Consider the following 57671-nt stretch of genomic DNA (forward strand, 5'->3'; position numbering starts at 1 on the left):
GCAACTAGAAAATTTAGTTGAAATGGGTAGTTATTCAATGTCTCAGGTTGCTACACTAACCGGAATTAATGCACATACCTTACGTAAGTGGGAGAGTAGGTATAATTTTGTGCAGCCAGAGCGTACAGATACAAATATTAGATATTACACAGATGAGTTGTTACGTAAATTACTTAACGTTAGTATTTTACAACGCAATGGTTTTAAGGTGTCTAAAATTGACAAAATGTCTAATGAGGAGCTACACGCTAATGTAACCGAGGTGTTATTAAAACCCATTGAGGGTGATGTACTAACTGCTCTTATGTTGTGTTTGTTAGAGATGAACGAAAGAGAATTTGTTAAAATACTAGACGGGCACATATTAAACAAAGGCTTATTACAAACAGTTTCTGATTTAATTTACCCTTTTTTAAACCAAATAGGTGTTTTGTGGGGAATAGATAAGGTGATGCCTGCACAAGAGCATTTTGTGTCTAACTTAATTAGACAAAAAGTAATTGCTGGTATAGATAATTTATCATTAGCAGAGGAAGACGCATCTAAAATAGTATTATTTTTACCAGAGAATGAACACCATGAAATAGGATTATTGTTAGCACAATATATAGCTAAAGATTTAGGATGGAATGTGTATTATTTGGGACAACATGTGCCTATTGAAAATTTAGAATCTGTACAAGAAATAGTAAAACCAGATTTGTTACTTACCATGTTTATAACAACAATTCCAGATAAAGTAAAAGATAAAATTGAGGCTATATTAAAGCAGACAACAGCACATTTATTAGTTGCTGGAAACCCTATTAATTTAAAAGAAAAATATTTTGAAGGGAAAACAACTTACGTGTCAAATCCAACAGAACTTATTGCTATTTTACAAGAAAGAAAATAAAAAGATCTAAAAATAAATTACAATCCGAAAGCTTAGCGTTTTCGGATTTTTTTTGTCTTTTTTTTTAAAATTAACCATTTATGGCACTATTTTAAACACTACTATTACTAGACAAAGTATAGTATAGGTAATTTTATTGGTATAATTTTTTAATTTTAAAAAGTAACCCTTTTTAATCAAACTAAAAACAACCTATATAATGAAAGACTTAAAAAGTACTAAAAAGCCAGTAACAGATCCTAAAATATCTAGAAGAGGTTTTATAACCAAAACCGCCTTGGCCACGGGAGCCGTAACTATACTACCAAGACATATTTTTGGTAGAGGATTTGTTGCACCTAGTGATAGAATTAATTTAGGATTTATTGGTTTAGGAAAACAAAGTAGAGGGTTAGCAAAGAATTTTGTTGGAGCAACAAACTCTCAAATTGTTGCTGCTTGTGATGTATGGTCAACAAAAAACGAGTGGTTTAAAGGGGCTGTAAATGCAATATATGCAGAAAAAAGAAAACAGAATAATTACAATGGAGTTACAACTTATACAAATTACAACGAGTTACTAGACCGTAAAGATGTAGATGCTGTTGTAATTGCAACTCCAGATCATTGGCATGCAATACAGGCAATAGATGCAATGAAAGCTGGTAAAGATGTGTATTGTGAAAAACCATTAACACATAACATTAATGAAGGTATAGATTTAGTTAAAACAGTAAAAAAGACAAATAAAATATTACAAACAGGTAGTATGCAACGCTCGGGTAAAAACTTTAGACGAGCTTGTGAGTTGGTAAGAAACGGATATTTAGGAGACATAAAACAAGTTCTTGTAAATGTTGGTGACCCTGCAGTACCTTATAATTTACAGCCAGAGACATTACCAGCAGAGGTAAACTGGAACAAGTGGTGTGGCCCAGCACCTTTATTAGGCTATAATCATAGGTTGGCACCATCTCGTAATGATGTAGATTTTTGGCCAGATTGGAGACTTTATGAAGAAGTTGGTGGAGGTATATTGTGTGACTGGGGAGCTCATATGTTTGATATTGTTCAGTGGGCTTTAGGTATGGATAGGTCTGGGCCTGTAAAGTATGTTCCGCCTACAGATAAAAAAGCAGTTAAAGGTTTAAAAATGTATTATGATAATGGTGTAGAAATGATACATGAAGATTTTGGTAGAGGATGGGGAGTTCGTTTTATTGGGTCTAAAGGAACTATGGATATTAGCCGTAGTTATTTTGAAACTACACCTAAAAATTTGGTAAGTGCAGAGCTTACAGCCTCAGATATTAAACTGTATAATACAGAAGGAAACCATTATCAAGATTGGATTTCATCTATTAAAAACAGAACACAGCCAATATGTGATGCAGAAACAGGTCACCGTTCAGCAACGGTTTGTAACATTGCAAATATTGCCTATAACTTAGGCAGACCATTAGATTGGGATCCTGTTAAAGAAAAGTTCTTAGGAGATAACCAGGCAAACAAAATGCGAGGCAGAAAAGAACGTAAATTTTAATAAAAAATAAGTTTTACCTTTAAATATTCACCTGCTCCTTTCTAAAAGAAGCAGGTGTTTTTTCTGTATGCTTTTTAAATGACCTAGAGAAATAAGATACATTTTCAAAACCAACTTTTTGTGCTATTTCCTCTAAAGAGTCTTTTGTTGTTAGTAATAGCAATTGTGCGCGTTCAATTCTTTTAGATTGTATGTATTTATTAGGTCTTAATCCATAAGTATTTAAAAATAATTTAGAAAAGTAATCTGTACTGTAGTGGCAAGTATTAGCAAGTTCTTCAATAGTAATGGGTAGGTGTAGATTTTTATTAATGTAATTTAAAATCTGATTTAAATTAGAATTAGATAAATTAATTTCTTTGGGGAGTTTTTTATTAGTTATAAAATTAGATAATAAGGTTGTTAAAATTCCTTGTGTTTCTAAAAACTCTTGAGTACTTAAATTCTCATTTTGTTTAATAAAATCTTGTAGTGTAGGTCTATTATCGTATGTTTTTGGGTCACTATTTTTAATTTCTCTGTTAGCATTTAATATAGTTAACCTTTTAAAGTAATATAGACCTTGCTCACTTGCTTTAATTTCGTATTCAAAATTTTTAAAATTATATATAGATAAGCCACTATTAATTTCTTCTAAAAAACTAATATAATATTGTTCATGATAATCATCACAGATATACCTAGCATACGTAAAACTAGGTATTAAATACATGTATCCTGGTTTTAAGTGGTATACATTATCGTTATGGTATACTCTAGCAGTTCCTTTAGTAATGTAATACATTCTTGTAAAAGGGCTAATAACGTTGTCAAAATCCCATGAAGTACCTAGTTTGGCATACCCTGTATTAAGTAAGGTTAACCTTAAAGATTGTAGAATTTCTATCATAATTAGTTTTTGCTTTTTTAAAATAGCTGATTATGTATTTTTTATAAACTAGACTCTTATCTAGACAAACAGCTTACACCACTACTAAAATATAAAATATTAATAGATTATAATACTAGATAAAAACTCAACATAACGGAAAAGTATATTTTATAGACTGATTTGGTCATTTATATAGAGGTAAGTTATTTTATTTTTGATTCGTTATTAAATTATCAATTTTTATGTTAAAAATTAAGATACCGTTAATTTTAGGATTTATTTTTTTATTAATCTGTTCTTGTGGAGGTCCAGACCTACCAGAACTGGTTGCGGTTGAATATGATAAACTACCAGAGAAAGTAGATTTTAATGAACATGTAAAACCAATTTTGTCTGATAAGTGCTACTTATGCCACGGTCCAGATAAAGGAAATATTAAAGGTGGTTTACAATTACATGATGCAAGTTTTGCATATGCAGAGTTGCCAGAGTCTCCAGGGAAATTTGCAATTACACCAGGTAATTTAAAAAAGAGTGAGTTTTTTCATCGTATAATGTCTGATGATCCAGATTTAATAATGCCAGCACCAAGCTCACATTTAACACTAACAGATTATGAAAAAGCAGTTTTAATTAGGTGGATAGAAGAAGGAGCAGAGTATAAAAAACATTGGGCTTTTTTAACCCCAGAGAAACATAAAATTCCTAAGATAGAAAATAAAGACTTAGGTGGTAATGAAATAGATAATTTTGTGTTAGCAAAATTAAAAGAAGTAAACTTAACACCATCCAAAAAAGCAGATAAAGAAATATTATTACGTAGGGCTTCTTTTGATTTAATTGGCTTACCACCAACACAACAAGAAATAACAGACTTTTTAAAAGACAATTCTTCTAATGCTTTTGAAAAACAAATAGATAGGCTATTGGCGTCTCCTCATTTTGGAGAACAAATGACATTAGATTGGATGGATGTTTCCCGATATGCAGACACGCACGGTTATAGTAATGATAAATACAGAGATACCTCGCCGTGGAGAGACTGGGTTATTAAATCTTTTAATGAAAATATGCCATATGATGAGTTTTTAACTTGGCAATTGGCAGGAGATCTATTTAAAAATCCAACCAGAGAGCAAAAATTAGCTACTGCTTTTAATAGGTTGCATCCACAAAATTTAGAAGGTGGTATTATAGATGAAGAATTTAGATCTGAGTACGTTGCAGATAGGACTGCAACAGTAACACAAGGTATGTTGGGATTATCTTATGCATGTGCTAAATGTCATGATCATAAATATGACCCTATTTCTCAAAAAAACTATTACGAAATGTATAGCTTTTTTAATAATGTAGATGAAACCGGACTAATACCTTGGGATTTAGCAACTCCTGTTCCTGCAATGATGCTACCAACTAAAGAACAAGAAGGTGTAATAGCTTATTTAGAAAAAATTGTTAACGATGCAGAAGAAAAAGTAAAAACCACTAAAAAAGTTGAGGTTAGCAAAGCAGATAAATGGCTTGCTACCAATGCGTATAAAAAAGTGCCGTTAACTGCAAAACCTAAAGGATTAATTGCTTCTTTTAATTTTGATAATAAAAAAATAATAAATGCAGTTGGTGGTAACGGAAAAAATAATATTAGAATGCGTCAGCAATTTGTTGATAATGAAAAACCAGTATTTGCAGAAGGAGCTAGTGGAGATGGCCTTGTAATGAATGGCGATACTTGGTTAGATTTAGATAAAATAGGTATTTTTCAAAGAAACCAACCTTTTAGCATAGGTATAAAAGTGTTTATTCCAAGAGAACTAAAAGATGGGGTAATTTTTCATAAAATGAATAGCCCTGAGTTGCATAGTTTTAGAGGGTATCATTTAAAAATAAAGGATAATAAGTTAGAAGCTTTACTAGCACATGTATATCCAGATAATGCAATTGTTGTAGAGTCATTAAACAATGTTCCTAAAGATAAATGGGTGCAGTTAACTATGACATATGATGGTTCTAGTAAAGCAAAAGGAGTAGCTATTTATGTAGACGGGGAAAAGCAACAAACTAAAGCTGTTTTTGATAATTTGTATAAAGACATCATTTTTCATGAAATAAGGTTGTATGGCCCTAAAAGTGAAAAATTAGAACCTGGTTTACGTATAGGTGCAGTCTGGAGAGGAAAGGGTATTAAAGATGCTATTATTGATGACTTTTTAGTTTTTAACAAAGAGTTAAGTGAAATAGAAGTAATGCAAATTGCAAATCCTGATGCTTTAGAGAACATTAAAGAAAAAAGTGTTGAAAATTTATCTGATAAGGAAAAACAAAAGTTTATAGAGTATTATTTATCAGCCAACTCATTAGCCTATAATAATGTTCTTAAAAAGTTAGAAAAAGATAGGCTAGCTTTAGTAGATAGTATTGATCCTATTAAGCAAATTATGGTTATGAAAGAGAGTAAGCATAATAGGCAAACCTACATTCTAGATCGTGGAAATTATGATTCGCCAACAGATTCTGTTTTTCCAAATGTGCCCGAGGATATTTTTGCTTGGAAAAAAGAGTGGCCAAAAAATAGACTTGGCTTAGCCAAATGGATAACGGATAAAGACAACCCGCTTACTTCTAGAGTTACTGTTAATAGATATTGGCAAAACCTTTTTGGGAATGGTCTTGTAGTTAGTTCAGAAGATTTTGGTAATCAAGGTAATTTACCAACTCATCCTAAATTATTAGACTGGTTAGCAATTCGTTTTACAGAATCTGGATGGGATGTTAAAGCGTTATTAAAAACAATAATGATGTCTAATACATACCAACAAAGCTCTGTAATAAGTAAAGAGCTTTTAGCTGTAGACGTAGATAATAAATGGTTGTCTCGTGGTCCGTCAACAAGACTTTCAGGAGAAATGCTGCGCGATAATGCGTTGTATGCTTCTGGTTTATTAAATGAAAAAGTAGGTGGAGAAAGTGTAAAACCATACCAGCCAGAGGGTTTATGGGAGGTAAATGGAGATACATATACACAAGATGGAGAAGAAGGCTTGTATAGGCGAAGTATGTATACCATTTGGAAAAGAACAGTACCTAACCCAACCATTGCAACTTTTGATGCTCCTACAAGAGATTTATGTTCATCTAGAAGGCAAAAAACAAATACACCTTTGCAGGCATTAGTAATTTTAAATGACCCTACATATATAGAAGCTTCAAGGGTTTTAGGTAAGTTGATGTCTAAGGAAAAAGATATAACTTCTGGTATTAATATGGCATTTATAAGATTAACCGGTAGAAACGCAACAAAAAAGGAATTAAGCTTACTACAAAAATTACAAGAAAATGAATATCAAAAATTTAGTAGCAACACTGCCAAAACTTTAGGTTGGTTAAATACAGGAGCTTTTAAGTTAAATGAGAATGATAATAAAGCATTAATTGCAGCAAATGCAGTAGTAGCAAGTACTATTATGAATGCAGATGCTACCATAACAAAAAGATAAATATTAACCTTAAAAGAATAAGAATATGTGTAATAATCATCACCATAAATTAAGGTCTAATAATAAAGATTTACAAGAAATTGAAAAGCAAGTAGACCGTAGAGACTTTTTAAAGAAAACATCTTTAGGAATAGGTGCTTTAGCATTGGGTAGCTTATTGGGTGCAGATAAAATGTTTGCTTCTTTAAATAAAAATAGCACTCCAGAAGAAATATTAAGTACCTACAACAAAAACAGATTAGGTTTGCCACACCATTTGCCAAAGGCAAAGAGAATCATTTATCTGTTTCAGAGTGGAGGCCCTTCACAAATGGATTTGTTTGATTATAAACCAAAACTGTCAGATATGTTTGGTAAAGAGTTGCCAGACTCTATTATGAGTGGTCAACGCTTAACAGGTATGAGTGGTAATCAAAGTACATTGCCCATTGCACCTTCTACATTTAATTTTAAACAATACGGAGAGTCTAGAGCGTGGGTTAGTGACGCTATGCCTTATTTGTCTGAAGTTGTAGACGACTTATGTTTTATAAAAGGGATGCAAACAGATCAAATAAACCATACGCCTGCTATTACTTTTATGCAAACGGGTAACCAATTACCTGGCAGACCATCTATTGGTTCATGGCTAAGTTATGGTCTAGGATCAGACAATGAAAACCTGCCTACATTTATAACTTTGGTTTCTAAAAACGGAAAAGGACAGCCTTTAAAATCTAGTTTATGGGGTAATGGCTTTTTACCAACAGAGCACCAAGGTGTACAGTTTAGATCTGGTAAAGATCCTGTGTTGTATTTAAGCGATCCAGAAAATTACGATGGTAAAGATCGTAGACATATGTTAGATTATTTGGGTGATTTAAATGATTTACAAAAAGATGCTTACGGCGACCCAGAAATACAAGCAAGAATGTCTCAGTATGAAATGGCTTTTAAAATGCAAACTTCAGTACCAGAAGTTTCAGATTTATCAGACGAGTCAGACAGTACTTTTGAAATGTATGGTAAAGATAGTAGAGATCCAGGGACGTATGCAGCAAACTGTTTAATGGCAAGGAAACTGTTAGAAAAAGGAGTAAAGTTTGTGCAGTTGTATCACCAAGGATGGGATCAGCATAACTATTGTCCAGGAGGAGTTAAAAGTCAGTCTAAAAAAACAGACCAACCAACAGCAGCTCTAATAAAAGATTTAAAACAACGCGGAATGTTAGATGATACGTTGGTAGTATGGGGAGGCGAGTTTGGCCGTACAGTATATTCTCAAGGGCAATTAACAAAAGAAAATTATGGTAGAGACCACCACCCAAAAGCATTTACAATGTGGATGGCAGGTGCTGGTGTAAAACCAGGTTTTTCATACGGAGAAACAGATGATTTTAGTTACAACGTAGTAAAAGATCCTGTGCATGTACATGATTTTCACGCAACACTTTTACACTTATTTGGTGTAGACCATGAACGTTTAACATTTAAGCATCAGGGCAGACGCTATCGTTTAACAGACGTGCACGGTAATGTTGTTAAAGACCTATTAACTTAAACCAAACAAAAAAATGTCAACCAGAAGAAATTTTATAAGAAACACAGCTATAGCAAGTGCCGTAGTTGCAGCTACACCTACTATGGGTTTTTCAATACTTAAAAAAAGTAAACCAGAGCAAACTATTTTAGGTCACGGAGATTATACCTATAAAGTGCATAATAATTGGGCACAGATAAGTGCAGTGCACAACCCATTGCTTAACTGCCATGAAATGGAAATGGATAGTAAAGGTAGACTTATAATGATTGGTGACCATACCAAAAATAATATTGTAATTTTTGATAAGTCTGGTAAGGTTTTAGATGCTTGGGGAACAGCTTATCCGGGTGGTCATGGGCTTACTATATCTAATGAAGGTGGTGAAGATTTTCTTTTTTTAGCAGATTCTGGTTGGTACTTAAACAAAACAGGAAAATGGATAAAGCACAATGGTAGAATAACAAAAACGACTACAGATGGTAAAGTTCTTTTTGATATTGGTCACCCGCAAACTATAGGTGTATATGAGCCAGGTGAAAATTTTTGTCCTACAGAAATAGCCATAGGTCCTAACGGAGATATTTATGTAGCAGATGGGTACGGACAAGATTATATTTTACAATACAATTACAAAGGAGAGTTTATTAGGCGTTGGGGAGGTCATAACAACACCAATACAGATTATAATTTGCAAAATGCACATGGTGTAGCTATAGATTATAGAGATAAAAACAAACCAATGGTGGTTTGTACATCTAGGAACGAGCAGTGTTTTAAATGGTTTACCTTAAATGGTGTATATGTTAAAACATTAAAACTACCTAATATGCAGGTGTGCAGACCTGTTTTTGATGATACTAATTTATATGCTGGTGTATGCTGGTCACAACCAAAAGTTGGTAAAACTAATTGGAAAGATCACACTGGTTTTGTTACTATTTTAGAGAACGATAAAGTAGTTTCTAATCCTGGAGGCACAGAGCCAGAATACATAAAAGGAGAACTTCAAAAATCATATCAACTAAAAAACAAACCAATTTTACACGGTCATGATGTGTGTGTAGACGAAGATAAAAACCTCTACATATGTCAATGGAATGCAAATAAAACGGCTCCAATAAAATTAGAGCGCGTTTAAAAATTAAAAAATAAAAATGGAAAATAGTGTCCCAGATTTTGTATTGTTTTTAGGTAGATTTCATCCGCTTGTGGTGCATTTGCCTATTGGTTTTTTATTATTTGCCTTTTTACTTGAGGTTTTTAGTAGAGTTAAAAAAAATCCTGTTTTAACAGCAGGTATACCGTTAGCATTACTTCTTGGAGGAATAAGTGCTTTGGTAGCTTGTATTTTAGGGTATATGTTATCATTAAGTGGAGATTATGATGAAAATGCTTTAGATGCTCACTTTTGGTTTGGAGTAGCAACAACAGCATTGGCTTTTTTAGCTTGGTTAATTAGGATTGAAAAAATAAAATTATCAAACTATAAAAAAATACAACCCAATATAGCAGCACTTACGTTGCTTGTTATTGTTATAAGTGTAACGGGTCATTATGGAGGTAACCTTACCCATGGAAGTGATTATTTGGTAAAATATGCACCATTTAATACCAATGAAAAAACAGAATTAGCAGCAGTTACTAAGGTAGAAGATGCTGAGGTTTATGGCCATTTAGTAGCACCAATTTTAGAGAATAAATGTATTAGTTGTCATAACGATAGTAAAAAAAAGGGAGGATTATCTTTGGTAGATAGTTTGTCTATGCACAGCGGTGGTAAAAATGGGGCTATTTTGGTTCCGGGTAATGCAGATGCGTCTGAGTTGGTAAAAAGGGTTTTATTGGATCCTCACAGTGAAGATTTTATGCCACCAGAAGGCAAAACTCCTTTAACTGAAGAAGAAATAGCAATTGTAACATACTGGATAAATAGTTCTAATGCAGGTTTTAAAACTAAAGTTGCAAATGTAAAAACCCCAGATAATATTACAGCAATAGCAAGTACAATGCTAGGTTTTAGTGCTGCTACTAATAATACAGAGACTTTACCAACGGTAGGTAAAGTTAGTAGTGAGTTAATATCTAGTATAGAAAAAGAAGGTTTTAAAATTAGAGAACTGGTTTTTGAGTCTAATTTGTTTGAAGTAGTATTGGCCCCAAATACAGTAGTTGCCGGACAAGAAAATGAGTTGAAAGAAAAACTAGAAAAGCTACTACCAATTAAAGAGAATATAATATGGCTATCTTTAGAAAATAATCAAGTAACAGACGAAAGTGTTAAGATTATAAGTGAAATTACTAATATCCAAAAACTGAAACTCAGTGGTAACCCAATATCAGATAATGCTATTACTCATCTTTTAGAATTAAAAAATATGACCAGTGTAAACTTATTTGGTACTAAAATTACCTCTAAAAGCTTAGAGATATTTTCTAAAATGGAAAATTTAAAATTTGCTTATGTTTGGCAAACTAGTATAGAACAGAAAGATTTAGAAAAATATGACGCAGCAGAAATCCCTAAAATAGTTATAGGACTATAACACCAAGGAATTGCAACCTACTATGAAAAAAATAATATTACTAAGTGCTTATTTGGTTTTACTACTTATGGGGTGTACGTCTCAGAAAATAAAAACTGAGCTTCCAAAAACTACTCATAAATATACTGCAGATTGGGAATCACTACAAAAATATAAGGTTCCAGAGTGGTACAAAGATTTAAAATTTGGAATATATTTTCATTGGGGACCATACACTGTACCTGCATATATGAATGAATGGTACTCTAGATGGATGTACGTAGATGGACATCCGATAAATAAATATCATAAAAAAACATATGGTAGCTTAGATGCTTTTGGTTATAAAGACTTTATACCAATGTTTAAAGCAGAAAAGTTTAATGCAGATGCTTGGGCAGATTTATTTGTAAATGCAGGCGCACAATTTGCAGGGCCAATTGCAGAACACGCAGATGGTTTTGCAATGTGGGATAGTAAGTTAACCACTTGGGATGCCAAAGATAAAGGTCCAAAAATAGATGTTGTTGGGGCTATGGAAAAAGCCATAAAAACACGTGGTTTAAAATTTATAACAACTTATCACCGCCACTGGTTATATGCCTGGTACCCAACTTGGGATAAAAATACAGATGCTTATACTACCAATTTTAGTGGTTTATACGGACCAAAAGTTCCTAAAGGAACTTTTGTAATGGCAAATAAACCAACAAATCCGTTACCAGATAATGATTTTAATAAAGAGTGGTTAAATAGGTTAACAGAGTTAACAACTAAATACGATCCGGACATTGTATGGTTTGATAATAAAATGGACATTATTGATGAAGATTATAGAAAACAATTTTTAGCAAACTTTTATAACCAAGGATTAAAAAATAACAAGGAAGTTGTTGTAACCTATAAATTTAAAGATTTAGCAGTAGGCTCTGCAGTATTAGATTTAGAACGCTCTAGAATGAGTGATAAAAAAGATTTTACCTGGCTAACAGATGACTCTATAGATTGGAAATCTTGGAGTAATGTTCAAAATCCTAATTACAAAACAACCAACAGACTTGTAGATTTTTTAGTTGATGTGGTGAGTAAAAATGGTGCAGTCTTATTAAATATTACACCAACAGCAGAAGGAGAAATTCCTGCAGAGGTTAAAGAACGTTTGTTACAAATGGGAGTTTGGTTAAAAGTTAACGGAGAAGCTATATATGGTACAAGAACTTGGGATATATATGGCGAAGGGCCTGCAGAAGTTGTAGAGGGACACTTAAGTGAACATAAAAATAAAGACAATACAGAAAAAGACATTCGTTTTACAACAAAAGACGATGTATTATACGCTACAGTTTTGGATTGGCCAAAGGATGAGGTTGTTATAAAATCTTTATCAAATAAAAATCAAAAAATAAAACAGATACAACTTTTAGGTAGCACAGAAGATATTAGTTGGGAGCAAACGGCAATGGGTTTGGTAATACAGCCATTAAAAAACAAAGTAGGTAACTATGCCTTTGTTTACAAAATAGAATTCTATTAAAAAAAAACTCACTTTTTACAAAAACCACTATTAATTCTACTTAAGTTTTATGGTGGTTTTTTGTTAGATTATCAATTTAAATAAAAATTAACTTAATTTTTTTAAATTGACATTCTAAGTCTTGTTTTATTATCAAAATAATATAATATCAACCATTTTGCTACCTTCAGGACGTTTTAGTTAACACTTTTTTAAGATTTTATACATATGTTTTACTTAAAAAAACATTTGTTACTACGCTTAAAGTAAATAAAATCAACATTTGTGTAACTAAACTTAAAAAACAATTATGGAAATGAAATTCAATTTACTTGTTAAGTCTAGACATAAAGCTTTTTTAACTATTCTTTTTTTTGTTATAGGCTTTGGTTTGGTTCAAGCGCAAACAAAAACCGTAAAAGGTAGTGTTACCGGAGACGGTGAACCGCTTTTAGGAGTAAGTGTGGTTGTTAAAGGAACTACTAATGGTGTAGTTACAGATTTTGATGGCAATTACGAAATAAAGGCAGAACCTAATAGTGTACTAATATTTAGCTACATAGGTTATTTAGCACAAGAACTTAAAGTAGGTTCAAAAACCACCATTAACGTTGCTATGAAAGAAGACATAGAGGCGTTAAAAGAAGTGGTAGTTATTGGCTATGGTGTACAAAAGAAAAGAGAAGTAACAGGAGCTGTTGCACAAGTACAGGCAGAAGATATAGAAAAAATATCTACATCAGACGTTGGTAGTGCACTGCAAGGGCAAATTGCAGGTGTAAATGTAACCTCTAGTAGTGGACAACCTGGATCAGATGCTGTAATACTTATTCGTGGTATTAACTCTGTTTTTGGAAGTAATTCACCATTGTATGTTGTAGATGGTATACCACAAGATGGTAACCCGCAATTAAGTGTAGCAGAGATAGAGACAATAGATGTACTTAAAGATGCAGCTTCTGCCGCAATTTATGGTACAAGAGGTTCTGCTGGTGTAATTTTAATTACAACAAAATCTGGTAAAGTTGGTAAAATGGATATTGGTATTACCAGCTATATGGGAGCACAAGATATAGTATCTAGTGTGCCTTTAATGAATTTTGAAGATTCTATGTACAGTCAGTTTGTAAGGTTAAATAATATTAACGGCACTTTTCCCAATAACTCTTTTACAACACTAGAGCAAAACCGTTATGATTTTACCAATAACACTAACTTAATGGATATTCTTCAGAATGATATGGCTTTAATTCAAAATCATAATCTTAATATCTCTGGAGGTAAAGAAGGATTACGCTTTAATGTATCTGTAAATTATTTTGATCAAGAAGGTTCTTTAATCAACTCAGGTCTAGAAAGATTAAATGTAAGAGCAAATACAACATACAAAAAGGGCAAATGGACATTTACAACTGGTATAGGTTTAAGAACTGATGAGCAAGAGTATACACCATGGCAAATACTATTAGATGGGTATAGGTACAAACCTTATCAACAGCTTATAGACCCTAGTGCACCAACGGTAGATGATAGTGCAGGTGCACCAAATAGTAATGACGCAACTAACTTAAGTTTTTTAATGTCAAAGCTTAAGCAGTCTGATGTTAGAAATGGAGATAATTTTGATGCTCGTATGCAAATAGATCATCAACTACTTTCTAGTGTAAAACTTACAACAAGAGCTTCAATAAGCAGAACTAACAATACACGTGTTAGAATTAATCCTTTATTTACAGCATATTCTGTAGAGGGAGATTTAATTCCTCAACAAGTAAGATCTGGTGTGTATAACCAAAGTGATAGATCTACTAGTGCAACTATAGATGGTATAGCAACTTTTAATAAAACATATGGAGACCACCATGTAACTTTAGTAGGAGCATTAAGTGCAGAAAAATACACTTACGATTCTTTCTTTGCTCAAAAGTTTGATCTTTTTAATAATGAAGTTACCAACTTAAATGGTGCAACGTTAGATGCTAATGTAGGAACGGGTAATGGTTATGGGCAAGATAGAACCAATACGTTAATTGGTATGCTTGGACGTTTACAGTATGATTATAAAGGTAAATATTTAATAAGTGCCAGTTTAAGGCGAGATGGTACTAGTCGTTTTTCTGAAGAAAATAGATGGATATATGCCCCTTCTGCATCTGCAGCTTGGATTGTATCAGACGAAGAAGGATGGGATAAAGTTTTTGGAAAAACTTTCAATTTCTTTAAAATGAGATTTAGTTATGGTACAACTGGTAACCAAAGTATTTTAGATTATAGTACAGCACCAACTATAGGGTTAGGACATGATTATGTTTTTGGTACGGGATCAGATCAGGTATTGGTTTTAGGAGCTATACAAGAAGCATTTAAAAACCCTAAAGCAAAATGGGAGAAGAAAATAGAGAAGAACTTTGGTATGGAGTTCGGTTTCTTTAATAATAAACTTACCCTAACTAGTGAGGTTTATGACGGGTCTAGAACAAATATGCTGTTTCCTGTTATTTTGCCACCAACTGTTGGTGGAGGTAACAACTCTAGCGTAATATTAAATGTTGGCGATATGCGTAACTATGGTACAGAATGGAGTGCTAGTTACAAACACAAAGGAAAGTTTAGTTGGAACGTTTCAGCTAACTATTCTAAAAATGAAAATAGAATTACAAGAATGAGTGATTCTAATAAGTTTTCATTTTTAGGAGGTAGTCAAGTAGCTCCAGGTTTACCAGGAGAAGATTTAGTAACAGCTCTTAGAGAAGGGTATGAAGCTGGTGCATTCTTTTTAGTAGAAACAGATGGACTGGTAACAACACAAGCAGAACTAGATGAGTACAGACAGTTAGACCCTACTGCAAATTTAGGAGATCTTAGGTATGTAGATCAGCCAACAGTAGATACAAATAACGACGGTATAGCCGATGCTGGAGATGGAGAAATTACATTAGATGATAGAGTATATAAAGGTAGTGGAGCTCCAGAGTATGAGTTAGGTTTAAACCTAAATGCTAACTATAAAAATATAGATTTTTCTATGAATTGGTATGCAGCAATAGGAGGAGAAATTATTAATGGTAGTAAAGCATACGCATATAAGCAAGGTACGCACCAAGACTTAGTTCATCAATGGACACTTTCAAATCCAACTTCAACTGTTCCTGCAGATAGAGGCAGAGATCATTTTAATTATAGAGGATATACAGATTACTGGCTGCAAGACGGAAGTTTTGGAAGATTAAGAAATGTAACTCTAGGGTATACTTTACCTAAAAAATTAAATGATAAGCTTAATATTAATAAATTAAGATTTTACATAGCAGCAGATAACCTATTAACTATTACAGGTTATGATGGTTTTGATCCAGAAATTGGAAATGACGGATTAAGTACTCGTGGTATTGATGCAGGTGTTTATCCAATAAGCACACAGTACAGAGCTGGTATTGAATTTAAATTTTAATAAAAAAAGAACTAGAAATGAAAAAATTAATAGTTAACAAAATAGCTGTTGCTTTACTGTGTGTTATATGCAGTACAGCATGTTCAGATGATTATTTAGAAGAAACCAATCCTAATGAGCTATCTACAGGTAGTTTCTGGAAAAATAATGTAGATCTTAATGGAGGTTTAACTGCTGTATATAACGCTTTTAAAAATACAAGTATTTTTAATGTAGTATCAGACAATCATAGATCAGATATGAGTTGGCCAGGATTTGGTAGGCCAAACACGCAAAATTCATTTTATCTGCAAACTTTTAATGATGCAGAAAATGATATTAGAAATAAATGGTCTGCAACTTATACTGTTATTTTTAGATCAAACCAAGTTATCTCAAACGGAGAAAGGTTAATAGCAACCTATAAGGACCAAGATAAAATAGATTTTGCAACACAAATTATTGCTCAAGCTAAATTTTTTAGAGGCATATCTTACAGTTACTTATACAATATGTATAATCAAGGTAGTGTTCCAATTTTTGATTTTGTTCCAGAAGCAGAAAGTGATTTTTACCAACCATTAAGCTCTGCAAGTGAGGTTAAAGCTTTTTACTTAGCAGACTTAGAATTTGCGTATGAAAATTTACCTCCAGTCTGGGATGGTAACTCTAATGTTGGTCGTGTAACCGCAGCTGCAGCAGCGGCAGAACTAGGAAGAAGTTATTTGTATGAAGAAGATTATACAACAGCAGAAGTTTATTTTAACGATATTATAACTAACGGAGAATACGGTAGAGCCCTTGTAGATAACATAGGAGATAATTTTTCTGAAGCAGGTGAGTTTAATTCAGAATCTATTTTAGAGGTTAGCTACTCTATTAACTTTAAATCAGAGTTAAACCCTTATGATAGTCAAAACGTATCTAATATTTTAAGTAGAATATTTGCACCAGGAAATTTAGGAGGTTATAGAGCTTCTATGCCAAGTGCATGGTTGCAATTGGCTTATAAAAATGAGGAATTAGATATGAGTGACCCAAGAAATTTTGTCCCTTGTGAAGACGGTGAAGAAGGTTGTGATCCTGTTACTTTAATGAGACCAAGGTCTTACTCACTGCGTGCATCTTATTCTATTGCGGTGGTAGATGATATGGATACTCCTTATTACGGAGGTTTATCTACAGCAGACGCAACTGTATTTAATAATAAAGAAACAGCTTATTTTAGAAAATACACAAATTGGGCAACTGTAAATACAGAGAGTGATATTGTACCTAATACACGTTCTGGCTTAAACATACGTTTGGTACGTTTAGCAGATGTTTATTTAATGTTGGCAGAGTGTTTAATTAAAGGAGGTACAAATGACGCAGGAGTAGAACAGGCTATGGCTTTAGTAAACGAGGTAAGACACCGTTCTGCCTTAAAACTAATAGGCCCTAATGGTTCTGGTACATATCCAGGAGCAGATCATGATGATATTGCGTATGATGCAAAAACTTTAATGGAGCATTTAATGTATGTAGAAAGACCATTAGAGTTATCTGAAGAAGGACATGCAACTCGTTTCTTAGATTTAAGACGTTGGGGAGTTCTAAAAGAACGTTTCCAAGATCTAAGTCAAAGAAGATATTGGGCAGATAATTATCCTTTTATAGACAAAGAAGGTAAACCTTTAACAAGATGGGGTTCTATATTAAAAGAAGGAGAAAGTCCTATTGCTAATGGTTTTACATTTATAGATTACGCACAAGCTGCAGTAAATTATAATGAGAGTGTACACGGATATTATCCTATACCAAATAGTGAAGTTACTGCTAATCCAAATTTGAATAACTAAAAAAAGATATTATGAATAATAGATTAATTTTAATAGCATTAATTATATCGCTTATCACAGCGTGTAATAGTGATGATTATGATGCTCCTAATTCGTTCTCAGATGTATCTTGGTATACAAGTGGTTTTAGAGATACTATAGTTAGTGTTAGTGTAAATGATTTTGCTTCATTTTCAGATTTATCTCAAGGAGAAATATCACATAAATGGACAATAGAGCAAGGAAGTGCTTTTTTAAAAGGGCCAATAACCCGTAAAGATTCTATTTATGATGAGTTTATTATTAAGCCACAGTCTTTAGAAAGTAAAGATAAAACAGTACATGTTTTATTTACAGAAGGTGGTTTAAAAAAGGTAAATCTTTATAATGAGTTTAAAGAATACGTAGAATTTAAAGGGGCAGATGGTTTTGTTTTTCCAGCAAAAGAAGTAGGTAACAAATGGGTTATAGATACTACTTTTGTGGTAGATGTTTATGATACCATTGTACCGCAAATACTAATTCGTCAAAACGGCGTAGTTGTTCCTCATGAGTTAGAGAGTGATGTAATTACCGTAGAAGCAGGGTCAGAATTAGAGTTTGTAGATGTTACCACTATTGGTCGTCCTAATACAAGGTCATGGCAAATAGGAGATATCACAAGCACAGATTCGCTTGCAGTTGTACAATTAAATCAATTAGGATCTTTTAAAGCATCTTTAAATATTAGTAGGCAAGGAGAAACTATACCTGCAGATTATGACAGATATAATATTGCAGCTACAATAAATGTGGTGCCATCATCATTACCTTTTGAGGTTGCTGGTGATTTGGTAGAGTTAGAAAACCAAACTATACAAATACCATATAATGGAGAATTTAAACCTTTTGCAGATCAGAAATCCTTTTTTACTGTAAATGTAAATGGCTCACCTTTTACAATTTCAACAATTAGTTTAAACTCTTCTAATGCTACTATTTTAGAAATAAAACTACAGGATCCAATATACAGATCTGATGATATTACAATTTCTTATGATGGTAATGGAACTTTAGAGTCTACAGATACTCGTATACCAGCAGCGTTTACAGATTTGCCTGTTCAAATGTACCAACATGAAGCAGTACGTTATGACATTGAAGATGGTGGAGTAAACTGGACAACTAAAGATGATAATTTACCAACTACAACTGTAGCGCCATCAACAGAACAAGCTGCTAGTGGTCAATACAGTATAAAAGTAGATGCAGCACAATCTGGTGCTTGGTCTGGGTTTCATAATATTGTAGACCAATATTCATTAACAGCAGGGGTAACTTATCAGTTAGAATATAAAATATATAAGCAAGCCGGTGCAGTAATAAATATGAATGGACCTTGGATACAGAAAGACGGAGAAACTGCATTTCAGTTTTGGAATAACGTAGTTGCCACAGCGGCAGAAGATACTTGGGTTACTGTAAGTCCTGCTCAAAGGTTTACTGCAGGTACTACAGCTAGTGATTATGAAATATATTTAAGACACAATGGTATGGGTGTTATATATTTTGATGATATTAGAATTATGGAAGTAGATGAAAGACCATAAAAAATAATTTATTAAAAATAAGGCTCTACTCTACAAAGTAGGGCCTTTTTTATGCTTAAAAAAGGGCGTTGTCTATTTTTTGTACAGTTTTTTTTTGTGTAAAAACCATAAGCATTCTACAATTTTGGCTAAAACTAATTTACAATGATAAAATTTAAAGCAACAATACTCTTCTTATTTTTTTATGTGGTTTCATGTAGCAATAGCAGCTCTATAGATAAAGCAGAAGATGAGCAGGTAGTAGAAAATCCAGATAAACCCGTAGAAGAAGCTGAAGAAGAACCAGAAGTAACTTGGCAAACCATACCAGTACCTGCAGATGCAGGAGAGGGTAATGTTTGGGAGTTTCAAGAGACATCAGATAATTTTGATTATGAAGCACCTGCAGATAATAAAGGAGTAGATTTTGATGCTAAATGGACAGATTTTTACCATAACCAATGGGCAGGACCAGGATTAACTGAATGGAGAAGAGACCACTCTTTAGTAAAGGATGGTTACTTGCAAATGGTAGCTAGTAGGGTGCCAAACTCAAACAAAATTCATTTAGGTTGTATAACCTCAAAAGAACAAGTAATTTACCCAGTGTACATAGAGGCAAATGTAAAAATTGCAAATACTACATTAGCATCAGATGTTTGGCTTTTAAGCTCAGATGATACACAGGAGATAGATATTGTAGAGGCTTACGGAGCTAGTTACTCAGAGTTAGCACAGGCAGACCAAACTTGGTATGCAGAGCGTATTCATTTAAGCCATCATATGTTTATTAGAGAACCTTTTCAAGATTACCAACCAACAGATGCAGGTAGTTGGTACAAAGATGAGGTTGGTACGTTGTGGAGAGAAGATTTTTATAGAGTAGGTGTGTACTGGAGAGATCCTTTTCATTTAGAATATTATATAAACGGAAAATTGGTAAGAACAACTTCTGGTGAAGATATGATAGACCCTAATAATTTTGCAGAGGGCAAAGGTTTAAGCAAACCAATGGATATTATAATTAATGCAGAAGATCAAACATGGAGATCCGATAAAAACATTACACCATCTGATACAGAATTGGCTAATAAAGAAAACAATACTTTTAAAGTAGATTGGATTCGTATTTTTAAACCAGTTAAAGCAGATTAAATGTATTAATCATATGTTTTATTCATAAAATCATATGTTATTATTTATTACTAAAAAAAATGTAACTTTTGTAAAGCGCTTTAATTAGCGCTTTTATTTTATCAAACTAAAACCTACTAACAATGTTTAAAAAGCTATTTTGTTTTTCAATATTTATAGCAACTATTATTTCTTGTAGCGAAAAAGAAAAAATAGCTATAGAAACCAAAAAACCAAACATAATATATATTATGGCAGATGACCATACTTCACAAGCTTTTGGTATTTATAACAGTAGGTTGGCTAGTTTAAACCCAACACCTAACTTAGATAAAATTGCTAATGAAGGTATTATTTTTGATAATTGTTTTGTTACAAATTCTATTTGTACTCCAAGTAGAGCAACTATGATTACAGGACAATATAGTCAGGCAAATGGTGTACTAGATTTAGAAGGTCACATACCGCCAGAAAGGCAATATTTACCACAAGAAATGAAAAAGTTAGGGTATGAGGCTGCAGTGGTTGGCAAATGGCATTTAGAAGATGAGCCTGCTACTTTTGATTATTATGCGGTATTGCCAGGACAAGGTAAATACCATAATCCAGAATTTATAGTACAAGGAGACCAAGAGTGGCCAAAAAACAGAATACAAACAAAAGGACATTCTAGTGATAATATTACAGATTTAACTATTGCTTGGTTAAAAGATAAGCGAAACAAGGACAAACCATTTTTTTTAATGCATCATTACAAAGCACCTCATGACGATTTTGAGTATGCGCCTCGTTATAAAGATTATTTAGAAAACACATATATTCCAGAACCTGCAAGTTTATATGAAAATGGTAATAACGGTTCTATAGCTACCAGAGGGGCAAATGATTCTCTTTTGCGTGTAGTTGGCTCATCAGTATCTAAAAGAAATATTGTTAGGAGTATGGGAATGAGAATTTGGTCTGATGAGTACACAAAAATATCTAATCCAGAGTTTGATGCAGCAAAAAGTATTTCTTTGGATATTACAGATAAAGAATATACACATAAAACGTACCAAGAATACTTAAAAAGGTATCTACGTTGTGTAAAAGGGGTAGATGATAATGTAGCCAGGTTGGTTAAATTTTTAAAGGACGAAGGTTTGTATGATAATACCATAATTGTGTACACAGGTGACCAAGGTTTTATGCTGGGAGAACATGATTATATTGATAAAAGATGGATGTATGAAGAGTCTATGCGTATGCCATTTTTTGTACGTTATCCAGAAAAAATAAAGGCAGGTACCAGAACAGATGCTATAATTAACAATGCAGATTTTGCGCCTACTTTAATAGATTTGGCAGGCGGTACAGCTCCAGAACAAATGCAAGGAAATAGTTTTAAAACAATTTTAGAAACAGGTAAAGAGCCAAAAGGTTGGCAACAATCTACCTATTATAGGTATTGGATGCATATGGCACATGCACACGCAAATCCTGCTCACTTTGGTATTAGAACAAAACAATATAAACTAATATTCTTTTATGGTAAATATTGGGTAGACACCAAAGACCCTAACGCAACATGGAACAAAAAAAGTTGGGGTAATAAGTTTGATATGGATACACCAGCTGCTTGGGAGTTTTATGATTTAAGTAAAGATCCTAAAGAAATGAATAATGCCTATAATGACCCTGCCTATAAAGACATAATTAAAGAACTTAAAAAGCAGTTAAAAACCAAGCGTAAAAGTTTAAATGAGGAAGATGGTAGTAAGTTTCCGCACATACAAAAAGTGATAGATGAACACTGGAATGACTAATAATTAAAATGATGAACATACAAAAAACACTGTTATGCAAAATGTATTAAGGCTTTTAATAGTTGTTAGTTTGTTAACTTTTACAACAGCAACTGGTCAACTTAAAAAAGAAAACTATACGTATAACACTGTTTTTAATATTCCAAAGTGGGAGGTTTTAGATATTACATTTACAGTAAACAAAAAAATATCAACTCCTTATACCGCTAATTTTTATGCTGTTTTTACCCATACAAATGGTACTGTACAACAAGTACCTGGCTTTTACAATGGTAATAAAGAGTGGGTAATTAGATTTTCTAGCTCGTTAAAAGGTAATTGGAGTTTTACAACCAAAGGAGACATAAAACAAATAAGTAATAAAACAGGAAAGGTGTCTGTTTCTGATGCAGTAGGCAATAACCACGGAGGTATAATAGTGCATAAAAATGATCCTCAAAATTTTTATTATGAAGATGGTACTCCTTACTTTTTACTAGCTTTTGAGTGTGACTGGCTTTATGCTTTAGATTATCATGATAAAAATGGGACTCCAAAGACAAACCATCTTTTAGATCTTTTAAGTAAAAACGGATTTAACCAAGTGGTTATGAATGTGTTTTCTTATGATGTAAGTTGGAAAAAGGATGACAAGTTAAAAGAGTATCCAAAGCATGAATTTGGTGGTCCAAAAGATATTTTTCCTTTTTTAGGAAATAATGAAGCGCCTAATTATACATCTTTAAACCCTGATTTTTTTAAAAAACTAGACCGTACAATTAGTTTAATGCATGACAAGCGTATAGCAGCCCATTTAATGATTTATGTATGGAATAAACTAGTTGCTTGGCCAGATATGAATACAGCAGCAGATAATATGTATTTTGATTATGTGATAAAACGCTACCAAGCATTTCCTAATATTGTTTGGGATATATCTAAAGAAGCATTGTATTATGGCAGAGCAGATGAAGATTATATTCATGGAAGAATAGATAGGTTAAAAGCAAATGACAAATACAACAGGTTGGTGTCTGTACATGATTATAAATACTGTTCTAATTTTCCAGACAAGGTAGATTTTATTTCTTCCCAAAATTGGTCGCACAATATTTACAACAAAATGTTAGAGGCCAAAACAAAATTTAAAAACAAACCCATATTTAATATAGAACACGGGGGTTATGAAGAATCTCCGTATACTGTTTTTACAGGAGACTATACCAATGCAGAAACCTGTTTACGTCGTAATTATATGTGTTTGTTTGCAGGTGTTTATACAACGTATTACTGGCAAGGAACCTCATGGAATGTAATTATTTATAACCCTTTTGAGCAACCTAAAGAGTTTTATAGGCCAAAGTTTATATACTTTAATCATATGCAAAAACTGTTTAGTAAGTTTCAGTTTCATAAAATGAAACCAACTCCTTGGCACAACGGTAGTGGTTATAACTTAACAGATGATAAAGGCACTGTTTTGTTATATATACACAAAGAAAACTACGGCATAGATGCTGCATTTTTAAAAAAGAAAGAAGAAAGTAGAACCGTACAATGGTTTAATACATTGACAGGTGAGTTTACAAAAGAAATAATTATAGATAAACCGGGCAAATTCAGGTCTCCGTGGGCAGGAGAAGCAGATTGTATACTAATTTCTAGGCTTAAAAAGGTGTAAAAACTACGAATTAGACATTTGGTCTACTATAAAAAACATACGTTTTAATGCTTTTAGCAGGATAATTGGAATTTCGCTATAGATAATTAGAACAACCTTTAAGATCTATTGACTATGAAATATAGAAAATATAAAGTACTTAGCTTTTTTATTGTTTCCTTAGCTATTTTGTCTTGTGCAGACAAAAAGGAAAAGAAAGAAGTAGCCCAAGAAACAAAACCTGTTTACGAGGCAAATTGGGAATCTATAAAAAAGAATTACAAAGACCCAACTTGGTTTAATGAAAAGAAATTTGGAATTTTTATTCATTGGGGACCCTATTCTGTACCAGAATATTCATCAGAGTGGTACCCTCGTAAAATGTATATGGATACGGCTACTTTTTCTGCACAATTAAAACCAGGTCAAAAAGGTCCTTCAGATGTATATTTACATCATAAAAAAGAGTGGGGAGACCAAAAAGAATTTGGTTACAAAGACTTTATCCCTATGTTCAAGGGAGAAAATTTTAATGCAAACGAATGGATAGATTTGTTTAAAAAATCTGGAGCTAAATATGTAATTCCAGTAGCAGAACATCATGATGGTTTTGCAATGTATAAATCTAATGTTACTCGTTGGAATGCTGTAGATATGGGACCTAAAAGAGATATTTTAGGGGAATTATTTAAGGCAGGAAGACAAAAAGGGATGATTATGGGTGCATCTTCTCATTTTGCTTTTAATTGGTCATTTTTTAATAAAAAAGATCATTTTGATACTACAGATCCTGCGTATGCAGATTTATACTCTACTAAGGGTAAAAATTTAAAGGAGCCAGTATCTAAAGAATTTAAAGAAATATGGTGGGCAAGAACCAAAGATATTATAGATAGTTACCAACCAGATATTATGTGGTTCGATTTTTATTTAGATATTCCAGATTTTGCAGATCAAAGACCAAAATTAGCAGCCTATTACTATAATAAAGGAATAGAGTGGGGAAAAGAAGTTGTGTTACAAGACAAAAACTTTTCGCACGAAGCTTTTCCAGAGGGCACTGTTATTTATGACTTAGAACGAGGAAAACTTCCAGGTATAAGAAAATTGCCTTGGCAAACAGATACTTCTATAGGCAAAAACTCATGGAGTTATGTTTCTAACTGGGAGTCTAAAACAGCAAATCAGATAGTAGATGATTTGGTAGATATTGTTAGTAAAAATGGTAATCTTTTATTAAATGTTGGTCCAAAATCAGATGGTACTATACCAGAAGATCAAAAAGAAATATTATTACAAATAGGAGATTGGTTGGCAGTAAATGGAGAAGCTATTTATGATACCAAATATTGGAAAACATTTGGAGAAGGACCTACAGAAGTAAAAAAGGGTCATCACTCTGAAGGCAATAATAAAGACTTATCCTCTAAAGATATTAGGTTTACAACAAAAGAAAATAAGCTTTATGCTATTGTATTGGCTTGGCCTAAAGATGGTATTGTAACCATAGAGTCTTTAGCTAAAGAAGCTACTTATGCTAAGGATCTAAATATTACAAATGCAAGAGTATTGGGTAGTAAAGAAAAAATAAAGTGGAGCCAAGAAGAAGGTGGCTTAAAGGTTATTATGCCTAAAGAAAAACCAGGTGACTTTGCATACGTTATTGAGTTAGAAATGTAGTTAAATTGTTTGAAGTAAGAGAGAGCCAAGGTTTTATAACTATATAATCTTGGCTTTTTTAATTTTAAAAGTTTTTTTAGTATGATGATACAGTGTTTTAAAAAAGTAACTTTTTATGTATTGATAACAAGCATTTTTATGTGTTTGTTATTGAGTTGTAAAAGTGCAGATGTAACTAGAAATACTAATTCTTCAACTATTTATTTGTTTGATGAAAATTTATCTAATTGGGAAATTTGGATGGGTGCTGTTCACAAATCTGTAGATTTAGATGTAGAGAAGTTTACAGATGTAAAAACAGGCAAACCACTTGGGTTAAATAACGATCCAAAAAATGTGTTTTCAATCATAAAAGAAAATAATACTCCTGTTTTAAAAATTACAGGTGAAATTTATGGTGGTCTAACAACAAAAGAAGAGTATGGTAATTACCATTTAAGCGTGCAATTTAGATGGGGAGAAAAAAAGTGGGAGCCTAGGTTGTACACAAAGAGAGATAGCGGAATTTTATACCATGCTAAAGGTCCGCATGGTGCTTTTTGGAATGTTTGGATGTCTAGTTTAGAGTTTCAGGTGCAAGAAGGAGATTGTGGAGATTTTATTGCTTTAACAGATGTTTTTGGAGATGTGCCTGCAGAAAAAAAGTATACAAAAAACGGAAATTCATTTTTTGAGTATAACCCTAAAGCTAATTTGGTTCCATTAAAATGGGGTGCTGGTTTTGAGTCTGGTCAAGCAAGTAAATCTGGTTTATATGAAAAACCAAATGGTGAATGGAATACATTAGAAATTTATTGTTTAGGGGCAGAAAGTATACATCTTGTAAATGGTAAAGTTGTAAACAGGGTAAAAAATGCCCGTTATTTAAAAAATGGTATTGTTACACCTGTAACCCAAGGAAAAATACAAATACAGTCTGAAGCTGCAGAAGTATATTACAAAGATTTAAAAATTACAGCAATAACAAGCTTTCCGGGGGTTTATAAACAACAATAAATAGGTTAAACACATAAGTAGTAGTTTCTAAAACATATGTGCTTTTGTGTCTAGTTTGCAAGCAATAATTTTGGTAGAGTTGCAATGCCTGTATTTAAACAGTTTTAGTTAATAAAAACCTCTAGTTTACTTTCAATACTTTTATTTCTACTATATACTAACAGAAAATCAATTAAATCAACTATAAATAATTATGAAGCACATTCTATTAATCCTGAGTTTTTTAGCATCAATACATATATCTTACGCACAAAACCCTTTGGTAACAGATATATTTACAGCAGACCCAACTGCTCGTGTTTTTAATGGTAAATTATATGTTTATCCTTCTCATGATATTGTGCCAGAAGAAGGAGTACAAGCGCCAGATTTTTGTATGCCAGATTATCATATGTATTCTTTAGAAGGGGGTAATACTTGGAAAGATTATGGTGTTGTTTTAGATCAGAACAATGTTCCTTGGGGAAAGAAAAATTCTTACGGTATGTGGGCTCCAGATTGTATAAAAAAAGGAGATACATATTACTATTATTATCCTGCAGCACCAATAGATAAATCATCTTTTAGACGTATTGGAGTAGGTACATCTAAGAGTCCTACTGGTCCTTTTAAATGGGAAAAAAAGTATATAAAAGATGTTGAAGGGATAGATCCCGGATTATTGTTAGATGATAATGGCAAAGCATATTTGTATTTTGGAGGAGGAGAAAAACTATTTGTAGCACCTTTAAAAGATAATATGAAAGAAGTTGCTGCAAAACCTATAAAAGTAGAAGGTTTACCAGCAGGTTATAAAGAAGGTTCTTTTCCTATAAAAGTAAATGGAATGTATTATTTAACTTTTGCACATGTATTTGCAAACGAAGGGTATACAATTGCTTATGCTACAAGTGATAATCCTTTAGGGCCATTTGTTTACAGAGGAAAAATTATGGATAATCTAGGTAATGGAACCAATCACCATTCTATTGTAAATTACAAAGGAAAATGGATATTGTTTTACCATTGGTGGGAAATTAGTGGTTATAATAAATTAAGATCTATGCGCGCAGATTACATGACATTTAAAGAAGATGGAACCATAGCTCGTGTAAAACCTACATTAAGAGGTATAGGAGCACCAACTATAGGAGAAAAAATACAAGTAGACAGGTACAGTAGTATTAGTGGAGCAACAACCAACTTTGTTGGTGGTAATGAGCCAATAGGCTGGATGGTTACAGAAACCAAAATGATGGGTAACGTAAGTTTTAATAATGTAGATTTTGCAAATGGTACAGCTAAAAAAATAGTTGCCCGTGTTGCAAGCGGACAAAGAATAGGTACTATGGAGGTACGTTTAGGTAATCCTAAAGGAGATTTAATTGCAGAGTTTCCTGTAAAATATACAGGAGGTTGGAACAATTGGGAAACTATAGAAACAGATTTGTTAAAAAGCGTTTCTGGAATGCATAATATTGTAGTTGTTTTTAAATCTGTTTGGGGAGCAGACAAAATTGTAAATCTAAATTGGTTAATGTTAAAATAAACAAGTATGTATAAAAGATTAATTTTTACAATTGTTATTGTTTTTACAATACAGCTTTCAGCTCAAAAACAACCTAATATAATTGTTGTTTTGGCAGATGATATAGGAGTAGGAGATATTTCTTATTATAGAAAAATGCATTCTAATAAAATAGTAGTAAAAACACCTGCTATAGATAATTTAGCAAAAAATGGAATGACTTTTACAGATGCACACTCTCCTGCAGCATTATGTGCACCCTCTAGGTATGCAGTAATGACAGGCAATAACTGCTACCGTAGTTATGCACCTTGGGGAGTTTGGGGAGCTTTTCAGCCCTCTCCTATAAAAGAAGACCAGCTAACTTTAGGTAAATTAATGAAAAACGCAGGTTACCAAACAGCTTTTTTAGGTAAATGGGGTTTTGGAATGGATTTTTTAAGAAAAGGGAGCGCAACAGAAATTTATAGGTCTCCTAGAAAAAGAGTAGAACTAGATGTAGATGTACGCAAAATAATAGGTAAAGGGCCTTTAGATAATGGTTTTGACTACAGTTTAACTTTTCCTGCAGGTATACAAAACGTGCCATATGTAGTTTATGAAAATCAAGAATGGATGCCTTTAGAACAAAACTCAGAAATTGGCTATATCTCACAAGAGAATATGACTAAAAAAGGGGTTACTTTAGATAAAGATGAAGGCTTAGGAGATACCAATTGGGATCCACACAATATGGGGCCGTTACTAGTAAATAAAGCTGTAGATTATATTGCTAACGCAGATACAGACAAACCTTTTTTTATGTATTACTGTTCCTTGGCTGTGCACTTACCACATACACCAACTAAAAAACTTAATGGAGAAAAAATTGCAGGTGAAACACCATCTAAACATTTAGATATGGTAAAAGAGTTAGATGTGCAAATGGCAATGCTTGTAGCGGCATTAAAAAAGAAAGGTGTTTATGATAATACCGTAATTGTATTTACATCAGACAATGGAGGCTTGTTAAAAAAGAAAAGTATACAGGCAGGTCATAAATCCAACGATATTTACAGAGGTGGTAAAAACCAAGCATATGAAGGCGGACATAGAGTTCCTTTTATAGCATCGTGGCCAGGCTTTATAAAAGAAAAATCTGTGTCTAATATACCAGTACTGGGTTTAGATATTTTAGCTACTTTGGCAGCTATAACTAATCAAAATATAACAGAAGATCAAGTTAAGGATTCGGCTAACTTATTGCCAATTTTATTAGGAGACAACAAAAACAATAAAGTACATCCCTATTTGATAACACAATCTGGTACAGGTAAAGAAGCAATAATTATTAAAGACGGTTGGAAATTAATTATAGCTTTTGATAAAAAAGATAAAACTAATAGCACTAGAAAACCTGTTGCATTATTTAACCTAAATACCAATATTACGGAGAATGAAAAGCAAAACTTAATAGATGCACCTAAATATGCATCTAAAGTAAAAAACCTTTTTACGACTTATAATAAGTACAGAGACTCAGGAGAGAAAACTAAAATTTAATAGATATTTATACTAAAAAAAAGCCCAAACAAGTAATTAATTGTTTGGGCTTTTTTATGATTTATTACGGCTAATAATAATCCCAGAAGTCGTACTTTTCTCCGTTAACATTCTCTTTTTTATCACCTAGTTCTTCTGCTTTAATCTTCATTTCTGACCTCATTTGAGTTAAAAGATTTTTGTACTCCGGAAAAAATGATAAATCTTGGGTTTCCCAAGGGTCTGTTGTAATTTTAAAGAGTTGCGTAACTCTAGAACCAGCAACAAATTCCCCATCTTTTTTATTTATATCTTTAGCTCTTACATATTCAATGAGTTTAAAATCACCTTTTCTATAAGCTCTTTGAAACTGCTTGTATGCGTGATAGGTATAATTGCGGACTTGAGTTTTTTCATTAGTAATTATAGGTAGTAAACTTTTACCAGAGACAGAACTTGGAATGGTAGTATTGGTGAAATTGCAAATAGTAGGGAAAATATCATGTATATAGGTGAAGGCCTTGAAACGAGCTCCTTTGTTTTTTATAAGATTGCCAGAAAATAGTAATGGTACATGTATGCCATCTTCATCATAAACATTTTGTTTGCCCATTAAGCCGTGGTTGCCAACAGCTAAACCACTATCTCCAGAAAAAACAATTAAAGTATTCTCATACTGTCCGCTTTCTTTTAATGCAGCAATCACTTTTCCTATTTGGGCATCTAGATGGGTAATAATAGCATAATAATCTGCTAATTCTTGTTTTGCAATTTGTGGCGTTCTAGGCCAGGGAGCCAACTCTTCATCACGTAAAAACATATGTCCGTTGTCAAAAGGATGTTGCGCCATATAAGAAGGAGGTAGTTCTATTTTATCTACATTATATTTGTTTTTGTACTCTTGTGGTGCTTGGCGCGGATCATGTGGTGCGTGAAAAGCTAAGTACATAAAAAAGGGTTTTTTATTTTTGTAATTTTTAAAATATTTGCTGGCTTCATTAGCAAAAACTTCAGAGGTATGCGGACCATTTTTTTCGGTAGCAGTAGGTCCCCTTTTTTCATCCTTAGAAATTGCTTGTTTAACAATTTTTCCGTTCGCATCATATACCAATAAATAAGCATCTTTAGGTTTAAATTCTCCAGCCTTATCCCAATCGTAAAAAGGCATTCTAAATTGATCTACTAAGTAAACTCCTTTTCCCATTATTTTATCACCAGAATTAAAACTACGCTTTAAGGAGTTTCCATCTTGATGCCACTTTCCTATGATATGTGTATTGTAGCCTTCATTTTTAAGCGCTTCTCCAATGGTTTTATTTGCTACAGGTATGTTATGTCCTGCACCTTGTAACTGAAATAAGTTGGTGCCAGTTAATAACATTGCTCTACTAGCAACGCAAGTAGCACCTGTAAAAGCTCCCATTAAATATGTGTTTTCAAAAGCTACGCCGTCCTTTGCTAAAGCGTCTATATTTGGTGTTTGTACATTTGCACCACCTAATGTATGTACGCCAGAGTACCTATGATCATCTGTATAAATTATTAGTACATTGGGTTTGTCTTTTTTAGGTTGACAATAGCTATTGTTTAGATATAAAATGGTTACGAGTAGAAGAATATATTTTAAATTCATCATTTCATTGTTGTGTTAATTTTTTATTCTCTTTAAGAATGCGCTCTTTTTGGTTTTTACTTAAGGCTTGTTTAAAGTACACCTCTGGTCTATGGTAAACGTGGTGTTTTTTCATTTCAGGATCGTTAATTGCCTGACTCAAATCACAATCAAAACGCACTAAAATAGCATGGTTTTTATCCCATGTAGTGGCATTAGTAAAATGAGATAATCCCCAAGTTATGCCAACACCATTTTTAGTATTTGTAAAAGCATCAGGTACATAAGGTCCTGCTGCAGCCGGCATCATTTCTACCATAGAAGCAATTTTAAAATTAACCCCATCTTTTGCAAATTGCACCGTATTATGCTCATTACCGTCTCTAATAGTTAATGCTGCAATACCATCTTTAAAAGGAAACATAGTAGTTTCATGGCCAGATGTTAGCACAGGGTTTAGTTTACTTTTTGTAAAGGGACCAAAAGGGGAGTCTGCTGTGGCTAAACCTTGCATTCTTATTAAGTTAGGATCACCATCAAAGTCCGATTTGTAATACAGGTATATTTTGTTTTTATAAACCAAAGGGTAAGGATCATGAATAGAGAATTGATCCCAAGTATCTTTTGGACCGTTGGGAATTACAATTTTGTTAGTTGCCGTCCAAGGCCCATCAGGAGAATCTGCATACGACATTAATACAGGACAATCATCTCCTCGTAAACCACTTGCTTCACTAAAACCTTGATAATACATATAGTATTTATCTTTCCATTTTAAAATATCTGCAGTGCTCACAGACCTATGACCCAACTCTGGTTTTGGAGGTCTAGGTATAGCAACACCTTGCTCTTCCCAGTTAAACCCATCTAAGCTGGTAGCATACCAAATTTCAGATAAATCCCAATCTGCAGAAGGTATTGTTTCTGTAGCTTGTTTAGCTCCTTTAGGAGGTGTTTCGGTTTTTCTGTGTGTATACCAAACATAGTATTTTCCGTTTTCAAAAATAATTTTAGACGGATCTCTACGGCTAACTGTACCGTCATCATTACTATAATCTAAACCTTCTACTTTAGTATATTTAAACTGAGTATAGAGCTCATTATCCTCTGGTCTTGGCGCTAAGTAATTATCGTAATTACGTTGCATAGCAGTGCTTAACGGTTGTTTAGGTTTTTCCTTAGGTAATATAAAAGGAAAATTTTGCGCACATACGGTATTTACTGTTATAAGTATGTAGCCTATAATTAATAGTGTACTATAGTTTTTCATATTTAAAGCTATTCTATTATTAAAGATTCGTTTCTGTAATCCTTATTTGTAAGCTTAAAACTAACATTGGTTGTTTTTAACTCACTAATATGTCTGGCATATAAACCATAGGCAGGTAAAACATTAAAGAAGTTGAATTCCGGGTATCTTTTTTCATCTTCTGGTACCTCTATTAATTTATCTTCTTTAGAACCACCGCCAGGTAAGTTAATTGCAATGTTTTGTAGTTGTAAAGATGTTATTTTATGATTTGGAGTACCCGTTATAAAAATTCCAGAAGGCGGTGACACTCTAGATTGTTTTAAATTTCTACTAGTTGCATTTATATTAGAAATAAGAATATCTTTAATAGAACCCACAGTTCTTTTTTTAGCGTTTCTATATGTATTTAGGCGCTCACCTAAACGCATAAAAATTGGCATATCTACATTGGTCATTTTTATACTGTCTATAATTATATTATATATGTTGGCACCATCTACGCTAAGTATTTTTATACCACCACCTTTAGTATCATATATTTTACAATTGCTAATAGCTATATTGTAAAAATCTCCCATAGATTCTGTACCAAATTTTATTGCTCCCCAATCACTCTTTAAAGTACAATTACTTATTTTAACATTGTGTGTAGGTAACGTGCTTGTTGCTTTAATACAAATGGCATCGTCACCAGAATTTATAGTGCAATTTTTTATTTCAACACTGTTACTAGAGTCTAAATCTATACCATCATTATTTTTATTAGCGTGATTATAAATATTTATATGGTCTACTGTTATGTTTTCTGATTGATAAAAATGGCAAGCCCAAGCAGCAGCTTGCTTTAGGTAAATATCTTTTAATGTAATTTGGGACGATCTTACGAAGCGTAGTAAAAATGGACGATTAGTTCCAAATTTTACATCTGTAATGCCAAGTTCTTTCTTTTTTAAAGCTAAGTTTTTAGCTAAAAAAGAAGCGCCATTGCCGTCTATAATTCCGCTGCCTGTAATACCAATATTTGTAGCATCTACTGCACCAATTAAGCAAGTTCCTCTTTCTTGGCCAACGGCATCTGTAAACGTATCTATGCTTTTATAGTCTAAAGGGTTGTTGCTACCAATTAACTTTGCGTTTTTGCTAATGTTAAGAATTACGTTATTTTTTAAAATAATTGTACCACTAATAAAAATGCCGTTAGCAATATGTACAATTCCGCCTCCTTTTTTTGAGCATTTATCTATAGCCTTTTGTAGTGCTTTTGTGTTTACAGTTATACTATCTCCTTTTGCTCCAAATTTTGTAACATCATAAACTTTGGTTTGTGCCGTAACTGAAAAAGTAAGTGCAGTAATACTAACAGTTAGTACTATTTTTATAGTATGTAATAGTAGTTTATACATATTATTTAGTGTCTATTAATTTCCAAGTTCTTACCCAGTTGTAGGTAGTAGTTCTTTCTTCTTTAGAACCGTTCATTCCGCCATCTTCAGGAACCGGATTCCAGTCATACGTTTCTACAACCATTCTTAAATACATATCTATATTAAAATCTGCTGCAGGCTTTACTTTAGAGACAAAATTACCATCTATAAAAAATAAAATTTCATCTTTAGATTTCCACCACACTCCGTATACATGAAAATCATCATATGTTTTGCCGTTAATACTACCTTTAGATTTTACAGAGCCTTTTTCAAAGTTACAACCTTCCGGTATGTTTCTACTATGTGTGTTAGAGTTCATTGCTTCATCAAAATGTTTCATCCATTCTGCTTTGTTTACAATTTGACCCACAGTTTCTTGTATGTCTAGTTCTGTAACCCTTTTATCACAACCATTTTGTTCTCTAGATTCATTTATCAACCAAAAAGTAGAAGACATAAAGGTTTTGTTGGCTTTCATTTTACATTCGTAAAAGCCGTATTTCATTGCGTTTCTAGAACCAACATAACCACCGCCATGGGTGTATACTTTACCATTTTTAGTAACGGGCTTATCTAACATAGTGGTTGTAATTTGTAAGCTACCATCTTTAACCTTAATATTATCGGCTAAAAATAATCCTGGAGCACGGCCAATCCATCCTTGACCAGATATTTGCCATTTACTCTCATTTACTTTTTTGCCGTTAAATTCATCAGACATGTTTTTTACCAATTTCCATTTTTTATGGTTAGGTTTGGGATCTTGTCCATCTTTAAAAAACGGAGTTTTTTGAGCAAAAGATTGCCCAACACAAATAAAAATTAGTAGTAATGTAATTTTTTTAGTTACACGTAAAATAGATTTCATTTAAGTTAGTTTAAGGTTTTATTTTTGGTTTAAGCACTTGTTTTTTGAATATATTACAGATAGTTCTGTAGGGGCACTAAGTCCTAAGTTAATTGTCTTTAATAGTTTGTTTTTTTCGGTTTAAAAAAATAGAATTGCTATTAAAATGTAGAACATCATTTAAAACAATAGCAGGTCTTTTATCATCTAAAACAGTATGTAAATAAAAGTTGTTTATAAACAAACCATTAATATGTCTGGCATAAATGCCAGAAGCAGGTAATGTGCCAACTAGACTAAATTCTGGCCACCAATTGCCTAAGGTTTCTAAAGTATACTCTTTAATATCTGTTCTATTAGCGTCTGTTTTATTTCCACCACCAGAAACTGTCATTTGTATATTGTTTAACTGTATGTCTGTAATGTAATTTTTAGGCATACCAGTTAAAAAAATAGCAGAGTTTTTATCTAAATCTTTATTATCGATAATAAAATTATTGAAAGAGAAAGAATGCATAGCCTTCATAGGAAGCATTTTCATAGGAGTATCTGTACCAGCTCTTTGTTGGCAGAAAGTCATAAAAATAGGTCTAGGAACGTTTTTCATGACAATGTTAGAAAAAATCATGTTTTTCATTTCACCACCCTCATTCATTTGTATTTTTAGTCCAGAATCTTGTATGTCATGAAACGTACAATTGCTTACAGTAACGGACTCAAAATCTCCTCTAGAAGCTAATCCAATGCGCATGGCTGCCCATTTACTAGTAAATACGCAATTGTTAATTACAATGTCTTTACAAGGTTTATCTGGTCTAGATGTTTGCAAACAAATAGAGTCATCACTAGTATTAAAAGAAGAATTAGAAACACGTACGTTTGTACAACCATCAAAATCTAAACCATCTCCGTTGTGGTTAACTCTACTAGTAATTTTAATACCGTCTACAACAATTTCATTACAATATAACCAAGCAGAAGTCCAAGAAGCAGAGTTTATAAGCGTTACATCTTTAATTTTAATATTATTACAATTAAGAAAGCGTAACATCATAGGTCTACCGCCTTTTTCTTTTGTAAAATTGTTAGGAAAACCGTTGCCATTAATTGTTCCATTACCTTCTATAGAAAAAGAGTTTATTCCATCAGCAAAAATTAAACACCTGTCCATATGAGGTTCATTCTTATAAGTATTTTTGTGGGTATCTGTTGTATAGTCTTTGTAATCTGGACTGCCTAAAAGTACAGCGCCATTTTGCAGATAAAGTGTTACATTATCTTTTAAATATATAGTGCCAATAAGTATTGTTTTACCAGCAGGAATTATAACTTTTCCGCCACCTTGTTTAGAGCATAAATCAATAGCTTTTTGTACGGCTTCTGTATCTAAGGTTGTGCCATTGGCTTTTGCTCCATAATTCATAACATTATACTCGTTAGCATATACAGATAAACTAAAACCAAGATAAAAAAGAAGGAAAAGGTGTTTCATTTTTTAGCTAGTTTTTCTATGTTAGGGGTTTTTACTCCGTGTTTATCAAATAACTTTAAATAGTGCTTAGAGTTATCTTCAGAAACTATCCAAACTATATTGGGCTGTTGTGCTTTAACATAAGAGCAGAAGCATAACAGTAGTATTAGTATATAGGTTTTAAGTTTCATATTGTAATTTTTTTAAAAGTTTACTTAAAAAGAGAAAACAAAATATCAGTGTCTATACTTGTTGTAAATTATGCTTAAATCAGTCTCGTCATCAGTTTTAATTTGCCATTTTTTAAGTCTGATTAATAAACCTTTAATAGATTTATAATGCTTTTTTTTAGTGCTAATATTGTTAATTTCCCAAGGGTCTTTCTTTAAATTGTACATTTCTATAGTACCAGTTTTTGGGTATAAAATCAATTTATTATTTTTATGTATAATACTTCTTTGGTCATTAAACATAGCTAGGTAAATAGACTCTCTAGTTTCTTTAGAGTTCATAAGTAATGGCATTAGACTTTTAAAATCTGTAGGCTCTGTGTTAGTAATATTTAATAAATTAAATAGGGTGGGTACTACATCTTGTAAGTAAACACGAGCTGCAATTTTATGGTTTGGTTTTATATTTGGACCTTTAATTATTAAAGGAGCGGTTACACTAGGCTCATACAAACATACTTTTCCTGCAACGCCATTTTCACCAAAGTTAATTCCGTGGTCAGATGTAAAAACAATAATAGTATTATCATACATTTTTTTTTCTTTTAATGTTCTAATAATATCGCCTATGCGGGCGTCCATATGTGTTACCATAGCATTATTTTGCTGTACACGTTTTTGCATTGTTTTTGCACTCAAAGGGTTATTTGTGTATTGGTATTTAACATTAGTATTTAATGGAGTATTATCTAAAACACTTGGAGGTAAAACAACCTTATCTGCTGGGTATAAATCGTAGTAGTTTTGTGTAGTTTGTCTAGGAACATGTGGTGCATTAAAGGCTACATATGCAAAAAATGGTTTTTTACTATTGTAGTTTTTTATAAAGTTTACAGCTTCATTAGCAGTAATATCTGTAATATGTCCGGCAGGGGAGTTATATTTTTTTAACTGTCCAGGCTGTATACTTCCTGTTTCTTCAAAAATGTTTTTTACATTTTTCCCCATTGCGTGCCATTTGCCAGTTATGTAGGTGTGGTAACCGTTATCATGCAACTTTTCAGGGAATGATTTAGGAGCATTTTGTTTATTTATTTTCTGTGATTTCCATAAGTACTTACCATACATAAGCATAGTTCTACTTGGAATACAAACTGCCGGAGACCAACAACCCATATTGTATGCTGCAGTAAAAGAAGTACCATCTTTTGCTAGCTTATCTAAATTTGGTGTAACCATAGACGTATTGCCGTATGCTCCAATGGCTTGGTTACTTTGGTCATCAGATTCTATAAATAATATATTTGTTTGTGAAAAAGAACTAACCGTGCTTATTGGGTAAAATAGAATGTATATTAGATATTTTCTCATCACCAGTTTTAATTAATTAGTAAATAAAATTACTCTAAGAGAAATATATTAAGGGAAAAAAACTACTATAATACTACCATAAATGGTTTTGGTTGTTTTAAAATAGATTAAATAGGTAGTATGGTAAATTGTCTAGTTGTTTATATGTTGTAGTAGTAAAAACATATGTGTTGTTAAAGGGTAATTAACTTGTATAGATTTGAAAAAAACTTAATCTTACTCTTTATGAAAACTAACATTTTACTATTAGTGTCTATTTTAATTGTTTCTACGGGATGTAGTCAGAATAAGAAAAATAGAGATTATTTTTTTGAAAAAATTAAGACAGAAAAGATAAACTCAGATTCGTTAATCACATGGAATAACTTTGGACCAGGAATGTCTGGTTATAACGAGGAGTTTTGGATACACCCAACGGATACCAATACGATGTTTATGGCACCAGATATGCACGTAAGTTATGGTACGTGGAATGCAGGAAAATCTTGGCATACAATTAAAGATTCTGATGGTAATGGGTTAGATATGGAACGTGTACATGATATTGTTTTCTCTAGAAAAAATCCAAATTTTGGAGTAGCAATAGAGCGTGCCGGTGGAGTTTATGTTTCTAATGACAGAGGTAAAAGTTGGAAAATAATTTATACTATTCCGCGTATAAATAGTAAGCATGTTAGTAATGCACATACAAAAATTGCTATTAATCCTAATAATGATAATGAATGGCTAATTGGAGCGGGAGACTTTTGGAATGTAAAAGAAAACCATAGAAGTTTAAAAAATCTGCACGGAAAAATTAGCTCTAGGGCAAGTTATGGCTATGTTTTAAAAACTAAAGACGGGGGAAAATCTTGGTCTAAAATAGCAACAAACATTAATAAAGATTTAGATGTAGCCCGTATTATATATAACCCTAAAAACACAAAAAATATTTTTATTGCCACCAATTATGGAGTTTATATAACTAATGACAGTGGTGCTAACTGGCATTTAAGTGACAAAGGACTACCAAACAACTTACCAAGAGACCTAACATCTTATTACAATACAAAAACAGGAGAGTTTATTTTGTATTTAGTAACACAAACAGAATATAAAAAAGACGGAAAATCTGTAACCTCTAAAGGTGGTGTATATAAAAGTTTAGATAATGGCGCGTCTTGGATTAATTGTACAGGTAATTTAGAAATCAATTTAAATAAAATACAATTTTCTGCAGAAATAGACAGGTATTATAAAACAATTGGTTTTTGGTTTGGTATCACAAAAAATGAGGCTAAGTCTAAATTTACAGTTTTGCCTAATAAAATTTTACCTGTGTTTAATAGGTTAGTTGTTAATCCTTTAAATAAAAATGAAATTTATGTTTCTTTTAATAAAAAGCACGATAAATCTTTTGGGGCAGGAGACCTTTGGAAAACTGAAGACGGTGGTAAAACTTGGTTTGCTTGTGCAAGACAAGGAACTTACTGGTTGTCAAAAAAAGATACAGCATATTGGCAAAGTAGAAACAACCCTATGGGTGCAAATGTAACATTTGCACACCTGCAAAGATATATGAATAACCATGCAGAAATTTCGGGCAACCGTATGTTGGCAATTAATAATAAAGGAGAAGTTTTTATAGGTATAGACCAACAGACACTAAAATCTGTAGATAACGGCAAAACTTGGAATCAGATTGATGATTATGAGACATCTAAAGGAAGTAATAAATGGATAGGACGTGGAGATAGTAATTTACCAGGAAGATTTATGTTGTTAGAAACAGGAATACCAAACAGAAGATTACTAGCAAGTGGTGAACACGGTTTATGGCAAACCACAACTTTAGGTAATTGGCCAAACAAACAGGCTGTAGCTGTAGAACAAATAGACGGGCAAGTTTATGACCATAATGGAATGCATGGTCAACACTCTACATCTACAATGGCTGTACACCCCAAAAATACAAATATAATTTACTCATTAGCTTGGAGGCAAGAGCATAGAGGTAAATTAAGAAGAACAAATGATGGTGGTAAAACTTGGAAAAATATAGCCACAATTTTTGATGCAGATAACAATTCATGGGAGGGCTTGGCAATGCAATACTCCTTAACTATAGATCCTGTAACTCCAGAGAATATGTATTTCTGTGCAATTAAAAAACCAATTTCAGAGGTTGGAAGTAAAGCACCCAAGCTCACTAAAGGTGGGTATGGTTTTTATCGTTCTTTTGATGGCGGTTATACTTGGGAATTAAGCAATAATGGTTTTCATAAAAATGCTAGTGTACGTAGAATAAAAATGGATCCTATAAATTCTAATATTTTATATGCTGCTTGTAATGATGATAATGGTGGTTTGTATATATCTAAAAATAGAGGAAGTAGTTGGGAAAAACATAAAATTCCGTCACAAATAAAAGCTGTAAATAATGTTTTTATAGATCGTAATAGCCATAACATATATATAGCTGCCGGAAGACGCTCTGGAAGTTATGAAGAAGGTGGTGTTTGGATGTCTAAGAATAACGGTAAAAGTTGGTTAAAGATATTTAAAGCTCCTTTTGTTTGGCAGGTAGAAACGTCTCCTGTAAATGAAGATATTATAGTAATTAGTGTTGCCGGACAAGCAAATAATTTAATTGATAATTTTAAAAACCCAGGAATTTATTTGTCCGAGGATGGCGCTAATAGTTGGAAAAAAATAAATAAAGGCTTAGGGCAACCTAATAAAATGGTAGATGTTAAGCCAGACCCTTATAATGAAAATGTTCTTTGGAGTGCAGGTTGGGGTTCAGGTTGGTTTATTACATACTTAAATAACAGTAAAGAACCTTGGTTAATAAAATAAAACTATGAAAGCAAACGTATTAAAAAGTCTATCTATATTATACTTATTTACTTTTGTAAATAACAGTATAGCTCAAAATAAGCCTAACATTATTTTGCTTTACGCAGATGATATTAGTGCCAGAGAATTACCTATTTATGGGTCAACAGTATGGAGTTTACCTAAGAGAGGAAATTTAAAAGGAGGAGATACATCAGATAAAAAGTACAGGGCAAAAACTCCTGTTTTAAATAAATTAGCTAAAAAAGGTGTTTACGTAAAAACAGCTTGGGCAGCCACAATTTGTTCTCCCAGTAGAGCTATGATGATGACAGGCAGATATGCTCATAGACACAAATGGTGGCATAATAGTGATAAAGGAAAGGCACCAGACAGAAAAGGAAGTTGGAATTTATATGATAGTTCTCCTTATAGTTTAGAAGTTGTAGCTAAAAAAGGAGGATATGCCACTTATTGGGCAGGCAAAACACAAATGAAAACAGAAGGTTTTAAGTTTGATGAAGGCTGTTTTACACCAGGCGAAGGGTCTTACAATAAGGCAATACATACTACAGATTTTAGGCTAGAAACAAAAAAAGTAAATGGTACAAAAAAAATATTTAACGCAGATACAGGAAAAGAGGTTTCCTCTTATGTACAATCTGGTTGGTACTGGAAACCACACGTACAATTATTAAATCATCCTAGAGCATCTAAAGCTTTAGAATGGTGGCCTAATAACAAAGCAGCTAAAGATACTTTTGGGTTAAATACTTTTGGTCCAGATGTAGAATTAAATTTCATTTTTGATTTTATGGAACGTAAGCAAAAAGAGGACAAGCCTTTTTTTATTTATCATACAAGTCATTTAGGTCATGATGCAATGGATTTTTTAAACCCAGAAGAAGGTAATAAGTGGCCAGGTACACCAATTGTAAATTGGGATGGTAAAAAATATAGTAAAATAAAACCTTATGTTACAGGAGACAATGGTGTTTATAATACTCATAAAACAATTACAGAAGATGGTATACATAACCATATTAATTACTTAGACTACCAAGTCTGGTTGTATATGAAAAAATTGAAAGAAATGGGAATAGAGAATAATACTATTTTTATTTTCTGTGCAGACAATGGTACAAGTGGCTACGGTAAATCTAGCCCTGTATCGCAAAAAGGAACACACGTGCCACTTATTATATACGCACCAGGATTAAATATGACTAAAAAAGGTTTGCAAAATGTATTGGTAAATATGTCTGATATGTTACCAACAATTGCAGATATAGCAAACGTTAAAATTCCTGATAGTTATGAGGTAAACGGAGAAAGTTTATTGCCTTTTTTAACAACAGAGAAACCAAACCATAGGGAATGGATATATGGTTACCATAAAGAAAAGCAAATTATACGAGGCAATCTAGTATTAAAAGATGGTAATAATACTTGGTGGGATGTTAGTAGTAATCCTAAAGATTTAATCAGTTTTAAAAAAATAAAAGAATGGAGTTTAGTATCTCCTGAACACAGATTAGAAAGAGACAAATTAAATAAAGTATTGCCTGTTTTTAATTTACACGAATCTGAATATAATGCACCTAAAGAAGGTGTTACAATAAAAGACTCACTAATTATAAGACAATAAAAGTTATAAAATGATTATAAATTAAAAGCTTTAGAGTATTCTAAGGCTTTTTCTTATCAAATAATTTTAACAGACGAGTCTCTAATATTTAGCCTTCCGTTTAACACAATAGTTTGTGGCACAAATAATCCCTTAGTATTTATTTGCTCTAGTAATAACTTAGCTGCAGTTTGTCCAATATCATTAGTAGGTTGTTCTACAGACGTTAGTGTTGGTGTTGTATGTTTTGCAAGATTTGATTCTGTAAAACCAACAATGGCAATGTCTTTAGGAATAGAATATCCATTTTTTTTAAAAACACTAATTGCGCCAACAGCAGAAGAATCATTAGCAGCAAAAATAGCTCTTGGAACCTCATTATTATCAATTATTTCTTGGGCAACACGCTCACCATCTTCCATTTTAAATCCGCAGGGAATAATTTTACCAACAGCAAGTTTATACTTTTTATGTGCATCTGTAAAGCCTCTTAATCGGTTTTTAGTTAACGTAAGGTTTTTGTCTCCTTCTAAATGTATAATGTTTTTGTATCCTTGTACTATTAAGTGTTCTGTTGCAAACATTGCCCATTTATAATCATCAAATAAAACTTTAGATGCTTTAATTTGATCTACAGTACGATTAAAGAATACAATAGGTATATTTTGTTTTATTAAATTGTTGTAATAGGCATTATTTTTATTTTCTGATGTTAATGAAATTATTAAACCATCAACCATATTATTAACCAGTGTTTCTACATTTTTCTTTTCAACTTCCCAAGAATGGTTAGACTGCATTATTAATGCCTGATACCCTTCTTTTAACAATACTTCCTGAGCACCCAACATTACTTCAGGAAAAAAATTATTACTAAACTCAGGAACTATAATGCCTACAGTAAAGGATCGCTGCTGACTTAATTTTTTAGCTATAGGATTGGGCTTGTATCCAAGTTCATTGGCAGTTTTTAATATTCTTTGTTTAGTCTCCTCATTAATATCATACTTATTATTAAAAGCTCTAGAAACCGTAGATATAGATACATTTAGCTTTTTAGCAACATCTTTTATTGTTATATGCTTCATACAGTAATATTAATATAAATAAAAGTTTTCGGCAAATTCGGAAACGTTTCCGAAAAAAATAATGCTCCCGAGAGCGTTTCCGATGGCTATAAATTAACATAGATAATTTTTGTAGTAATATTTGTCATAAATTGACATTCAACTTTAATTTTTTTTATGGGAATTACAGACGTATCTGTCATATTTATATTTGTCTTGTTAATTTTTATCTGCGGAATGAGTTTTTCTAAAACAGGTAAAAATATGAAGTCTTATTTTTCTGCAGGCGGTGCTTTACCTTGGTGGATGAGTGGCTTGTCTTTATTTATGAGTTTCTTTTCTGCGGGTACATTTGTTGTTTGGGGAGCCATAGCATATAGTAGTGGTTGGGTAGCAATTTCTATACAGTGGACAATGTGTATATCTGGTTTAATAATAGGTTTTTTAATAGCGCCAAAATGGCAAAAAACAAAAGCTATAACTGCAGCACAGTTTATTACAGATAGGTTAGGTTATAAAACACAGCGTACATACACTTACTTGTTTTTACTAATATCTATTTTTACAATGGGAGCTTTTTTATACCCTGTTGCTAAAATTGTAGAAGTTTCTACAGGAACACCCATAGTAGCCAGTATTGTAGGTTTAGGTATTTTAATTTTAATATACACCACCGTGGGTGGTTTATGGGCGGTAATAGTTACAGATGTGTTGCAGTTTGTGGTTTTAACGGCAGTTGTACTAATTGTTGTACCTCTTTCTTTTGATAAAATAGGAGGTATAGAGGCTTTTATATCTAAAGCTCCTGATACTTTTTTTCAGTTTGTTAATACTGAGTACTCTCCGTTGTTTTTAGTAGCGTTTGGATTGTATAATTTGTTTTTTATAGCAGGTAACTGGGCTTATGTTCAGCGCTATACAAGTGTTTCTACTCCTAAAGACGCAAAAAAAGTAGGTTGGTTATTTGGCGTTTTATATGCTGTTTGTCCGTTAATTTGGATGTTGCCACCTATGGTTTACCGCGTGTTAAACCCTAATTTAAATGGTTTAGAAAATGAAGGTGCTTATTTACTAATGTGCAAAGAAGTTTTGCCAGTAGGTATGTTAGGGTTAATGTTAGGGGGAATGATTTTTGCAACATCTAGTTCTGTAAACACAACCTTAAATATATCTGCAGGAGTATTAACTAATGATATTTACAAGCATTTTAAACCTAATACACCAGAGCGTAAATTAGTAAAAATTGGTAAGTTGGCTACAGTTTTACTTGGGGTCATTACTATAATTATAGCCTTGATGGTTCCGTATTTTGGAGGTATTGTAGAGGTAGTTATGTCTTTAGCCGCTCTAACAGGAGGTGCTATGTTTTTACCTCCTATTTGGGCTTTATTCTCAAAAAATCAAACAGGGTTTACTGTTTTATCTGTAACAATAATTTCACTTTTTATAAATGTGTTTTTTAAGTTTTTTTCACCCTTATTATTCAATTTAAAATTAGACAGAGCATTAGAAATGCTACTAGGTGTTGCCGTACCAATAATTTTATTAATTGCATGTGAAATATACTTTATGTTAAAACCTGTAAAAAATTTAAAGTACCAAGAATATAAAGCTTTAATAGAATTAAAAACTACTACAGAAACAGATAGTACAAGTACTCAAAATAAAAAAGGAGCTCGTGTAATAGGTATAGGAATTGCTTTAACAGGCTTAATTATTTTAATCTTATCGTTTTTAGCAGCAACAGGAGCTTTTTTTGTTGGTACAATTGGACTTTTGATTGGTATTCTTGGAAGTTTAATTATTTATAAAAATCTTAAATAGTAGTATTTGTTATGTTGGTAGAAAATTATAGTCCGCAAAAAAGAGACAATAAAACTATTAAGCTAAATACAGATTTTGTTATAGTTGGTGGAGGTATAGCTGGTGTTTGCGCTGCAATTACAGCAGCAAGGCAAGGAACTAAAACAATATTAGTACAAGACAGACCTGTTTTGGGAGGCAATGCCTCATCAGAAATTAGACTTTGGATTTTAGGTGCAACTTCTCATATGGGGAATAACAACAGATGGGCAAGAGAAGGTGGAGTTATAGATGAAATTCTTGTTGAGAATTTATACAGAAATAAAGAAGGTAATGCTGTTATTTTTGATACCATTTTACTAGAAAAAGTACTAGTTGAAGATAATATTACGCTTTTACTAAATACCAGCATTTATGACATTAAAAAGTTAAACGAAAAAAAAATAGATAGTGTAATAGGGTTTTGTAGTCAAAACTCAATAACATATATAATTAGTGCGCCTTTATTTTGTGATGCATCCGGTGACGGTATTGTTGCTTTTAAAGCAGGTGCACCATTTAGAATGGGAGCAGAAACCAAAGAAGAATTTGGAGAATTATTTGCGCCAGACACTTCTTATGGGGAGTTATTAGGACACTCAATGTACTTTTATAGTAAGCAAGAAAATTTCCCTGTAACTTATAAACCACCAGCTTTTGCATTAAAAGACATTACAGAAATTCCAAGGTATAAAGCAATAGGTAAAGATGATAAAGGTTGTCGTTTTTGGTGGTTTGAGTATGGAGGAAGAAAAGATACAATTTATGACACAGAGGAAATAAAATATGAACTTTGGAAAGTAATATATGGTGTTTGGGATTTTATTAAAAATTCGGGCGAGTTTGATGGTGTAGAAAACCATACATTAGAATGGGTAGGGACTGTACCTGGCAAACGAGAAAGTCGTCGTTTTAAAGGTATGTATATGCTAAAACAGCAAGATGTAATACAACAAAAAACGTTTTATGATGCTATTGCTTTTGGTGGTTGGGCAATAGATTTACACCCTGCAGATGGTATTTACAGTAAATTATCTGGTTGTACGCAATGGCATTCTAAAGGAATTTATCAAATTCCGTATCGTTCTTTTATTGGTAATGAAATTGAAAATCTTTTTTTTGCAGGCAGAATAATTAGTGCTAGTCACGTTGCTTTTGGTTCTACACGTGTAATGGCAACAACAGGTTTTTGTGCACAAGCAGTAGGTATGGCAGCGCATATGTGTGTTACTAACAATATACTTCCTAAACATATTTTAGAAGATAATTATTTAAAAGTACTACAGAATAAATTAAATATTGCCGGACAAAGTATACCTAATATTCCACTAGAAAAGAACAGTAATTTAGTAAACTCTGCAAAAGTAACAGCTTCATCTGTATTAGAATTAAACACTATTTTGTTTGATGGTGAATGGTTAAGCTTAAAAACTGCAGCAGCACAATTATTGCCTTTACAAGCAAATACAGCTTATGAGTTTGTTGTAGAAGTAAATACAGAAGAAGATACAGTTTTAGAAGTACAACTTCGTTCATCAGAAAATATAAAAAATTATACTCCAGATTTAATTTTAGAAACGCATAAATTTCAGCTTAAAAAAGGGGAACAAAAAGTAACAATTTCTTTCAAATCTACTTTTAAAGTGAATCAATATGCATTTGTAACTTTTTTAAAGAATGATAAAATAAGTCTAAAGAATAGTAACAAAAGATTTACGGGCGTACTATCTGTTTTTAATGGTACAAATAAAGCAGTTTCAAATACGGGTAAGCAAACACCACCATTAGATTTAGGTGTAGATACGTTTGAGTTTTGGATACCTCAGCGTAGACCAGAGGGTAAAAATATAGCAATGACAATTTCCCCAGCTATTAAGGCTTTTAATGTAGAAAATAGCAGTAATGGTTATGTTAGGCCTTGGGGAGGTACAAATGCTTGGGTTGCTAGTTTAAAAGACAACAAACCTACAATAAACATTAATTGGGGTAAAGAGGTAGAGGTTAAGGAAATTAAGCTCTTTTTTGATACAGATTATGATCATCCAATGGAGTCTACATTAATGGGGCACCCAGAAGATGTAATTCCTTTTTGTGTACGTAATTATAAAATTAAAGATCAAAATGGTAAAGTGTTGGCAGATAAAAAAAATAACTATCAAACCATAAATTCCATACACTTTAAAAGTCCTATAAAAATAACAGAATTAGTAATAGAAGTAATGCATCCTTCTAAAGATGTACCAGCTTCAATATTTGAAATTTTATGTATGTAATTATAAAAAATAAGCTATTTATTATTGTGTTGTTGTTTATGGCTCTTGGGTTTTCTCAAGAAAAAATGAAGAATAACAAATCAGAACAAATAATGACTTTAAATGGCAACTGGAAGTTTAATGCTATTTATGGAGAAGGTTCTAATTACAATAACATAAAAGCCGGCAGTACAGATGTTATTGTAGACAATCTAAATGCCAATCAAGTAAAAGTAAAAGGAAAATGGACAACTACTAATGTAGAAGAAAGAGGTTCTGGCTTTTATAAGGATAACTACTTAAAACATTTTTATAAGGATAATACAGATAAGTCTAGTGTAACTTACACCCCAAATTTACCCGCAACTGGTTATTATGAAGCATTTGTGCGTTTTCCGTTTGCTAGCAATGTAAATGCAAAGGTTAATATACAACACGCTAATGGTATAGACACACAGTATTTTAATCAGCGTAATCGTTGTGATGAGTGGTTAAGCTTAGGTATTTTTACTTTTGAAAAAGATAAAGAAAATAGTATAGAAATTACCTCAGATGTATATGGTGTATCAGTCTCAGCAGATGCTGTTCTTTTTAGGCCAGTATCTAAAGAAAAAATAATTAAAGCAGAGAAAGAAAAGAAAACTGTTTATTTAAATAATTATGATGATACAGATTGGTACAATTTAAAAGTACCAGGACATTACGGAATGATTAACGATTTTTCTAATTACACAGGAAAAGCTTGGTACAGAAAAACATTTACAACTCCTGATAAATGGACACTAGATGAAAACGAAAAAATTAGACTAAAGTTTGATGGTGTTTACCATATAGCAAAAGTGTACCTCAACGGAAAATTTATAGGAGAACACCAAGGAGGCTTTACTCCGTTTGAAATAGATGTTACTAAAAATATAGAGCTAAACAAACCTAACGTTTTAGCTGTAGAAACAAATAATAATGCATTAGTTGGTGCTACCTGGAACTGGGGTGGTATTATTAGAGATGTTACTTTGGTAAAAAATAATGATGTACGTATTACACATAATTATATACATGCAGATCCAGATTTAGAAAAAGGAACAGCAAGTTTAGAGTTAAAAATTAGAATAGAAAATAGCGGTGCTGTAGATAAAGTTTTAGATTTTAAAACCAACATATATAGAGATAAACAACTGCAAGAAATAATTAAAAAAGTAACCGTTAAGGCAAACTCTACTAAGGAACTAGTTTTAAAGAGTTCTTTAAAGGCTAAAGATGTTAAGCTTTGGCATTTTGATAGGCCTTACTTGTACAAAATGCAACATACTCTTTTAGATAATGGTATAAAAGTACATACTGTAAACGATAGGTTTGGTATTAGAAAAATAGAGTTAACAAATAAAAGCTTAATTCTAAACGGTGAAGCTGTACGTTTAGCTGGTTACAATAGGGTTAGTGATCATAGATATTGGGGATCATCAGAACCACAAGAAATTATTAACAAGGATGTAGATTTAATGAAAAATGCTGGTGCAAATTTTATGCGAATTATGCACGGAACGCAAAATAGAAAACTGATAGAACGTTGTGACGAAAAAGGAATTTTATTGTTTGAAGAAGTTAACGTACGAGATTTAGATAATTCAGAATTTACAGCACCAAATTATCCATTAATAAAATCTTGGGTTAAGGAAATGGTAGAGAGAGATAGCAACAGTCCAAGTATAATAGGATGGAGTGTAGGTAATGAGCTTACAGGTCACAATACTTATGCTACTATGATGATGAATTATGTGAGAGGGTTAGATACTCACAGGTTGGTTACATGTGTTAGTAATACAGGGGCAAGAAAAGAGGCTAACCCTAATACAGATCCCAATACCAATACAGATCTAATTATGCACAATCATTACTCTTTTCAAGGTACAGCACAGAGTGTTATATCTACATTAAGAAGCAAATGGCCTAATAAGGCTATATTTTTATCTGAATATGGAGTAGATAGATTAAAATCTACTTCTTTAGATGAAGATTTACCAAAAGCATCAGATTTAAATGATAATTTAAGAGGTAAAAATGAGTTTGTAATTGGTGCTTCATTATGGACATATAACGATTATAGAAGTGGTTATATTGGTACTAGTGAAGAAGAAAACAGAACTTGGGGAATTGTAAATGCTTGGCGACAAAAGCGAAGATTCTATACAAGAATGCAAAAAGAAAATAGTCCGGTTAAAGATATTAAAGTATCTTTTAATAAGACTAAGGCCGCTATAGTTATTCCAATAAAGGAAAGAAATAACTACCCTAGTTTTACAATGGTAAATTATGAGTTGGTATGGAATTTAAAAGATGCTAACGGAAAAATTATAAGTAGCGAGACTAAAAAATCACCTGTGTTGCAACCAGAAGATGCTGTTTGGCAAGGGCAAATAAAACTACCTAAAAGTATAAACAAAGCTGTGGTTATGCACATTGCTTTGGTAAGTAGTAATGGTTATACGCGCTTTGAAAAAACGATAGCCTTGCAAAAACCAGAAAAACCAACTGTAACATCTATAGTAGCAGGTAAAAATAAAACAAGAGTATATTTTAATACAGTGGTTGCTGCAGAAGAATATTTTATTAGTTATAAAAATAGTAAAGGAGAAACTGTAAAAACAGAACCTACAATTGCTAATTTTATTGAGGTTAAAGATTTACAATTACCTGTTATAAAAGCCAATCTAATAGCTGTAAATAGTTTAGGAGAAAGTTTGCCACAGAGCGTAGAGTTAAAAAACAACACTAAAAGTTTACCACCTGTGGTTTGGCAAACTTTTATTAGAGATAATCATATAATAGTTGGGTATTCTGGTGAGTTAAATGATGAGTCTTATACTGTACGTTACGGTGTTAGTAAAGATAAATTACTTCATAAAATTACAACATACACTAGAGGTATGATGACTATCCCAATTAAAAAGTTAGACACTTATTTTATTCAAATTAAAAGAAAAGATAAAAACGGAGATAGTAATTGGTCACCAGTAATAACTGTGAAAAATAATTTATAATGAAAAGCACAGTAATAGCATTTTTTTTAGCCTTGCTAATTTTATCTTGTAAAGAAAAAATAGAGAAAAAAGAAGTCGTAAAAAAAATAGAAAATTTTAAAATTGAATTTGGCAAAGTATCAAAAAAATCAATTTTTAAAGAAGAAGGCAAAAGTGTTTGGGGAGGTAGTTTAATAAAAGGGGAAGACAATTTGTATCATATGTTTTACTCTAGATGGCCAAAAAATATAGGGTGGGAATGGGTAAACTATTCAGAAATAGCCCACGCAACGTCACCATCTCCGTTTGGACCATTTACATTTAAAAACGTAGCCTTAGCAGATAGAGGAGTAGAGTTTTGGGATGGTGGTACCACGCATAACCCTACAATTATAAAAGTAGATACTAATTACTACTTATATTATATGGGTAATACAGGTGATAAAAAAATTGTTAGCAAACCAGGCAAACCTAAACTTAATTGGAAACATAGAAATAACCAAAGAATAGGTGTTGCAGTTGCTAAAAATTTAAACGGACCTTGGAAAAGATTAGATAAACCTGTTATAGATATTACGCCCAACATAAATGCACATGATGCATTAATGACTTCTAACCCGTCTGTTTGTAAAATGCCAAACGGTAAAATTTTAATGGTATACAAAGCGGTAGGTAAAAAAAATAAATTGCCATCTGGCGGTCCGGTAGTGCACTTGGTAGCTATAGGAGATACACCAACAGGACCTTTTATAAAATATCCAGATCCTATTTTTGTTTTTAAAGGAGAGCGTTTTCCGGCAGAAGATCCTTATATCTGGTACCAAGATGGCAAATACAGAGCTATTGTAAAAAGGTTTAAAACAGTAGATAAAAAAAGAGTTTTTTCTTTAGTGCATTATGATTCTGAAGACGGAATAAAATGGGAGCAGGGCAAGTATTTTAATATATCTGATAGAACAGTTGTTTGGGAAGATGATACAGAAACAAAGTTTGATCATCTAGAGCGTCCTCAAGTATATTTAGAAAACGGAGAACCTTTAGCGCTGTTGTGTGCTGCAGATACTATAGATGTGAATAATGTGAGACACTCATTCAATATTCAAATTCCTTTAAAAATCTCAAAAGAGAAATAACTCTTTGTAAAAGAATACATATTTAAAATAATGTAAAGCAATTAAAAGATGAATGGTACTTTATTAAAACAAATAGTAAAAACTAGTTTGTTTGTTTTTATGTTAGCTGCTTGCCAGTCACAAAAAAGTGAAATAAAAGAAGAAGCTGTAGCAGAAATAAATGCAGAAGAAAATAGTTTAGGGTTTCCGTGGGATATTCCCAAAACAAAACCTAATAGGCCTTTAAGTAAAGCAATGGAACGTCTTTATGATAATTACTTAACTCCTAGACCACAAGATAATGAGTTGTTCTCTAGTTTTAAATACACCAAATTAAAAGGCTTAGATTATAATGAAGGAGATGGAACTATTTCAAGACGTGATCCTTCAAAAATTATAAAAGAAAACGGAAAGTATTATGTGTGGTATACAAAAAGAGAAACTAAAGTACCACCTGTAGGTTTTAAAAATGCAGATAAAGCAACAGATGAAATTCCGTCCACAGATTGGGACTTATGTGATATTTGGTTTGCAACATCTGAAGATGGTTTTACTTGGCAAGAGCAAGGTATTGCTATAAAAAGGCCAAAAAAGCCAGCAGTAGGTTGGCGCTCTGTTGCCACTACCGATATTTTAAAATGGGAAGGTAAATATTATTTATATTATCAATCATTTATGGAGGCTAGTGGTACAAAAGGTGATCATTGTCCTGTAGCGGTATCATACTCAGACTCACCTAATGGTCCTTGGACACCAGCAAACAAGATTATTATTCCTAACGGAGAACCAGGAACTTGGGATCAATTTTCAATTCATGATCCTTATCCACTTGTGTACAATAATAAAATTTATGTGTATTATAAATCAGCTTACGGAAACAGACCAGATTATTTAGTTGGTAACGGTTTAGCAATTGCAGATCATCCGCTAGGACCTTTTACAAAGCACTCTCTAAATCCTTTATTTAATTCAGGTCATGAAACAGCATTGTTTCCTTTTAAAGAAGGAATTGCAGCTTTGGTTATTCGTGATGGTAATGAAAACAATACCATTCAATATGCAGCAGATGGTGTTAATTTTGATATTGCTTCGGTAACAAGTTTAATGCCAACTGCCGCAGGATCTTACGTAGCAGATGCCTTTAATAGCAACGGTAATGGTAGAGGTATTACTTGGGGGTTGTCGCATTTTACAAATATGGGTACAGCAAATAAATCATACAGTATTTTAGGTAGGTTTGATTGTGATTTAAGTTTAGATATTAACGATCCAAGTATGAAAAACACGCAACTGTGGCTAGATCCCGAAGTCTATTTCTCTCAAGGTTTAAATAGTAAACAACTGCAAAGAATAAAAGAACAAAATACTAAGTAAAACACTAAGCAAAATATCTTAATTGTTTATAAGCAGGTAATTAATAAAAAAAGCTTGAGAACCTTCTCAAGCTTTTTTATTAGTGTTTAGCACTTGGGTACATATCATTTGTATACCTATAAACTTCTGTTTTTTTAGAACCTCTAGCTTGGTTTATTTCTATTTTCCATTGGGCTTTAAGGTTTTTTAAAACTGAACTGTATTCAGGATTATCTATTAAGTTATGTAGTTCTGCTCTATCTGTTTTTAAGTTGTATAATTCTTCATACACAGGTTGTTCTCCTTGTAAAGGGCCCTCTATGTAATTTCTATATACAGCAATACCCGGATCATGCATTTTATACAACATTTCGTTTACAGGAATATTAAACTCTTTAGCATATGCTATTTCTTTAGTTGCAGAAAAATTATTGTTTTTATAATACCTAATGTATTTCCATTCTTTAGTTTGTACAGCTTCACACCTAGGGTTTCCAAAATGAGTAGACCATAAATTTTCTGTGAAAACATATTTTCTAACTTCTGCTTTAGAACCATTAATAAGACTAGTTATATTTTTTCCTTGATAAGTGTTTGGAATAGAAATACCAGCCATTGCAAGCATACTAGGAGCAATGTCTATAGATTGCACCAAAGCATCACTCTTAATCCCTTTTAGCTTTTTTTTTGCTTTTGGGTTGTATACTATTATAGGTACGTGTGTGGTTTGCTCATAACACAATGCTTTTCCTCCAAGCCCTTGTTGCCCACTAAAAAGACCGTGATCAGATGTAAAAATGATAATAGTATTCTTGTCTAACTTAAGACTTTTTAATTTTTGTATTAAATTACCAACTAGCCTGTCTATGCCAGTCATTGCCTCCAATTCTCTTATGTAACGTTCTTTAATTGTTGCGGGTGTATCTACATAATCATATCCTGTTTGCCTATCTTTTACATGTAATAAGTTAGCAGGTAATTTAGGTGTGGTAATATCTTTTTTTGCAACATAATTATCGGGTAACGGAATGTTTAAATCTCTATATAAGGTTTTATATATATCGTCATCATTATCTTTTAATTTCATAGAGCGTGTACCTGCTCCGTGTGGTAAATTAAAATTTATAGAAAGCATAAAAGGTTTATCTGCAGGTCTATTTTCTAAAAAATGTAATGCACCTTTTAATTTACGAGCATTTGGATCTAAAAAATCGTCTACACCTTCATTAATAATTTCTGGTTGCGTAAAAGCTATAGCATCATTAAAAATAGCATGATTGTCCTTAGGGTAAAAACCTAAATGCCCGTGACCAGCATACCAATAATCAAAACTTTTTTCCATTAATCCACTTTGGTAACCACCTTTACCTATTGGAGCGTGGTTTTTGCCAACCCAACCTGTGTAATATCCGTTTTTACGCATAACAACAGGGTAAGAATTTTGCCAAGCAACATCTGAAACACTTGTGCCAGAGTTAAAATTTACACCATGTTTACGCTCATACTGGCTTAATAAAATAGAAATTCTACTTGGTGTACAAATAGCACTTGTAACGTGTGCATTGGTAAATAATATACCATTATCTGCTAGCTTATCTATGTTTGGAGTTTTTACAATTGTATTTCCAGTACAACCAAGCAAATCATAAGATTGGTCATCTGTAAGTATAAATACAATATTTGGTTTTTCTTGGGCTTTGCTAATTACAGTAAATAGCATTAATAAAAATAGTACTTTTTTCATCTTATAACTTTTTAATATAAACGTAGTAAGCCACGTTCTTTTCTCCTTTATCAGAAATAAAATTAGCATACATCTTAGTTTTTCCTACTTTTAAATTGATATTGAAGTTTGCTGACAAATCATTCTCTTTTACATCAATTTCAGAAACTATTTGTTTTTCAAACTGTATAGAAGCCTTACTATAATTTAAGTTTTTACCTTCTGGAATATCTTTTTGCAAACCAACAATTTCTTTAGTAGTAATTGGTGGAGTAGTGGTGTTAATAGCCAAGTTAGACTCTTTTGGGTACCTCCTTAATGAAACCTCATAATTACCATCTTTTAAAATATCTACACTCCAATAACCAGCACCAACTTTACCTTGTCTAATTTGTATTTGGTTCCAAGGCTGCATAGTTTCTTTACCATGTATATCATGTGCAGTTAGTGTAATAGGGTTTTCTTTATTAGAACCTATTTTAAAGTAAATTTCTTTATCAAAGTCTTTAGATACTTGTGTCCACCAACTATTGTAAAAGGCTCTCATTTCTTTAACTTTTTCTTGGTTAATAGCTGCAATATCTTTTTTCTGACCAATATCTGTGCTAATATCATAAAGTTCTTTACCATTAATTAAACGCCATTTATTTTGCATTACAGCAGAGCTTTTCCATTTTTCTGGATTTTGAACACGTTGTGAGTCTGTTATTAAAAGCCTATTGTCTAAAGTATCTTTTCCTTTTAGCACAGCAACCAAACTTTGTCCGTCTATATCTAAATGATTTTTTGGCAAGTCTATGTTACACAATTCTGCTAGTGTTGGTAAAATATCTATTTGCGCAGTAAGTGTATGTATATCTTTTGCAGTACTTATTTTACCGTCTTTCCAATAAATAAAAAACGGAACTCTGTGTCCACCATCATAATGGCTGCCTTTTGCACCACGCATACCTGCATTATACCCAGTAACTCTACCTTTTTTATTGTAGTAACCAGCAGATGTGCCATTATCTGTCATAAAAATTAAGATGGTATTATCAGTAATCTTTAATTCTTTAAGTTTATTTCTAAGCTTACCAAAATTGTCATCAATATTAGTAATCATTCCATAAAAACGCTTTTGTGTGTCGGCTAATATGGTATCGTTTAAACCTTTGTAAATGTCGTAATACGCTTTAGGTACATTGTAAGGACCGTGTGGCGCATTTGGTGCTATGTAGCAAAAAAAGGGTTTGTCTTTACTTTTTTCTATAAAATTAATGGCCTCTGTAAAAAACACATCTGTACAATAACCATTGTATTTTTCTGGTTTTCCGTTATGTAAGTATGTGTCGTTAAAATAAGTATTGTTCCAATAATCTGGAGTTTGTTGTACACCGCCGCCGCCGTGCATTACTGTTTCATTAAAACCTTTATCTTTTGGTCTATGTGGGTAGTTGTCACCCAAATGCCATTTACCAAAACCACCTGTATTGTAGCCAGCTTCTTCAAACATATTAACCAAAGTTTTTTCTTGCTCCCTAAGTAAGGACCAACCACCTACTGTGTGCCACACACCAGTACTATTAGCATATCTGCCAGTCATTAAAGAAGCGCGAGTAGGTGCGCAAGTAGGACTAACATGAAAATTGGTTAGGTGATAACTCTCAGAATATAAACTGTCTATATTAGGTGTTTTTATAATAGAATTTCCGTGAGCACCAATATCACCATAGCCTTGATCATCTGTAATTACTAAAATTACATTTGGTTTGGTATTGGTAGCAATTTCTTTTTGTTTGGGTTGGCAACCAATAGTCAGTGAAAATAAAATTCCAGTTAGTAAGAGTTTTGTATAACGCTGCATAAATTAGTTTTTAAATTTTTCTACATTAACAATTACAGAGCTAACATAGCCACCAGAATCAGGAAAAGTTAGCTCTATTATGTTTTTCCCATTCTTTATGTTTTTTATATCTGTAGGTATTGGTATTACACCAAAAAACTGTTCTCTACCAGCTTGGTCATACCCAGCCCAATTGTTTGGCACGGTAATTTTAGTGCCATTTACTTTAACAATAGGTTTTTTAGATAAATTATGAGCTCTTCCAAGTCCCATTTTTATAGTTGCTATACCTTTGTTATTTGCCATAACATTATCTACAGTAAATACTAATGGCGTATTGGCTTTTATTTCCTGTAGGCATAATTTAGAATAGTAATTGTTTTCTCTAATAACATTAGAAAATGTATAGTCTGCTAAGTCATAATCTAAAATAATAGTTTCACCAGGTTTTAAAGTTAGTTCTTTTATAGCTTTTTCATTAGTGAAAAAAACGAGTTTTGGAATACCATTTTTGTTGTTATAAGACCTTTTTATAGTTAAGTTGCTTACTAATTTATTACTAGTGTTTAAATAATCTAAGTTAATAGTTTGTGCATTATTAGCTAAATTATTTAATGCTACATAACCTTTATTTTTATTTGCAAATGCGTGTACTTGTATGTCTGGATTGTTAGATGTTGCGTAAATACGTTTGCCTTGCACACCTTTCCAAAGCTGCCAAAACTTTCTTAGATGTGTGTATTTGTACGCCCCATTTTTTCCTTTACGTAGTATTACCCAAGGATAAGGATGACCATCTGGGTTTCTACTATCTTTATAAAACCACGTTGCTTTACCTGTAATAAATGGTACTGCTTTAAGTAACCTGTCTGGTTTGTCTAATAAAGACATTAATATGTTGTTGTATGATGTTAAACAAATACCATTTAATGCAGCAGAATAAGGTTGCCCTTGTAAACCTTTTGCAGTGTAACCGTATTCAGATATTAGATGAGGTTTTACAACACCCCATTTCTGGTAACCGTAAGACTCAATAAGGTCTAAAATTGCTTCAGAATTACTCCCAGACCTATAATTAAAGTCGCCTTCTACATTTCTGCCATCATAAATATGAGTAGCAAAAAACTGCATACTTTCCCCAGCAGTATCCATAAAAACCTTCATTTTAGTGTTCCAAATAGCAAAGTTGTTTTTGTCATATTCTGGCCAAGCAGCACTATAACCACCAACCATAATATTAGGAATTTCTGCGTGTATTTTATCTGCTACTATTTTATGAAATTTAGACATTTCTAAAATTACTTTAGGAGTCTTATCATAACTATCTACAAAATCTTTTGCGTGTACAAAAGGCTCGTTCATAACCTCATAATATTTAGGCATTACAGGATATGCTTTTTTAATGTATGTAACGTTAAAAGTTGCAGCTTTTTCAAAATTCATT

35 protein-coding genes (1 of these 35 only partly in view) are annotated in these 57671 nt (G+C 32.4%); 24 read left to right on the forward strand and 11 right to left on the reverse strand.

Annotated features, from left to right (window positions below):
• Positions 1-22 precede the first annotated feature (22 nt).
• Complete coding sequence (locus tag Q4487_RS14130; protein ID WP_303544801.1) at positions 23-895, forward strand: MerR family transcriptional regulator; 873 nt, start codon at positions 23-25, stop codon at positions 893-895.
• A 199-nt stretch (positions 896-1094) separates the two neighbouring features.
• The gene (locus Q4487_RS14135; RefSeq protein WP_303544804.1) at positions 1095-2417 is read left to right on the forward strand and encodes a Gfo/Idh/MocA family protein; all 1323 of its coding nucleotides are present in this window, start codon (positions 1095-1097) and stop codon (positions 2415-2417) included.
• 19 nt (positions 2418-2436) lie between these two features.
• On the opposite strand, the gene Q4487_RS14140 is transcribed toward Q4487_RS14135, so the two are convergent.
• The gene (locus Q4487_RS14140) at positions 2437-3306 is read right to left on the reverse strand and encodes an AraC family transcriptional regulator (RefSeq protein WP_303544808.1); all 870 of its coding nucleotides are present in this window, start codon (positions 3304-3306) and stop codon (positions 2437-2439) included.
• A 224-nt stretch (positions 3307-3530) separates the two neighbouring features.
• Here Q4487_RS14140 and Q4487_RS14145 point away from each other — a divergent pair, with 224 nt between their 5' ends.
• The 15 genes from Q4487_RS14145 (at position 3531) to Q4487_RS14215 (ending at position 29463) form a co-directional block, all read left to right on the forward strand.
• The gene (locus Q4487_RS14145; RefSeq protein WP_303544811.1) at positions 3531-6785 is read left to right on the forward strand and encodes a DUF1553 domain-containing protein; all 3255 of its coding nucleotides are present in this window, start codon (positions 3531-3533) and stop codon (positions 6783-6785) included.
• 25 nt (positions 6786-6810) lie between these two features.
• Positions 6811-8325 carry a DUF1501 domain-containing protein gene (locus Q4487_RS14150; protein WP_100895197.1) on the forward strand — a complete coding sequence of 505 codons (1515 nt, stop codon included), beginning with the start codon at positions 6811-6813 and terminating at the stop codon, positions 8323-8325.
• Between the two features lie 13 nt (positions 8326-8338).
• Positions 8339-9445, forward strand: coding sequence for a 6-bladed beta-propeller (locus tag Q4487_RS14155; RefSeq protein WP_303544814.1), 1107 nt, complete (start codon positions 8339-8341; stop codon positions 9443-9445).
• Between the two features lie 16 nt (positions 9446-9461).
• On the forward strand, positions 9462-10850 hold the full coding sequence (locus Q4487_RS14160; RefSeq protein WP_303544816.1) for a c-type cytochrome domain-containing protein: 1389 nt from the start codon (positions 9462-9464) through the stop codon (positions 10848-10850).
• 22 nt (positions 10851-10872) lie between these two features.
• Positions 10873-12363 carry an alpha-L-fucosidase gene (locus tag Q4487_RS14165; protein WP_303544818.1) on the forward strand — a complete coding sequence of 497 codons (1491 nt, stop codon included), beginning with the start codon at positions 10873-10875 and terminating at the stop codon, positions 12361-12363.
• 289 nt (positions 12364-12652) lie between these two features.
• Positions 12653-15793, forward strand: a complete 3141-nt coding sequence (locus tag Q4487_RS14170) for a TonB-dependent receptor (protein WP_303571899.1) — start codon at positions 12653-12655, stop codon at positions 15791-15793.
• Positions 15794-15810: 17 nt separating this feature from the next.
• Positions 15811-17613 carry a RagB/SusD family nutrient uptake outer membrane protein gene (locus Q4487_RS14175; protein WP_303544824.1) on the forward strand — a complete coding sequence of 601 codons (1803 nt, stop codon included), beginning with the start codon at positions 15811-15813 and terminating at the stop codon, positions 17611-17613.
• An 11-nt stretch (positions 17614-17624) separates the two neighbouring features.
• The gene (locus Q4487_RS14180; protein ID WP_303544826.1) at positions 17625-19181 is read left to right on the forward strand and encodes a hypothetical protein; all 1557 of its coding nucleotides are present in this window, start codon (positions 17625-17627) and stop codon (positions 19179-19181) included.
• Positions 19182-19325: 144 nt separating this feature from the next.
• Positions 19326-20315, forward strand: coding sequence for a beta-agarase (locus Q4487_RS14185; RefSeq protein WP_303544829.1), 990 nt, complete (start codon positions 19326-19328; stop codon positions 20313-20315).
• Positions 20316-20437: 122 nt separating this feature from the next.
• Entirely contained in the window at positions 20438-22099 is a 1662-nt protein-coding gene (locus tag Q4487_RS14190) for a sulfatase (RefSeq protein ID WP_303544832.1), read from the forward strand.
• Between the two features lie 34 nt (positions 22100-22133).
• Positions 22134-23759, forward strand: a complete 1626-nt coding sequence (locus Q4487_RS14195) for a DUF5060 domain-containing protein (RefSeq protein WP_100895205.1) — start codon at positions 22134-22136, stop codon at positions 23757-23759.
• A 114-nt stretch (positions 23760-23873) separates the two neighbouring features.
• Complete coding sequence (locus Q4487_RS14200) at positions 23874-25418, forward strand: alpha-L-fucosidase (RefSeq protein ID WP_100895206.1); 1545 nt, start codon at positions 23874-23876, stop codon at positions 25416-25418.
• A 138-nt stretch (positions 25419-25556) separates the two neighbouring features.
• Positions 25557-26414 carry a DUF1080 domain-containing protein gene (locus Q4487_RS14205; RefSeq protein WP_303544838.1) on the forward strand — a complete coding sequence of 286 codons (858 nt, stop codon included), beginning with the start codon at positions 25557-25559 and terminating at the stop codon, positions 26412-26414.
• Between the two features lie 193 nt (positions 26415-26607).
• Entirely contained in the window at positions 26608-27942 is a 1335-nt protein-coding gene (locus tag Q4487_RS14210; protein WP_303544841.1) for a family 43 glycosylhydrolase, read from the forward strand.
• 6 nt (positions 27943-27948) lie between these two features.
• Positions 27949-29463 carry an arylsulfatase gene (locus tag Q4487_RS14215; protein ID WP_303544844.1) on the forward strand — a complete coding sequence of 505 codons (1515 nt, stop codon included), beginning with the start codon at positions 27949-27951 and terminating at the stop codon, positions 29461-29463.
• Between the two features lie 70 nt (positions 29464-29533).
• Here Q4487_RS14215 and Q4487_RS14220 read toward each other — a convergent pair whose 3' ends face one another.
• From Q4487_RS14220 to Q4487_RS14245, 6 genes are all read right to left on the reverse strand, one after another.
• Entirely contained in the window at positions 29534-31078 is a 1545-nt protein-coding gene (locus Q4487_RS14220; RefSeq protein WP_303544847.1) for a sulfatase-like hydrolase/transferase, read from the reverse strand.
• Between the two features lies 1 nt (position 31079).
• Positions 31080-32324, reverse strand: coding sequence for a glycoside hydrolase (locus Q4487_RS14225; protein ID WP_303544850.1), 1245 nt, complete (start codon positions 32322-32324; stop codon positions 31080-31082).
• 8 nt (positions 32325-32332) lie between these two features.
• Positions 32333-33709: a glycoside hydrolase family 28 protein gene (locus tag Q4487_RS14230; protein WP_303544853.1), complete on the reverse strand. Its 1377-nt coding sequence runs from the start codon at positions 33707-33709 to the stop codon at positions 32333-32335.
• Position 33710: 1 nt separating this feature from the next.
• Positions 33711-34601, reverse strand: coding sequence for a family 16 glycosylhydrolase (locus Q4487_RS14235; protein ID WP_303544856.1), 891 nt, complete (start codon positions 34599-34601; stop codon positions 33711-33713).
• An 88-nt stretch (positions 34602-34689) separates the two neighbouring features.
• Positions 34690-36072, reverse strand: a complete 1383-nt coding sequence (locus tag Q4487_RS14240) for a glycoside hydrolase family 28 protein (RefSeq protein ID WP_303544860.1) — start codon at positions 36070-36072, stop codon at positions 34690-34692.
• Between the two features lie 215 nt (positions 36073-36287).
• A complete protein-coding gene (locus Q4487_RS14245) occupies positions 36288-37592 on the reverse strand; it encodes a sulfatase-like hydrolase/transferase (protein ID WP_303544862.1) in 1305 nt (434 codons plus the stop codon).
• 225 nt (positions 37593-37817) lie between these two features.
• On the opposite strand from Q4487_RS14245, the gene Q4487_RS14250 reads away from it, so the two are divergent.
• Together Q4487_RS14250 and Q4487_RS14255 are read left to right on the forward strand one after the other, a co-directional pair.
• Positions 37818-40430 carry a hypothetical protein gene (locus Q4487_RS14250; protein ID WP_303544865.1) on the forward strand — a complete coding sequence of 871 codons (2613 nt, stop codon included), beginning with the start codon at positions 37818-37820 and terminating at the stop codon, positions 40428-40430.
• Positions 40431-40434: 4 nt separating this feature from the next.
• Positions 40435-42057 carry a sulfatase-like hydrolase/transferase gene (locus tag Q4487_RS14255; RefSeq protein WP_303544866.1) on the forward strand — a complete coding sequence of 541 codons (1623 nt, stop codon included), beginning with the start codon at positions 40435-40437 and terminating at the stop codon, positions 42055-42057.
• Positions 42058-42113: 56 nt separating this feature from the next.
• Here Q4487_RS14255 and Q4487_RS14260 read toward each other — a convergent pair whose 3' ends face one another.
• A complete protein-coding gene (locus Q4487_RS14260; RefSeq protein WP_303544869.1) occupies positions 42114-43124 on the reverse strand; it encodes a LacI family DNA-binding transcriptional regulator in 1011 nt (336 codons plus the stop codon).
• 156 nt (positions 43125-43280) lie between these two features.
• Here Q4487_RS14260 and Q4487_RS14265 point away from each other — a divergent pair, with 156 nt between their 5' ends.
• The 5 genes from Q4487_RS14265 to Q4487_RS14285 all read left to right on the forward strand — a co-directional run bounded on the left by Q4487_RS14265 (position 43281) and on the right by Q4487_RS14285 (position 52700).
• Positions 43281-44927, forward strand: coding sequence for a sodium:solute symporter family protein (locus Q4487_RS14265; RefSeq protein ID WP_303544872.1), 1647 nt, complete (start codon positions 43281-43283; stop codon positions 44925-44927).
• A gap of 11 nt (positions 44928-44938) precedes the next feature.
• A complete protein-coding gene (locus Q4487_RS14270) occupies positions 44939-47218 on the forward strand; it encodes an FAD-dependent oxidoreductase (protein ID WP_303544874.1) in 2280 nt (759 codons plus the stop codon).
• Between the two features lie 65 nt (positions 47219-47283).
• Positions 47284-50235 (forward strand): glycoside hydrolase family 2 TIM barrel-domain containing protein, encoded by a 2952-nt coding sequence (locus Q4487_RS14275; protein ID WP_303544877.1) that lies wholly within the window; start codon positions 47284-47286, stop codon positions 50233-50235.
• Positions 50235-51347: a glycoside hydrolase family protein gene (locus Q4487_RS14280; RefSeq protein WP_100895221.1), complete on the forward strand. Its 1113-nt coding sequence runs from the start codon at positions 50235-50237 to the stop codon at positions 51345-51347. The genes Q4487_RS14275 and Q4487_RS14280 overlap by 1 nt, the downstream gene beginning before the upstream one ends.
• A gap of 48 nt (positions 51348-51395) precedes the next feature.
• Positions 51396-52700: a glycoside hydrolase gene (locus Q4487_RS14285; protein WP_303544880.1), complete on the forward strand. Its 1305-nt coding sequence runs from the start codon at positions 51396-51398 to the stop codon at positions 52698-52700.
• Between the two features lie 79 nt (positions 52701-52779).
• Here the strand turns inward: Q4487_RS14285 and Q4487_RS14290 are convergent, their stop codons facing one another.
• The 3 genes in view from Q4487_RS14290 to Q4487_RS14300 are tightly spaced (at most 3 nt apart) and all read right to left on the reverse strand, a layout consistent with a single transcriptional unit that may run on beyond the window.
• Positions 52780-54423: a sulfatase-like hydrolase/transferase gene (locus tag Q4487_RS14290; RefSeq protein ID WP_303544883.1), complete on the reverse strand. Its 1644-nt coding sequence runs from the start codon at positions 54421-54423 to the stop codon at positions 52780-52782.
• Position 54424: 1 nt separating this feature from the next.
• The gene (locus Q4487_RS14295; RefSeq protein WP_303544885.1) at positions 54425-56248 is read right to left on the reverse strand and encodes an arylsulfatase; all 1824 of its coding nucleotides are present in this window, start codon (positions 56246-56248) and stop codon (positions 54425-54427) included.
• A 3-nt stretch (positions 56249-56251) separates the two neighbouring features.
• Positions 56252-57671: the 3' portion of a beta-agarase gene (locus Q4487_RS14300; RefSeq protein WP_303544886.1), read on the reverse strand. 398 nt of this gene lie beyond the right edge of the window; the window shows 1420 of its 1818 coding nt (coding positions 399-1818); its start codon lies beyond the right edge, outside the window — the gene reads right to left on this strand; its stop codon occupies positions 56252-56254.

Origin of the sequence: Cellulophaga sp. 3_MG-2023 (assembly GCF_030546975.1) — a bacterium.
Lineage (GTDB): Bacteria > Bacteroidota > Bacteroidia > Flavobacteriales > Flavobacteriaceae > Cellulophaga.

Coding starts and splice junctions, on each gene's coding strand:
- Q4487_RS14130 (WP_303544801.1), top strand. CDS start 23: ATGGGTAGTTATTCAATGTCTCAGGTTGCTACACTAACCGGAATTAAT.
- Q4487_RS14135 (WP_303544804.1), top strand. CDS start 1,095: ATGAAAGACTTAAAAAGTACTAAAAAGCCAGTAACAGATCCTAAAATA.
- Q4487_RS14140 (WP_303544808.1), bottom strand. CDS start 3,306: ATGATAGAAATTCTACAATCTTTAAGGTTAACCTTACTTAATACAGGG.
- Q4487_RS14145 (WP_303544811.1), top strand. CDS start 3,531: ATGTTAAAAATTAAGATACCGTTAATTTTAGGATTTATTTTTTTATTA.
- Q4487_RS14150 (WP_100895197.1), top strand. CDS start 6,811: ATGTGTAATAATCATCACCATAAATTAAGGTCTAATAATAAAGATTTA.
- Q4487_RS14155 (WP_303544814.1), top strand. CDS start 8,339: ATGTCAACCAGAAGAAATTTTATAAGAAACACAGCTATAGCAAGTGCC.
- Q4487_RS14160 (WP_303544816.1), top strand. CDS start 9,462: ATGGAAAATAGTGTCCCAGATTTTGTATTGTTTTTAGGTAGATTTCAT.
- Q4487_RS14165 (WP_303544818.1), top strand. CDS start 10,873: ATGAAAAAAATAATATTACTAAGTGCTTATTTGGTTTTACTACTTATG.
- Q4487_RS14170 (WP_303571899.1), top strand. CDS start 12,653: ATGGAAATGAAATTCAATTTACTTGTTAAGTCTAGACATAAAGCTTTT.
- Q4487_RS14175 (WP_303544824.1), top strand. CDS start 15,811: ATGAAAAAATTAATAGTTAACAAAATAGCTGTTGCTTTACTGTGTGTT.
- Q4487_RS14180 (WP_303544826.1), top strand. CDS start 17,625: ATGAATAATAGATTAATTTTAATAGCATTAATTATATCGCTTATCACA.
- Q4487_RS14185 (WP_303544829.1), top strand. CDS start 19,326: ATGATAAAATTTAAAGCAACAATACTCTTCTTATTTTTTTATGTGGTT.
- Q4487_RS14190 (WP_303544832.1), top strand. CDS start 20,438: ATGTTTAAAAAGCTATTTTGTTTTTCAATATTTATAGCAACTATTATT.
- Q4487_RS14195 (WP_100895205.1), top strand. CDS start 22,134: ATGCAAAATGTATTAAGGCTTTTAATAGTTGTTAGTTTGTTAACTTTT.
- Q4487_RS14200 (WP_100895206.1), top strand. CDS start 23,874: ATGAAATATAGAAAATATAAAGTACTTAGCTTTTTTATTGTTTCCTTA.
- Q4487_RS14205 (WP_303544838.1), top strand. CDS start 25,557: ATGTGTTTGTTATTGAGTTGTAAAAGTGCAGATGTAACTAGAAATACT.
- Q4487_RS14210 (WP_303544841.1), top strand. CDS start 26,608: ATGAAGCACATTCTATTAATCCTGAGTTTTTTAGCATCAATACATATA.
- Q4487_RS14215 (WP_303544844.1), top strand. CDS start 27,949: ATGTATAAAAGATTAATTTTTACAATTGTTATTGTTTTTACAATACAG.
- Q4487_RS14220 (WP_303544847.1), bottom strand. CDS start 31,078: ATGATGAATTTAAAATATATTCTTCTACTCGTAACCATTTTATATCTA.
- Q4487_RS14225 (WP_303544850.1), bottom strand. CDS start 32,324: ATGAAAAACTATAGTACACTATTAATTATAGGCTACATACTTATAACA.
- Q4487_RS14230 (WP_303544853.1), bottom strand. CDS start 33,709: ATGTATAAACTACTATTACATACTATAAAAATAGTACTAACTGTTAGT.
- Q4487_RS14235 (WP_303544856.1), bottom strand. CDS start 34,601: ATGAAATCTATTTTACGTGTAACTAAAAAAATTACATTACTACTAATT.
- Q4487_RS14240 (WP_303544860.1), bottom strand. CDS start 36,072: ATGAAACACCTTTTCCTTCTTTTTTATCTTGGTTTTAGTTTATCTGTA.
- Q4487_RS14245 (WP_303544862.1), bottom strand. CDS start 37,592: ATGAGAAAATATCTAATATACATTCTATTTTACCCAATAAGCACGGTT.
- Q4487_RS14250 (WP_303544865.1), top strand. CDS start 37,818: ATGAAAACTAACATTTTACTATTAGTGTCTATTTTAATTGTTTCTACG.
- Q4487_RS14255 (WP_303544866.1), top strand. CDS start 40,435: ATGAAAGCAAACGTATTAAAAAGTCTATCTATATTATACTTATTTACT.
- Q4487_RS14260 (WP_303544869.1), bottom strand. CDS start 43,124: ATGAAGCATATAACAATAAAAGATGTTGCTAAAAAGCTAAATGTATCT.
- Q4487_RS14265 (WP_303544872.1), top strand. CDS start 43,281: ATGGGAATTACAGACGTATCTGTCATATTTATATTTGTCTTGTTAATT.
- Q4487_RS14270 (WP_303544874.1), top strand. CDS start 44,939: ATGTTGGTAGAAAATTATAGTCCGCAAAAAAGAGACAATAAAACTATT.
- Q4487_RS14275 (WP_303544877.1), top strand. CDS start 47,284: ATGAAGAATAACAAATCAGAACAAATAATGACTTTAAATGGCAACTGG.
- Q4487_RS14280 (WP_100895221.1), top strand. CDS start 50,235: ATGAAAAGCACAGTAATAGCATTTTTTTTAGCCTTGCTAATTTTATCT.
- Q4487_RS14285 (WP_303544880.1), top strand. CDS start 51,396: ATGAATGGTACTTTATTAAAACAAATAGTAAAAACTAGTTTGTTTGTT.
- Q4487_RS14290 (WP_303544883.1), bottom strand. CDS start 54,423: ATGAAAAAAGTACTATTTTTATTAATGCTATTTACTGTAATTAGCAAA.
- Q4487_RS14295 (WP_303544885.1), bottom strand. CDS start 56,248: ATGCAGCGTTATACAAAACTCTTACTAACTGGAATTTTATTTTCACTG.